Origin of the sequence: Stenotrophomonas sp. Bg11-02 (assembly GCF_002836635.1) — a bacterium.
GTDB lineage: Bacteria > Pseudomonadota > Gammaproteobacteria > Xanthomonadales > Xanthomonadaceae > Stenotrophomonas > Stenotrophomonas lacuserhaii.
Genome location: NZ_PJAY01000044.1, coordinates 1 through 41,514 on the forward strand (window position 1 = coordinate 1; position 41,514 = coordinate 41,514).

47 protein-coding genes and 1 tRNA gene are annotated in these 41,514 nt (G+C 63.5%); 45 read left to right on the forward strand and 3 right to left on the reverse strand.

The window, feature by feature from the left end:
- Positions 1 to 99 precede the first annotated feature (99 nt).
- The 43 genes from CXG43_RS02630 to CXG43_RS02845 all read left to right on the forward strand — a co-directional run bounded on the left by CXG43_RS02630 (position 100) and on the right by CXG43_RS02845 (position 35,275).
- Positions 100 to 175, forward strand: a tRNA-Trp gene (locus CXG43_RS02630).
- Between the two features lie 46 nt (positions 176 to 221).
- On the forward strand, positions 222 to 635 hold the full coding sequence (gene secE / locus CXG43_RS02635; protein WP_101098572.1) for a preprotein translocase subunit SecE: 414 nt from the start codon (positions 222 to 224) through the stop codon (positions 633 to 635).
- 10 nt (positions 636 to 645) lie between these two features.
- A complete protein-coding gene (nusG, locus tag CXG43_RS02640) occupies positions 646 to 1,209 on the forward strand; it encodes a transcription termination/antitermination protein NusG (protein ID WP_042615323.1) in 564 nt (187 codons plus the stop codon).
- Positions 1,210 to 1,410: 201 nt separating this feature from the next.
- The gene (gene rplK / locus CXG43_RS02645) at positions 1,411 to 1,839 is read left to right on the forward strand and encodes a 50S ribosomal protein L11 (protein ID WP_042615322.1); all 429 of its coding nucleotides are present in this window, start codon (positions 1,411 to 1,413) and stop codon (positions 1,837 to 1,839) included.
- Positions 1,840 to 1,843: 4 nt separating this feature from the next.
- Complete coding sequence (rplA, locus tag CXG43_RS02650; RefSeq protein ID WP_042615321.1) at positions 1,844 to 2,542, forward strand: 50S ribosomal protein L1; 699 nt, start codon at positions 1,844 to 1,846, stop codon at positions 2,540 to 2,542.
- Positions 2,543 to 2,927: 385 nt separating this feature from the next.
- Positions 2,928 to 3,461, forward strand: a complete 534-nt coding sequence (gene rplJ / locus CXG43_RS02660) for a 50S ribosomal protein L10 (protein WP_042615320.1) — start codon at positions 2,928 to 2,930, stop codon at positions 3,459 to 3,461.
- Positions 3,462 to 3,524: 63 nt separating this feature from the next.
- Complete coding sequence (rplL, locus tag CXG43_RS02665) at positions 3,525 to 3,893, forward strand: 50S ribosomal protein L7/L12 (RefSeq protein ID WP_042615319.1); 369 nt, start codon at positions 3,525 to 3,527, stop codon at positions 3,891 to 3,893.
- Positions 3,894 to 4,202: 309 nt separating this feature from the next.
- Entirely contained in the window at positions 4,203 to 8,357 is a 4,155-nt protein-coding gene (rpoB, locus tag CXG43_RS02670; protein WP_042615318.1) for a DNA-directed RNA polymerase subunit beta, read from the forward strand.
- An 89-nt stretch (positions 8,358 to 8,446) separates the two neighbouring features.
- Entirely contained in the window at positions 8,447 to 12,691 is a 4,245-nt protein-coding gene (gene rpoC, locus CXG43_RS02675) for a DNA-directed RNA polymerase subunit beta' (protein WP_101098573.1), read from the forward strand.
- Between the two features lie 290 nt (positions 12,692 to 12,981).
- Positions 12,982 to 13,356, forward strand: coding sequence for a 30S ribosomal protein S12 (gene rpsL, locus CXG43_RS02680; RefSeq protein WP_042615316.1), 375 nt, complete (start codon positions 12,982 to 12,984; stop codon positions 13,354 to 13,356).
- Positions 13,357 to 13,367: 11 nt separating this feature from the next.
- Positions 13,368 to 13,835, forward strand: a complete 468-nt coding sequence (gene rpsG / locus CXG43_RS02685) for a 30S ribosomal protein S7 (protein ID WP_042615315.1) — start codon at positions 13,368 to 13,370, stop codon at positions 13,833 to 13,835.
- 137 nt (positions 13,836 to 13,972) lie between these two features.
- Entirely contained in the window at positions 13,973 to 16,114 is a 2,142-nt protein-coding gene (fusA, locus tag CXG43_RS02690; protein ID WP_101098574.1) for an elongation factor G, read from the forward strand.
- Between the two features lie 50 nt (positions 16,115 to 16,164).
- Positions 16,165 to 17,355: an elongation factor Tu gene (gene tuf, locus CXG43_RS02695; RefSeq protein ID WP_101098575.1), complete on the forward strand. Its 1,191-nt coding sequence runs from the start codon at positions 16,165 to 16,167 to the stop codon at positions 17,353 to 17,355.
- Positions 17,356 to 17,686: 331 nt separating this feature from the next.
- Entirely contained in the window at positions 17,687 to 17,998 is a 312-nt protein-coding gene (gene rpsJ, locus CXG43_RS02700) for a 30S ribosomal protein S10 (RefSeq protein WP_010341589.1), read from the forward strand.
- An 11-nt stretch (positions 17,999 to 18,009) separates the two neighbouring features.
- Positions 18,010 to 18,660, forward strand: a complete 651-nt coding sequence (gene rplC, locus CXG43_RS02705) for a 50S ribosomal protein L3 (protein ID WP_042614230.1) — start codon at positions 18,010 to 18,012, stop codon at positions 18,658 to 18,660.
- A 12-nt stretch (positions 18,661 to 18,672) separates the two neighbouring features.
- A complete protein-coding gene (gene rplD, locus CXG43_RS02710; RefSeq protein ID WP_042614229.1) occupies positions 18,673 to 19,278 on the forward strand; it encodes a 50S ribosomal protein L4 in 606 nt (201 codons plus the stop codon).
- The gene (gene rplW, locus CXG43_RS02715) at positions 19,275 to 19,574 is read left to right on the forward strand and encodes a 50S ribosomal protein L23 (RefSeq protein WP_042614228.1); all 300 of its coding nucleotides are present in this window, start codon (positions 19,275 to 19,277) and stop codon (positions 19,572 to 19,574) included. The genes rplD and rplW overlap by 4 nt, the downstream gene beginning before the upstream one ends.
- Before the next feature lie 10 nt (positions 19,575 to 19,584).
- A complete protein-coding gene (rplB, locus tag CXG43_RS02720) occupies positions 19,585 to 20,412 on the forward strand; it encodes a 50S ribosomal protein L2 (protein ID WP_042614227.1) in 828 nt (275 codons plus the stop codon).
- Between the two features lie 6 nt (positions 20,413 to 20,418).
- Entirely contained in the window at positions 20,419 to 20,688 is a 270-nt protein-coding gene (rpsS, locus tag CXG43_RS02725; RefSeq protein WP_042614226.1) for a 30S ribosomal protein S19, read from the forward strand.
- Positions 20,689 to 20,700: 12 nt separating this feature from the next.
- Positions 20,701 to 21,036, forward strand: a complete 336-nt coding sequence (gene rplV / locus CXG43_RS02730) for a 50S ribosomal protein L22 (RefSeq protein WP_017355410.1) — start codon at positions 20,701 to 20,703, stop codon at positions 21,034 to 21,036.
- A 17-nt stretch (positions 21,037 to 21,053) separates the two neighbouring features.
- Entirely contained in the window at positions 21,054 to 21,785 is a 732-nt protein-coding gene (gene rpsC / locus CXG43_RS02735) for a 30S ribosomal protein S3 (RefSeq protein ID WP_042614225.1), read from the forward strand.
- A gap of 5 nt (positions 21,786 to 21,790) precedes the next feature.
- Complete coding sequence (rplP, locus tag CXG43_RS02740; protein ID WP_042614224.1) at positions 21,791 to 22,204, forward strand: 50S ribosomal protein L16; 414 nt, start codon at positions 21,791 to 21,793, stop codon at positions 22,202 to 22,204.
- Positions 22,204 to 22,389: a 50S ribosomal protein L29 gene (gene rpmC / locus CXG43_RS02745; protein ID WP_101098576.1), complete on the forward strand. Its 186-nt coding sequence runs from the start codon at positions 22,204 to 22,206 to the stop codon at positions 22,387 to 22,389. The genes rplP and rpmC overlap by 1 nt, the downstream gene beginning before the upstream one ends.
- Positions 22,390 to 22,400: 11 nt before the next feature.
- Positions 22,401 to 22,670 (forward strand): 30S ribosomal protein S17, encoded by a 270-nt coding sequence (gene rpsQ / locus CXG43_RS02750; protein ID WP_042614222.1) that lies wholly within the window; start codon positions 22,401 to 22,403, stop codon positions 22,668 to 22,670.
- Between the two features lie 13 nt (positions 22,671 to 22,683).
- Complete coding sequence (rplN, locus tag CXG43_RS02755) at positions 22,684 to 23,052, forward strand: 50S ribosomal protein L14 (protein ID WP_042614221.1); 369 nt, start codon at positions 22,684 to 22,686, stop codon at positions 23,050 to 23,052.
- A gap of 16 nt (positions 23,053 to 23,068) precedes the next feature.
- Positions 23,069 to 23,386 carry a 50S ribosomal protein L24 gene (rplX, locus tag CXG43_RS02760; protein ID WP_042614220.1) on the forward strand — a complete coding sequence of 106 codons (318 nt, stop codon included), beginning with the start codon at positions 23,069 to 23,071 and terminating at the stop codon, positions 23,384 to 23,386.
- 10 nt (positions 23,387 to 23,396) lie between these two features.
- Positions 23,397 to 23,939 (forward strand): 50S ribosomal protein L5, encoded by a 543-nt coding sequence (gene rplE / locus CXG43_RS02765; protein WP_042614219.1) that lies wholly within the window; start codon positions 23,397 to 23,399, stop codon positions 23,937 to 23,939.
- Positions 23,940 to 23,959: 20 nt separating this feature from the next.
- Positions 23,960 to 24,265 carry a 30S ribosomal protein S14 gene (rpsN, locus tag CXG43_RS02770; RefSeq protein ID WP_042614218.1) on the forward strand — a complete coding sequence of 102 codons (306 nt, stop codon included), beginning with the start codon at positions 23,960 to 23,962 and terminating at the stop codon, positions 24,263 to 24,265.
- A gap of 225 nt (positions 24,266 to 24,490) precedes the next feature.
- Positions 24,491 to 24,889 (forward strand): 30S ribosomal protein S8, encoded by a 399-nt coding sequence (gene rpsH / locus CXG43_RS02775; RefSeq protein ID WP_004145387.1) that lies wholly within the window; start codon positions 24,491 to 24,493, stop codon positions 24,887 to 24,889.
- Between the two features lie 17 nt (positions 24,890 to 24,906).
- On the forward strand, positions 24,907 to 25,431 hold the full coding sequence (gene rplF, locus CXG43_RS02780; protein WP_101098577.1) for a 50S ribosomal protein L6: 525 nt from the start codon (positions 24,907 to 24,909) through the stop codon (positions 25,429 to 25,431).
- An 80-nt stretch (positions 25,432 to 25,511) separates the two neighbouring features.
- On the forward strand, positions 25,512 to 25,871 hold the full coding sequence (rplR, locus tag CXG43_RS02785; RefSeq protein WP_182657547.1) for a 50S ribosomal protein L18: 360 nt from the start codon (positions 25,512 to 25,514) through the stop codon (positions 25,869 to 25,871).
- 160 nt (positions 25,872 to 26,031) lie between these two features.
- Positions 26,032 to 26,574, forward strand: coding sequence for a 30S ribosomal protein S5 (gene rpsE, locus CXG43_RS02790; protein WP_042614215.1), 543 nt, complete (start codon positions 26,032 to 26,034; stop codon positions 26,572 to 26,574).
- Entirely contained in the window at positions 26,567 to 26,758 is a 192-nt protein-coding gene (rpmD, locus tag CXG43_RS02795) for a 50S ribosomal protein L30 (protein WP_042614214.1), read from the forward strand. The genes rpsE and rpmD overlap by 8 nt, the downstream gene beginning before the upstream one ends.
- A 4-nt stretch (positions 26,759 to 26,762) precedes the next feature.
- Positions 26,763 to 27,206, forward strand: a complete 444-nt coding sequence (gene rplO, locus CXG43_RS02800) for a 50S ribosomal protein L15 (RefSeq protein WP_042614213.1) — start codon at positions 26,763 to 26,765, stop codon at positions 27,204 to 27,206.
- Positions 27,207 to 27,213: 7 nt separating this feature from the next.
- Positions 27,214 to 28,581: a preprotein translocase subunit SecY gene (secY, locus tag CXG43_RS02805; RefSeq protein ID WP_042614212.1), complete on the forward strand. Its 1,368-nt coding sequence runs from the start codon at positions 27,214 to 27,216 to the stop codon at positions 28,579 to 28,581.
- A 361-nt stretch (positions 28,582 to 28,942) separates the two neighbouring features.
- The gene (rpsM, locus tag CXG43_RS02810) at positions 28,943 to 29,299 is read left to right on the forward strand and encodes a 30S ribosomal protein S13 (RefSeq protein WP_042614233.1); all 357 of its coding nucleotides are present in this window, start codon (positions 28,943 to 28,945) and stop codon (positions 29,297 to 29,299) included.
- 11 nt (positions 29,300 to 29,310) lie between these two features.
- A complete protein-coding gene (rpsK, locus tag CXG43_RS02815; protein WP_042614211.1) occupies positions 29,311 to 29,700 on the forward strand; it encodes a 30S ribosomal protein S11 in 390 nt (129 codons plus the stop codon).
- A 14-nt stretch (positions 29,701 to 29,714) separates the two neighbouring features.
- The gene (gene rpsD, locus CXG43_RS02820) at positions 29,715 to 30,344 is read left to right on the forward strand and encodes a 30S ribosomal protein S4 (RefSeq protein ID WP_042614210.1); all 630 of its coding nucleotides are present in this window, start codon (positions 29,715 to 29,717) and stop codon (positions 30,342 to 30,344) included.
- A 55-nt stretch (positions 30,345 to 30,399) separates the two neighbouring features.
- Entirely contained in the window at positions 30,400 to 31,398 is a 999-nt protein-coding gene (rpoA, locus tag CXG43_RS02825; RefSeq protein WP_042614209.1) for a DNA-directed RNA polymerase subunit alpha, read from the forward strand.
- Positions 31,399 to 31,584: 186 nt separating this feature from the next.
- Complete coding sequence (gene rplQ / locus CXG43_RS02830; protein WP_042614208.1) at positions 31,585 to 31,971, forward strand: 50S ribosomal protein L17; 387 nt, start codon at positions 31,585 to 31,587, stop codon at positions 31,969 to 31,971.
- Between the two features lie 152 nt (positions 31,972 to 32,123).
- Positions 32,124 to 32,627 carry a disulfide bond formation protein B gene (locus tag CXG43_RS02835; protein ID WP_042614207.1) on the forward strand — a complete coding sequence of 168 codons (504 nt, stop codon included), beginning with the start codon at positions 32,124 to 32,126 and terminating at the stop codon, positions 32,625 to 32,627.
- 66 nt (positions 32,628 to 32,693) lie between these two features.
- Positions 32,694 to 34,052 carry a 3-deoxy-7-phosphoheptulonate synthase class II gene (locus tag CXG43_RS02840; RefSeq protein WP_101098578.1) on the forward strand — a complete coding sequence of 453 codons (1,359 nt, stop codon included), beginning with the start codon at positions 32,694 to 32,696 and terminating at the stop codon, positions 34,050 to 34,052.
- Positions 34,053 to 34,156: 104 nt separating this feature from the next.
- Entirely contained in the window at positions 34,157 to 35,275 is a 1,119-nt protein-coding gene (locus CXG43_RS02845) for a mechanosensitive ion channel domain-containing protein (RefSeq protein ID WP_101098579.1), read from the forward strand.
- Positions 35,276 to 35,357: 82 nt separating this feature from the next.
- Here the strand turns inward: CXG43_RS02845 and CXG43_RS02850 are convergent, their stop codons facing one another.
- Genes CXG43_RS02850 through typA form a run of 3 tightly spaced genes read right to left on the reverse strand, consistent with a single transcriptional unit; the run spans position 35,358 to position 39,330 of the window.
- Positions 35,358 to 36,959 (reverse strand): amidase, encoded by a 1,602-nt coding sequence (locus CXG43_RS02850; RefSeq protein WP_101098581.1) that lies wholly within the window; start codon positions 36,957 to 36,959, stop codon positions 35,358 to 35,360.
- Between the two features lie 47 nt (positions 36,960 to 37,006).
- The gene (locus CXG43_RS02855; protein WP_042614204.1) at positions 37,007 to 37,474 is read right to left on the reverse strand and encodes a DUF2127 domain-containing protein; all 468 of its coding nucleotides are present in this window, start codon (positions 37,472 to 37,474) and stop codon (positions 37,007 to 37,009) included.
- Between the two features lie 8 nt (positions 37,475 to 37,482).
- On the reverse strand, positions 37,483 to 39,330 hold the full coding sequence (gene typA, locus CXG43_RS02860) for a translational GTPase TypA (RefSeq protein ID WP_042614231.1): 1,848 nt from the start codon (positions 39,328 to 39,330) through the stop codon (positions 37,483 to 37,485).
- A gap of 561 nt (positions 39,331 to 39,891) precedes the next feature.
- Here typA and CXG43_RS02865 point away from each other — a divergent pair.
- Together CXG43_RS02865 and CXG43_RS02870 are read left to right on the forward strand one after the other, a co-directional pair.
- Positions 39,892 to 40,386, forward strand: coding sequence for a peptidylprolyl isomerase (locus CXG43_RS02865; protein ID WP_101098580.1), 495 nt, complete (start codon positions 39,892 to 39,894; stop codon positions 40,384 to 40,386).
- 124 nt (positions 40,387 to 40,510) lie between these two features.
- Positions 40,511 to 41,514: malate dehydrogenase (locus tag CXG43_RS02870; RefSeq protein ID WP_101098582.1), on the forward strand; the 1,004-nt coding region annotated here is incomplete at its 3' end.

A 41,514-nucleotide genomic window follows, 5' to 3' on the forward strand; every position in this document is an offset into this window, starting at 1 on the left:
CACTACCGGCGGTTTTTGTAAAGCTGCCGGTCGCGCGAGTGGCGGGCCGGGAACCTCGGTCCGCCTTCGCCGTCTAAGGCAAGGCAAAGTTTATAACGTACGCCAGTAGCTCAATTGGCAGAGCAGCGGTCTCCAAAACCGCAGGTTGGGGGTTCGAGTCCCTCCTGGCGTGCCATCTGCCTTCCTAACCAGCGGTCCGCCGCTAAAGCAGCCCGAGCCGGATGAACAGCAAGATCGAACACTCCAAGGATACGTCCACTTCTGGTGGAGACCTCGTCAAGTACGTCGCCGCAGCCCTGTTGGTGCTGGCCGGACTGTTCGTGTGGTTCTGGTTCTCTGCAGACTCCGGTCGTGCCGCCCAGCTGGGTGCATGGGCCGGTCAGATCCGCGCGCTGGCCGTCATTGTCGGCCTGGCGGGCGGTATTGCCGTTTTCATGCTGACCGGGAAAGGCCGCGATACCCGCGAATTCCTGTCCGAGTCGCGCTTCGAGCTGCGCAAAGTGGTCTGGCCGACGCGCCAGGAAGCCATCCGGATGACCTGGGTCGTCATCGTCGTTGTGATCATCCTCAGCCTGCTGCTGGGTGGGTTCGACTTCGTCATTCAGAAACTGACTCAGCTGTTCCTGAGCCGGTAAGGAGATACCCATGAAGCGCTGGTACGTTGTTCACGCCTATTCAGGCTTCGAGAAGTCGGTTGCGCAGGCGCTGCGCGATCGCATCGTTCGTGAAGAGAAGCAGGAGCTGTTTGGTGATGTGCTGGTCCCGACCGAAGAAGTGGTCGAGATGCGCGCTGGCCAGAAGCGCCGCTCCGAACGCAAGTTCTTCCCCGGCTACGTGCTGGTCCAGATCGAGACCCACGAAGAAGGCGGCATTCCGCGCATCGACAGCGAAAGCTGGCATCTGGTGAAGGACACCTCGCGCGTGCTGGGCTTCATCGGCGGTACCGCCGATCGTCCACTGCCGATCGCCGATTCGGAGGCCGAGGCCATCCTGAACCGGGTCCAGGACGGGATCGAGAAGCCGCGTCCGAAGGTGCTGTTCGAGCCGGGCCAGATGGTCCGCGTCACCGACGGCCCGTTCAACGACTTCAATGGCGTCGTGGAAGAAGTCAATTACGAGAAGAGCCGCCTGCGCGTCTCGGTGCTGATCTTCGGTCGCGCCACCCCGGTCGAGCTCGAGTTCGGCCAGGTCGAGAAGGCCACCGGCTGATAGCCCGTTGTGTCGAGTGCGCTCGACACTGCCGGGTAGGGCTGGTATAGTGTCCGGCTTCCTGCCAGGGAACTGGCAAAAGTGAAGGCCGCCGAAAGGTGGCCTTCGGCGTGTATTCAAAAACGCGATGCCGGGACGCGTGATTCCCGGTCCGATGGGGAGCCTGTTGTCGTAAGGCGCTAGCACCCGGAGAGCATACTCATGGCAAAGAAAGTTGTCGGTTACATCAAGCTGCAGGTGAAGGCCGGTCAGGCCAACCCCTCGCCGCCGGTCGGTCCTGCGCTGGGTCAGCGCGGCCTGAACATCATGGAATTCTGCAAGGCCTTCAATGCCGCCACGCAGAAGCTCGAGCCGGGCCTGCCGGTTCCGGTGATCATCACGGCCTATTCGGACCGTACGTTCACCTTCATCACCAAGAGCACCCCGGCGACCACCCTGCTGAAGAAGGCTGCTGGCATCTCGTCGGGCTCCAAGCGCCCGAACACCGAGAAGGTCGGCAAGGTCACCCGCAAGCAGCTGGAAGAGATCGCCAAGGCGAAGGAACCCGACCTGACCGCCGCTGACCTGGACGCCGCCGTGCGTACCATCGCCGGCTCGGCCCGTTCTATCGGCATCGTGGTGGAGGGCTAATAAAATGGCACTGAACAAGCGTGAAAAGGCCCTGAAGGCCGCCGTCGTCCCGGGCAAGTCGTATGGCTTCGAAGACGCGATCAAGATCCTGAAGACCACTGCCAGCGCCAAGTTCGTCGAGTCGATCGACGTGGCTGTGCGCCTGGGCGTGGACGCCAAGAAGTCCGACCAGCAGGTGCGCGGTTCCACCGTGCTGCCGGCCGGTACCGGCAAGTCGGTCCGCGTTGCGGTGTTCGCACCGGCCGGTGCCAAGGCTGACGAAGCCCTGGCCGCTGGCGCCGAAGCCGTCGGCATGGACGACCTGGCCGAGAAGATGCAGGCCGGTGATCTGAACTATGACGTCGTGATCGCGACCCCGGACGCGATGCGCGTCGTGGGTAAGCTGGGCACCGTGCTCGGCCCGCGCGGCCTGATGCCGAACCCGAAGGTCGGCACCGTTTCGGCCAACCCGGGTGAAGCCGTCAAGAACGCCAAGTCGGGCCAGGTGCGTTACCGCACCGACAAGGCCGGCATCATCCACTGCACCATCGGCAAGGCCAGCTTCGAAGACGAAGCGCTGAAGTCGAACCTGCAGGCGCTGCTGCTGGACCTGATCAAGGCCAAGCCGGCCACCTCGAAGGGCCTGTACCTGCAGAAGGTGTCGGTCAGCTCGACGATGGGCCCGGGCGTCACTGTCGACCAGTCGACCCTGACCCTGAAGTAATCGTTTGAAGCGGATGTGGGGCCCCCGGGTCCCGCATCCGTCCCATTTGAAGGCAACCGCCGGCAGCGCATCGCCGGTGGCAGCCGTCAAAGACCGCAGGTGCGGTCGTGGCATGCCGGCGACGGGCACGGAAGCTCGATTTGGCAGGGAGTCGCCGCCGGAGCAGTCACGAACGCTTAATCGATCCATCCGGATCACCCTGCGTAGATGGTGCCCTTCTGGAGTTTTTCTGGTTCACGCAATCCTGGGTAACCCCAGGTTGAGTCCAGGTCTGGAACGGCCCACCCCCCGGAACATCAACCCGATGTTCCCGGTGTCCAGGAAGGACGCCGCCCAGGACCGCAAACGGCAGGAGCCGTAAGCGGAGTTCAATCGGAGGAGTGCAATGGCTCTCAATCTGTCCCAGAAGCAAGAAGTAGTCGCGGAGCTGGCAGACATCGCCGCCAAGGCCCACTCCTTGATCGCAGCCGAATACGCTGGCACCACGGTCTCCCAGATGACCGCGATGCGCAAGCAGGCTCGTGAAACCGGCGTTTTCTTGAAAGTTGTCAAGAACACCCTGGCCTCGCGTGCCGTTGAAGGCACCGAATTCGCATGTGCGCAGGACAAGCTGGTCGGTCCGCTGCTGTATGCGTTCTCGCTCGAGGAGCCCGGCGCAGCCGGTCGCCTGATCAAGGAATTCGCCAAGGGCAACGATAAGCTGCAGCCCAAGGTTGTCGCCATTGGTGGCGAAGTGTTCCCGGCAAGCCACGTTGACGTGTTGGCCTCGCTGCCGACCCTCGACCAGGCCCTGGCAATGCTGGCACGCGTCCTGACCGAGCCGGTCACGATGTTCGCGCGCGCCAACAAGGCACTGGCGGATCAGCTGGGTGGTGGCGAAGCCGCTGCTGCTGCTGAGCCGGTCGCCGAGACCGCCTGAGTTTCGACCTACCGTGGTTCCTGACGGAACCTCAACCCAGAAAATCATTCAAAGGTAATCAAAATGTCCCTTTCCAACGAACAGATCGTCGAAGCCATCGCCTCGAAGTCCCTGATGGAAGTGATGGAGCTAGTCAAGGCCATCGAAGAGAAGTTCGGCGTTTCCGCCGCTGCTCCGGTCGCCGTGGCTGCTGCCGCTGGCCCGGCTGCCGCTGTTGAAGAGCAGACCGAATTCACCGTGACCCTGAAGTCGCCGGGCGACAAGAAGGTCGAAGTGATCAAGGCCGTCCGCGCCATCACCGGCCTGGGCCTGAAGGAAGCGAAGGACCTGACCGAAGCCGGCGGCGTCGTGAAGGAAGGCGCGTCGAAGGACGAAGCCGAGAAGATCAAGAAGGACCTGGAAGCTGCTGGCGCGACTGTCGAAGTCAAGTAAGCAGATCCCTTGCGTCGCCATCGATTTCCGGCGATGCAGCCAAGGCTGGGGGCGTAAAGCCCCCGGCCTTTGGTCGTTTCATGCGGTACCCCGAACATCGTTGAAAAAAGCCCAACACGGGCTGCAGGAAAAGGCCCGTCCGGCCAGCGCCAAGCGCGGCGGCGGTCAAGCAGATGCAGTCAAGTTGGCAGTTGGAAGTAGCAATAGAAGGCGTGCTGGTGCCGGCAATACCAGCGACTTCCAACTGACAATTTCAAGTTTTCTTTTGGGTCGTGGACGCACGCCCCGCACAACAAGGTGGAAGATCTCATGACGTCCTATTCGTTCACCGAGAAGAAGCGCATCCGCAAGGATTTCGCCAAGTCGCGCGCGATTCTCGAAGTGCCGTTCCTGCTCGCCATCCAGGTGGATTCCTACCGCGAGTTCCTGCAGGAAAACGTCGATCCGGCCAAGCGCACGGACCACGGCCTGCACGCCGCACTGAAGTCCGTCTTCCCCATCTCCAGCTACAGCGGCAATGCCGCGCTGGAATATGTCGGCTACAAGCTGGGCGAACCGGTGTTCGACGAGCGCGAGTGCCGCCAGCGTGGCATGAGCTACGGCGCGCCGTTGCGGGTGACCGTGCGCCTGGTGATCTACGACCGTGAGTCGTCGACCAAGGCCATCAAGTACGTGAAGGAGCAGGAGGTCTACCTCGGCGAGATCCCGCTGATGACCGAGAACGGCACCTTCATCGTCAACGGCACCGAGCGCGTCATCGTCTCCCAGCTGCACCGCTCGCCGGGTGTGTTCTTCGACCACGACCGTGGCAAGACCCACAGCTCGGGCAAGCTGCTGTACAGCGCCCGCATCATCCCGTACCGCGGTTCCTGGCTGGACTTCGAGTTCGACCCGAAGGATGCGCTGTTCACCCGTATCGATCGCCGTCGCAAGCTGCCGGTGTCGATCCTGCTGCGCGCGCTTGGCTACAGCAACGAAGAGATGCTGGCCGAGTTCTTCGAGATCAACACGTTCCACATCAACCCCGACGAAGGCGTGCAGCTGGAGCTGGTCGCCGAGCGCCTGCGTGGTGAAACCCTGGGCTTCGACCTGGCCGACGGTGACAAGGTCATCGTGGAAGCCGGCAAGCGCATCACCGCGCGCCACGTCAAGCAGCTGGAAGCCTCGGGCATCGCCGCCCTGGCCGTGCCGGACGATTACATCGTCGGCCGCATCCTGTCGCACGACGTGGTCGATTCGGCCACCGGCGAACTGCTGGCGCAGGCCAACGACGAAATCACCGACGACCAGCTGCAGGCCTTCCGCAAGGCCGGCGTGGATGCGGTGGGCACCCTGTGGGTGAACGATCTCGATCGTGGTCCGTACCTGTCCAACACCCTGCGCATCGATCCGACCAAGACCCAGCTGGAAGCGCTGGTCGAGATCTACCGCATGATGCGTCCGGGCGAGCCGCCGACCAAGGACGCCGCGCAGAACCTGTTCCACAACCTGTTCTTCACCTTCGAGCGTTACGACCTGTCCACGGTCGGCCGAATGAAGTTCAACCGTCGCGTGGGCCGCAAGGAAACCACCGGCGAAGCCGTGCTGTACGACCGCAAGTACTACGGCGAGCGCAATGACGAAGAGTCCAAGCGCCTGGTCGCCGCGCATGGTGAGTCGTCCGACATCCTGGACGTGATCAAGGTCCTGACCGAGATCCGCAACGGCCGTGGCGTCGTCGATGACATCGACCACCTGGGCAACCGTCGCGTGCGTTCGGTCGGTGAAATGGCCGAGAACGTGTTCCGCGTGGGCCTGGTCCGCGTCGAGCGCGCGGTCAAGGAACGCCTGTCGATGGCCGAATCCGAAGGCCTGACCCCGCAGGAACTGATCAACGCCAAGCCGGTGGCTGCGGCGATCAAGGAATTCTTCGGCTCCTCGCAGCTGTCGCAGTTCATGGATCAGAACAACCCGCTGTCGGAAGTCACGCACAAGCGTCGCGTCTCGGCCCTGGGCCCGGGCGGCCTGACCCGCGAACGCGCCGGCTTCGAAGTGCGCGACGTGCACCCGACCCATTACGGCCGCGTCTGCACCATCGAAACGCCGGAAGGCCCGAACATCGGCCTGATCAACTCGCTGGCCGTGTACGCCCGCACCAATGAGTACGGTTTCCTTGAAACCCCGTACCGCAAGGTCGTGGACGGCAAGGTGTTCGACGAAGTCGAGTTCCTGTCGGCCATCGAAGAAAACGAGTACGTCATTGCGCAGGCCAACGCCCTGACCAATGCCGACAGCGTGCTGACCGAGCAGTTCGTGCCGTGCCGCTTCCAGGGCGAATCGCTGCTGAAGCCGCCGGCGGAAGTGCACTTCATGGACGTCTCGCCGATGCAGACCGTGTCGGTCGCCGCGGCGCTGGTTCCGTTCCTGGAACACGATGACGCCAACCGTGCACTGATGGGCGCCAACATGCAGCGCCAGGCCGTGCCGACCCTGCGTGCGCAGAAGCCGCTGGTGGGTACCGGCATCGAACGTGCCGTGGCACGCGACTCCGGCGTCACCGTCAACGCCCGTCGTGGTGGTGAAGTGGTGCAGGTCGATGCCGCACGCATCGTGGTCAAGATCGTCGAAGAAGAAATCATCGGCGCGACCGACGCCGGCGTGGACATCTACAACCTGGTCAAGTACACCCGTTCCAACCAGAACACCTGCATCAACCAGCGTCCGCTGGTGAATGTGGGTGACGTGGTGGCGCGTGGCGACGTGCTGGCCGACGGTCCGTCCACCGACATCGGCGAACTGGCCCTGGGCCAGAACATGCTGATCGCCTTCATGCCGTGGAACGGCTACAACTTCGAAGACTCCATCCTGCTCTCCGAGCGCGTGGTGGAAGAGGATCGTTACACCACGATCCACATCGAAGAGCTGACCTGCGTCGCGCGTGACACCAAGCTGGGGCCGGAGGAAATCTCCGCCGACATCCCGAACGTGTCCGAGCAGGCGCTGAACCGCCTGGACGAATCCGGCGTGGTGTACATCGGTGCCGAAGTGCGCGCCGGCGACATCCTGGTCGGCAAGGTCACCCCGAAGGGTGAAAGCCAGCTGACCCCGGAAGAGAAGCTGCTGCGCGCGATCTTCGGCGAGAAGGCTTCGGACGTGAAGGACAGCTCGCTGCGCGTGCCGCCGGGCATGGACGGCACCGTCATCGACGTGCAGGTCTTCACCCGCGACGGCATCGAGAAGGACAAGCGTGCGCGCCAGATCGAGGAATCCGAGATCAAGCGCGTCAAGAAGGACTTCGACGACCAGTACCGCATCCTGGAAGGTGCCATCTACGCCCGCCTGCGTTCGCAGATCGTCGGCAAGGTGGTCAACGGCGGTGCCAACCTGAAGAAGGGCGACGTCATCACCGACGCCTACCTGGACGGCCTGAAGAAGGCTGACTGGTTCGTGCTGCGCATGAAGGACGAGGACGCTTCGGAGGCCATCGAACGCGCCCAGAAGCAGATCCAGGCGCACGAGAAGGAATTCGAGCGTCGCTTCGCCGACAAGCGCGGCAAGATCACCGCCGGCGACGACCTCGCCCCGGGCGTGCTGAAGATGGTCAAGGTGTTCATGGCCGTCAAGCGCCGCATCCAGCCGGGCGACAAGATGGCAGGCCGCCACGGCAACAAGGGTGTGGTCTCCAACGTGGTGCCGGTCGAAGACATGCCGTACATGGCCTCGGGCGAGACCGTGGACATCGTGCTGAACCCGCTGGGCGTGCCGTCGCGCATGAACATCGGGCAGATCCTTGAAGTCCACCTGGGCTGGGCCGCCAAGGGCCTGGGTCGCAAGATCCAGGGCATGCTGGAAGCCCAGGCCGCCGTGGCGCAGCTGCGCGTGTTCCTGGACGAGGTGTACAACCACGACAGCGACAACGTGGCCACCCACGTCGACCTGACCCAGTTCAGCGATGAAGAGCTGCTGCGCCTGGCCGGCAACCTGACCGACGGCGTGCCGATGGCAACGCCGGTCTTCGACGGTGCCACCGAAGCGGAGATCAAGCGCATGCTGGAACTGGCGGACCTGCCGACCAGCGGCCAGACCCAGCTGTATGACGGCCGTACCGGTGAGGCATTCGATCGCCACACCACCGTCGGCTACATGCACTACCTGAAGCTGAACCACCTGGTCGACGACAAGATGCACGCCCGTTCGACCGGTCCGTACTCGCTCGTCACCCAGCAGCCGCTGGGCGGCAAGGCGCAGTTCGGCGGCCAGCGCTTCGGTGAGATGGAAGTCTGGGCGCTGGAAGCCTACGGCGCGGCCTACACCCTGCAGGAAATGCTGACGGTGAAGTCCGATGACGTGCAGGGCCGCAACCAGATGTACAAGAACATCGTCGACGGCGAGCACGAGATGGTGGCCGGCATGCCGGAATCCTTCAACGTGCTGGTGAAGGAAATCCGTTCGCTGGCCATCAACATGGAACTGGAAGACAACTGATCGCGCAGGCGCTGCTGCTCCCGGGCAGCAGCGCCGCCGCTTAGTCCTGACAGCCCATCGACAACGCATTCCTCCTTCTGGAGAACACCATGAAAGACCTGCTCAACCTCTTCAACCAGCAGCGACAGACGCTGGATTTCGACGCGATCAAGATCGCGCTGGCGTCGCCCGACCTGATCCGTTCGTGGTCGTTCGGCGAAGTGAAGAAGCCGGAAACCATCAACTACCGTACGTTCAAGCCCGAGCGTGACGGCCTGTTCTGCGCCGCGATCTTCGGACCGGTCAAGGACTACGAGTGCCTGTGCGGCAAGTACAAGCGCATGAAGCACCGCGGCGTGGTCTGCGAAAAGTGCGGCACCGAAGTGACCCTGGCCAAGGTGCGCCGCGAGCGCATGGGCCACATCGACCTGGCTTCGCCGGTCGCGCACATCTGGTTCCTCAAGTCGCTGCCGTCGCGCATCGGCCTGATGCTGGACATGACCCTGCGTGACATCGAGCGCGTGCTGTACTTCGAAGCCTACGTGGTGACCGAGCCGGGCCTGACCGCCCTGGAGCGCCGCCAGCTGCTGACCGAAGAGCAGTACCTGACCGCACGCCAGGAACACGGCGACGACTTCGACGCCGCCATGGGCGCCGAGGCCGTGTACGAACTGCTGCGCACCATCGACCTGCAGTCGGAAATGACCCGCCTGCGCGAAGAAATCGCCAGCACCGGTTCGGAAACCAAGCTCAAGCGCCTCACCAAGCGCATCAAGCTGATCGAAGCCTTCCTGGAATCGGGCAACCGTCCGGAATGGATGGTGATGACCGTGCTGCCGGTGCTCCCGCCGGACCTGCGTCCGCTGGTTCCGCTGGACGGTGGCCGCTTCGCGACCTCCGACCTGAACGACCTGTACCGCCGCGTCATCAACCGCAACAACCGCCTGCGTCGCCTGCTGGAACTGAGCGCGCCGGACATCATCGTGCGCAATGAAAAGCGCATGCTGCAGGAATCGGTCGATGCACTGCTGGACAACGGCCGTCGTGGCCGTGCCATCACCGGCACCAACAAGCGCCCGCTGAAGTCGCTGGCCGACATGATCAAGGGCAAGCAGGGTCGCTTCCGCCAGAACCTGCTGGGCAAGCGCGTGGACTACTCGGGCCGTTCGGTCATCGTGGTCGGTCCGTACCTGCGCCTGCACCAGTGCGGCCTGCCGAAGAAGATGGCGCTGGAACTGTTCAAGCCGTTCGTGTTCGCCAAGCTGCAGCGTCGTGGCCTGGCCACCACCATCAAGGCCGCCAAGAAGCTGGTCGAGCGCGAAGAAGCCGAAGTCTGGGACATCCTGGAAGAGGTCATCCGCGAACATCCGGTGATGCTGAACCGTGCGCCGACCCTGCACCGCCTGGGCATCCAGGCGTTCGAGCCGGTGCTGATCGAAGGCAAGGCCATCCAGCTGCATCCGCTGGTCTGCACCGCGTTCAACGCCGACTTCGACGGTGACCAGATGGCCGTCCACGTGCCGCTCTCGCTGGAAGCCCAGCTGGAAGCGCGTGCGCTGATGATGTCCACCAACAACATCCTGTCGCCGGCCAACGGCGAGCCGATCATCGTGCCCTCGCAGGACGTCGTGCTGGGTCTGTACTACATGACCCGCTCGCTGGTGAACAAGAAGGGCGAGGGCATGGCCTTCGCCAACATCGCCGAAGTCAAGCGCGCCTATGACAACCGCGTGGTGGAACTGCACGCACGCGTCAAGGTCCGCATCACCGAAGTGGTGACCGACGAAGACGGCAACAAGCAGGACAAGACCTCGATCGTGGAGACCACGATCGGTCGTGCGCTGCTGGCCGAAATCCTGCCGGAAGGCCTGCCGTTCGCGCTGGCCAACACCGAGCTGACCAAGAAGAACATCAGCCGCCTGATCAACTCCAGCTACCGCCAGCTGGGCTTGAAGGACACGGTCGTGTTCGCCGACAAGCTGATGTACACCGGCTTCGCCTACGCAACCCGCGCCGGCGTGTCGATCGGCATCGACGACATGCTGATCCCGGACGAGAAGCGCGGCATCCTCACCGAGGCCGAAGCCGAAGTGCTGGAAATCCAGGAGCAGTACCAGTCGGGCCTGGTCACCGCCGGCGAGCGTTACAACAAGGTGGTCGACATCTGGTCGCGCACCAACGAGCGCATCGCCAAGGCGATGATGGACACCATCGGTACCGAGAAGGTCACCGATTCCAAGGGTGACATCATCGACCAGAAGTCGATGAACTCGCTGTACATCATGGCTGACTCCGGTGCGCGTGGTTCGCAGGCGCAGATCCGCCAGCTGGCCGGTATGCGTGGCCTGATGGCGCGTCCGGATGGCTCCATCATCGAGACGCCCATCAAGGCGAACTTCCGTGAAGGCCTGAACGTGCAGGAGTACTTCAACTCCACCCACGGTGCCCGTAAGGGTCTGGCAGATACCGCGCTGAAGACCGCCAACTCGGGTTACCTGACCCGTCGTCTGGTGGACGTGGCGCAGGACGTGGTGATCACCGAAGTGGATTGCGGTACCACCGAAGGCCTGACCATGACCCCGATCGTGGAAGGCGGCGACGTCGTGGAGCCGTTGAAGGACCGCGTGCTGGGTCGTGTCGTGGCCGAGGACGTGTTCCTGCCGGGCAACGACGAAGATCCGATCGTGACCCGCAACACGCTGCTCGACGAAGCGTGGGTGGCCAAGCTGGAAGATGCCGGCGTGCAGACCATCAAGGTCCGTTCGACGATTTCCTGCGCCTCCGCGTTCGGCGTCTGCGGTCGCTGCTACGGCCGCGACCTGGCCCGTGGCCACATCGTCAACATCGGTGAAGCGGTCGGCGTCATCGCCGCGCAGTCGATCGGTGAGCCGGGTACCCAGCTGACCATGCGTACGTTCCACATCGGTGGTGCGGCATCGCGTGCGGCAGCGGTGGACAACATCACCGTCAAGACCACCGGTTCGGTGAAGTTCAACAACCTGAAGTCGGTCGAGCACGCCAACGGTTCGCTGGTGGCGGTGTCGCGCTCGGGCGAAATCTCGGTGCTCGATGCCCATGGCCGCGAGCGCGAGCGTTACAAGCTGCCGTACGGCTCGATGATCGCGTCCAAGGACGGCGATGCAGTGAAGGCTGGCCAGACCGTGGCCAACTGGGATCCGCATAACCACCCGATCGTGTCGGAAGTCGCAGGTTTCCTGCGCTTCATCGACTTCGTCGACGGCATCACCGTCATCGAGAAGACCGACGAACTGACCGGCCTGGCCTCGCGCGAGATCACCGATCCGAAGCGTCGCGGCTCGATGGGCAAGGACCTGCGTCCGCTGATCCGCATCGTCGATGCCAAGGGCAACGACCTGCTGATCCCGGGCACCGACATGCCGGCCCAGTACCTGCTGCCGCCGCGCTCCATCGTCAACCTGCAGGACGGCGCCGCCGTCGGCGTGGGTGACGTGGTCGCCAAGATCCCGCAGGAAGCCTCCAAGACCCGCGACATCACCGGTGGTCTGCCGCGCGTCGCCGATCTGTTCGAAGCACGCAAGCCGAAGGATCCGGCGGTGCTGGCCGAGCGTTCGGGCATCATCAGCTTCGGCAAGGACACCAAGGGCAAGCAGCGCCTGATCATCAAGGACACCGATGGTTCGGAACACGAAGAGCTGATTCCGAAGTACCGCCAGGTGATCGTGTTCGAAGGTGAGCACGTGACCAAGGGCGAGACCATCGTGGACGGCGAGCCGAGCCCGCAGGACATCCTGCGCCTGCTGGGTGTGGAACCGCTGGCCGCCTACCTGGTCAAGGAAATCCAGGACGTGTACCGCCTGCAGGGCGTGAAGATCAACGACAAGCACATCGAGGTGATCACCCGCCAGATGCTGCGCAAGGTCGAGATCACCGACCAGGGCAACAGCAAGTTCCTGAATGGCGAACAGGTGGAACGTCAGCGCGTTATCGAGGAGAATGCACGCCTCGGTGCCCGTAGCGAACTGCCGGCGCAGTACGATCCGGTCCTGCTAGGCATCACCAAGGCCTCGCTGGCCACCGAGTCGTTCATCTCGGCGGCGTCCTTCCAGGAAACCACCCGCGTGCTGACCGAAGCTGCCGTCCGCGGCACCAAGGACAACCTGCGTGGCCTGAAGGAAAACGTCATCGTCGGTCGCCTGATCCCGGCCGGTACCGGCCTGTCGTATCACGCCAACCGGCGCCGCAACGCGAGCGGGCTGACCGATTCGGAAATGCAGACGCTGGCCGGTACCCCGGTTGCCCCTGCCGCCGTTGTCGCCGAGCCGGTGATCGAAGCCGCTGCCGAAGCCGACCAGGCTCCGGGCAGCGACGAGTAAGCAAGGCGGTCCGGTTGAAAGACCGGACCTGCCGGGTTGCAGCACCGGGCCAATGGCCGGGTGGTAGTGAAAGGGCAGGGGAGACTCCGGTCTCTCCCGCCAGCCTGAACGGGGTACACGGAGGCCCCCCCGTAACCTTCCAGGATAAGGAAGGGCTTGACAGGAGCGCATTTGACTGCGTTTCTGGCAGGTTGCTACAATCGTCTGTCTCAGCAGGCCAGTAATGGTCTGCTTTAACATTTCCGCATCTCTGGCCGGCATCTGCCGGCCCCAATCAGAAGAACCTACTGATGGCGACGATCAACCAGCTGGTCCGCAAGCCGCGGCAAGCTACCACCTACAAGAGTGCCTCGCCGGCGCTCGAGAAGTGCCCGCAGCGCCGTGGCGTCTGCACGCGCGTCTACACCACCACCCCGAAGAAGCCGAACTCGGCCCTCCGCAAGGTTGCTAAGGTCCGCCTGACCAACCAGGAAGAGGTCATCAGCTACATCGGTGGTGAAGGCCACAACCTGCAGGAGCACTCCGTGGTCCTTATCCGCGGCGGTCGCGTCAAGGATCTGCCGGGTGTGCGTTACCACACTGTTCGCGGTTCGCTCGATGCCTCCGGTGTCGCCAAGCGTCGCCAGGCCCGTTCCAAGTACGGCGCCAAGCGTCCGAAGGCATAAGGAGAGAGCACATGTCGCGTAAAGGTAATACTCCCCAGCGTTCCGTCCTGCCCGATCCGAAGCACGGAAGTGAAACGATCGCCCGCTTCATCAACATGGTGATGCTGAGCGGCAAGAAGTCCGTGGCCGAGAAGATCGTCTACGGTGCGATGGACGTGATCAGCGAAAAGAACGCCAACTCGATCGAGCTGGTCCAGAAGGCGCTGGACAACGTTGCGCCGTCGGTCGAGGTCAAGTCCCGCCGTGTCGGTGGTGCCACCTACCAGGTGCCGGTCGAAGTGCGTTCCTCGCGCAAGATGGCCCTGGCCATGCGTTGGCTGATCGACTCCGCGCGCAAGCGTGGCGAGAACACCATGCCGAAGAAGCTCGCTGCTGAACTGATCGATGCCTCGGAAAACCGTGGCGGCGCCATCAAGAAGCGCGAAGAAACCCACCGTATGGCCGAAGCCAACAAGGCATTCGCCCACTACCGCTGGTGAGTTTGACGGCCTTGCAAAACAGGCAGGGCAGCACCATCTGAGTGCTGCCCCGCGACCCCGGAAGGGTCGCGCCAATCCGAAGGCCGCCGAAAGGCGGCGTTCGGCCATCCGAAATCCAAGAAATCGAGAGGCTCCCCGTGGCCCGCACCACTCCCATCGAGCGTTACCGCAATTTCGGCATCATGGCCCACATCGATGCCGGCAAGACCACCACGTCCGAGCGCATCCTGTTCTACACCGGCAAAAGCCACAAGATCGGTGAAGTGCACGACGGCGCTGCCACCATGGACTGGATGGAGCAGGAGCAGGAGCGTGGCATCACGATCCAGTCCGCTGCCACCACCGCGTTCTGGAAGGGCATGGACAAGTCCCTGCCGGAGCACCGTTTCAACATCATCGACACCCCCGGGCACGTCGACTTCACCATTGAAGTGGAGCGCTCGCTGCGCGTGCTCGACGGTGCGGTGTTCGTGCTGTGCGCCGTCGGTGGCGTCCAGCCGCAGTCCGAAACCGTGTGGCGCCAGGCCAACCGGTACAAGGTGCCGCGCATTGCCTTCGTCAACAAGATGGACCGTACCGGTGCCAACTTCACCAAGGTCGTTGGCCAGCTGAAGGCCAAGCTCGGTGCCGTTGCCGTGCCGATGCAGCTGCCGATCGGCGCTGAAGAAAACTTCAAGGGCGTGGTCGACCTCATCAAGATGAAGGCCATCCATTGGGATGAAGCTTCGCAGGGCATGAAGTTCGATTACCTGGACATCCCGGCCGACATGATGGCGGAGGCCGAAGAGGCCCGCACCTACATGATCGAAGCCGCGGCTGAAGCCAGCGAAGAGATGATGGAAAAGTACCTGGGCGGCGAAGAGCTGACCGAGGCCGAGATCGTCGAGGCCCTGCGCGTGCGCACGCTGGCCACCGACATCGTGCCGATGTACTGCGGTTCGGCGTTCAAGAACAAGGGCGTGCAGGCCATGCTGGACGGCGTGGTGCAGCTGCTGCCGTCGCCGATCGACGTGCCGGACGTGACCGGTACCGACGTGGACGACGAAACCGTCGCCCTGAGCCGCAAGTCCGATGACAAGGCACCGTTCTCGGCGCTGGCCTTCAAGATCATCACCGACCCGTTCGTCGGCGCGCTGACCTTCTTCCGTGTCTATTCGGGCACGCTGAACGCCGGCGACCAGCTGCTGAACTCGGTCAAGGGCAAGAAGGAGCGCATCGGTCGCATCCTGCAGATGCACTCCAACGATCGCGAAGAGATCAAGGAAGTGCTGGCCGGTGACATCGCCGCGGCCGTGGGTCTGAAGGACACCACCACCGGTGACACGCTGTGCTCGCAGGAGCACCCGATCATCCTGGAACGCATGGTGTTCCCGGAGCCGGTCATCTCGATGGCCGTCGAACCGAAGACCAAGTCCGACCAGGAAAAGATGGGTCTGGCCCTCGGCCGCCTGGCCCAGGAAGATCCGTCGTTCCGCGTCAAGACCGACCAGGAATCCGGCCAGACGATCATCTCGGGCATGGGTGAGCTGCACCTGGACATCATCGTCGACCGCATGAAGCGCGAGTTCAACGTTGAAGCCAACGTCGGCAAGCCGCAGGTGGCTTACCGCGAAACCATCCAGATGTCGGATGTGAAGTCGGACTACAAGCATGCCAAGCAGTCCGGTGGTAAGGGTCAGTACGGTCACGTCGTGATCGAGCTGTCGCCGATCACCGCTGAAGACCGTGCCGATCCGAAGATCGGTCCGATGATCAAGGACGACTTCCTGTTCATCAACGACATCACCGGTGGCGTGATTCCGAAGGAATTCATTCCGTCGATCGAAAAGGGCCTGCGCGAAACCATCACCAGCGGTCCGCTGGCTGGCTTCCCGGTCGTGGACGTCAAGGTCAAGCTGGTGTTCGGCTCGTACCACGACGTCGACTCCTCGGAAATGGCGTTCAAGCTGGCCTCCTCGATGGCCTTCAAGCAGGGCTTCTCCAAGGCCAAGCCGGTCCTGCTGGAGCCGATCATGAAGGTCGAGATCGTGACCCCGAGCGACTATCAGGGTGACGTGATGGGCGACGTCAGCCGTCGTCGCGGCATGCTGCAGGGTTCGAGCGTGACCGGTGACGGTTCGGCGGAAATCATCAACGCGATGATCCCGCTGGGTGAAATGTTCGGCTACGCGACCTCGCTGCGTTCGCAGACCCAGGGCCGTGCCACGTTCACGATGGAATTCGACCACTACGAGCCGGCGCCGAGCAACATCGCCGACGAAGTCATGAAGAAGGCCTGAGCCTGGCTCAGGTCCTCCACACCACTTTAGAAACTAAAAGGTAGATAGAAATGGCAAAGGGTAAGTTCGAGCGCACCAAGCCGCACGTCAACGTCGGCACCATCGGTCACGTCGATCACGGCAAGACCACGCTGACCGCCGCACTGACCAAGATCGGTGCCGAGCGCTTCGGTGGCGAGTTCAAGGATTACTCCGCGATCGACGCCGCGCCGGAAGAAAAGGCACGTGGCATCACGATCTCGACCGCACACGTCGAATACGAATCCACCGTTCGTCATTACGCCCACGTCGATTGCCCGGGCCATGCCGACTACGTCAAGAACATGATCACCGGTGCTGCGCAGATGGACGGCGCGATCCTGGTCTGCTCCGCTGCTGACGGCCCGATGCCGCAGACCCGCGAGCACATCCTGCTGTCGCGCCAGGTCGGCGTGCCGTACATCGTCGTGTTCCTGAACAAGGCCGACATGGTCGACGACGCCGAGCTGCTCGAGCTGGTCGAAATGGAAGTGCGCGAGCTGCTGAGCAAGTACGACTTCCCGGGCGACGACACCCCGATCATCGCCGGTTCGGCCCGTCTGGCGCTGGAAGGCGACCAGAGCGACATCGGCGTGCCGGCCGTCATCAAGCTGGTCGAAGCCCTGGACAGCTGGATTCCGCTGCCGGAGCGTGACGTCGACAAGCCGTTCCTGATGCCGGTGGAAGACGTGTTCTCGATCTCCGGCCGCGGCACCGTGGTGACCGGTCGTATCGAGCGCGGCGTGATCAAGGTCGGCGAAGAAATCGAAATCGTCGGTATCCGTGACACCGTCAAGACCACCGTCACCGGCGTGGAAATGTTCCGCAAGCTGCTCGACCAGGGTCAGGCAGGCGACAACGCCGGTCTGCTGCTGCGCGGCACCAAGCGTGACGACGTGCAGCGCGGTCAGGTCCTGTGCAAGCCGGGTTCGATCAAGCCGCACACCGAGTTCGAAGGCGAAGTGTACGTGCTGTCGAAGGATGAGGGCGGCCGTCACACCCCGTTCTTCAACGGCTACCGTCCGCAGTTCTACTTCCGCACCACCGACATCACCGGCGCTGCCAAGCTGCCGGAAGGTGTTGAAATGGTGATGCCGGGCGACAACGTGAAGATGGTTGTCACCCTGATCAACCCGGTCGCCATGGACGAAGGCCTGCGCTTCGCCATCCGCGAAGGCGGTCGTACCGTCGGCGCCGGCGTGGTCTCCAAGATCATCAAGTAATCTGTTAGACTCTGCACCCCGATGTTGCCTGGGTAGGGCATCGGGGTGCTTTTAAAAGGGAAAAGAAACACAGGATGTGTTTCGTGTTCCCCGGACCAGGATCGGTCGCGCCATTCAGGCTTTGTCAACACACTGTGTTGACAGGCTTTTTGTATGTGCGCTATGCTTCTACGTCTGGGCAGGCCGGGAAACCGACCTGCCTACGTTTTTGAGGTTAAGGGATTGACCTTGTCGGCCTGCAGGAGTGCGGGCCGTCTGTATTCAGGATATTCATGGGACATGGCAACCCAGAGGCCTTGTCCGTCGCTCTTTTAACGAAGGAACCCCCGTCATGGCGGACCAAAAGATCCGTATCCGGCTGAAGGCGTTCGATCATCGCTTGATCGACCGTTCGGCCAGCGAGATCGTAGAAACGGCAAAGCGGACCGGCGCGCAAGTGCGTGGCCCGATCCCGCTGCCGACCAAGATCGAACGCTACACCATCCTCGTCTCCCCGCACGTCGACAAAGACGCGCGTGACCAGTACGAGACCCGCACGCACAAGCGCGTGCTCGATATCGTTGATCCGAACGACAAGACCGTGGACGCGCTGATGAAGCTCGAACTGGCTGCCGGCGTCGACGTTCAGATCAAGCTGACCTGAGGACTACGACCATGACGAAGAAATATTCGTTGGGCTTCGTGGGCCGCAAGGCTGGCATGAGCCGCGTTTTCACTGAAGATGGCCAGTCCATCCCGGTGACCCTGATCGAAGCTTCCCCGAACCGCATCGCGCAGATCAAGACCGTCGAAACCGACGGCTACAGCGCCGTGCAGGTGACCGTCGGCGCACGTCGTGCTGCCCTGGTCAACAAGCCGGAAGCCGGCCACTTCGCCAAGGCGAAGGTCGAAGCCGGTCGTGGCCTGTGGGAATTCCGCGTTGAAGACGCGCAGCTCGGCGATTTCGCCGTTGGCGGCGAAGTCAAGGCGGACATCTTCGAAGTCGGCCAGATCGTCGACGTCCAGGGTGTCACCAAGGGCAAGGGCTTCCAGGGCACCATCAAGCGCTACAACTTCCGCATGGGTGACGCTACCCACGGCAACTCGCTGTCGCATCGCGCGCCGGGTTCGCTGGGTCAGCGCCAGACGCCCGGCCGCGTGTTCCCGGGCAAGAAGATGTCCGGTCACATGGGTTCGGTGCAGCAGAGCACCCAGAACCTGGAAGTTGTCAAGGTCGACGTCGAGCGCGGTCTGATCGCAGTTCGCGGCGCCGTTCCGGGCGCGGCGGGTGGCGACGTGATCGTCCGTCCGGCGAGCAAGGCATAAGGAGAGATGACGATGGAACTCGTTATCACGGGTAGCAACAACAAGGTCTCGGTCTCCGAAGCCGTGTTCGGTCGCGATTTCAGCGAAGATCTGGTTCACCAGGTCGTCGTCGCCTATCGCAACGCCGGTCGCGCTGGTACCAAGGCTCAGAAGACTCGTTCTGAAGTGGCTGGCACCACCAAGAAGTCGAAGAAGCAGAAGGGCGGCGGTGCGCGTCATGGCGCGCTGACGGCTCCGATCTTCGTCGGCGGTGGCGTCACCTTCGCGGCCAAGCCGCGCAGCTTCGAGCAGAAGGTCAACCGTAAGCAGTACCGTGCCGCCATGTGCGCGATCCTGTCCGAGCTGAACCGTCAGGGCCGTTTGACGATCGTGGAGGCCTTCGATGTCGAAGCGACCAACACCAAGTCGTTGATCGCCAAGCTGGCCGGCCTGGAAGTGGGCAAGCGCCCGCTGATCGTCACTGAAGATGCATCCGAGCACCTGTACCTGTCGGCCCGCAACATTCCCTACGTGGAAGTGCGTGACGTGCAGGGCCTGGACCCGGTGTCGCTGGTCGGTGCCGATACGGTCATCATTACCGCTGACGCGGTCAAGAAGGTCGAGGAGTGGCTGGCATGAGCAGCAACGAGAAAATCTTCAGCGTGCTGCGCGCTCCGCGAGTCTCTGAAAAGACCGCGCGCCTGCAGGAACTTTCCAACCAGTATGTCTTCGAGATTTCGAACGAAGCCACCAAGGCCGATGTAAAGGCCGCGGTAGAGCAGCTGTTCGACGTCAAGGTCGAGGCCGTCAACGTGCTGAACGTCAAGGGCAAGAACAAGTCCTTCCGTAACCGCGCTGGCCGCCGTGGCGATTGGCGCAAGGCGTACGTGCGCCTGGCCGATGGCCAGTCCATCGATGTAACGGCCAAGGCCTGAGGTCCATCCCATGCCATTGATGAAATTCAAGCCCACTTCCCCCGGCCGCCGTTCGGCCGTGCGCGTGGTTACGCCCGATCTGCACAAGGGCGCACCGCACGCAGCGTTGCTGGAGCCGCAGAGCAAGTCCGGTGGTCGTAACCACCACGGTCGCATCACCACGCGTCACGTTGGTGGTGGTCACAAGCAGCACTACCGCGTCATCGATTTCAAGCGCAACAAGGAAGGCATTCCGGCGCGCGTGGAACGGATTGAATACGATCCGAACCGCACCGCCCATATCGCCCTGCTGTGCTACGTCGACGGTGAGCGTCGCTACATCATCGCACCGAAGGGCCTGAAGGCCGGTGACCAGGTGATCGCGGGCTCCGATGCGCCGATCAAGGCAGGCAACACGCTGCCGCTGCGCAACATCCCGGTCGGTACCACCATCCACGGCATCGAACTGAAGCCGGGCAAGGGTGCACAGATCGCTCGTGCCGCCGGCGCCGCCGTGCAGCTGGTTGCTCGTGAAGGCATCTACGCCACCCTGCGCCTGCGCTCGGGTGAAATGCGCAAGGTGCCGGTCGAGTGCCGCGCCACCATCGGTGAAGTCGGTAACGACGAGCACAACCTGGAAAAGCTGGGCAAGGCTGGCGCCAAGCGCTGGCGCGGTGTCCGCCCGACCGTTCGTGGTGCTGCCATGAACCCGGTTGACCATCCGCACGGCGGTGGTGAGGCGAAGGCCGGCCAGGGTAATCCGCATCCGGTCACCCCGTGGGGTGTCCCGACCAAGGGTTACAAGACGCGCCACAACAAGCGCACTCAGCAGTTCATCGTCCGCGATCGTAGGGGCTAATCGACCATGGCACGTTCACTCAAGAAAGGCCCGTTTGTCGATCACCACCTGGTTGCTAAGGTGGCTGCCGCTGCGGGTAGCAAGCGTCCGATCAAGACCTGGTCGCGTCGTTCGATGATCCTGCCTGACATGGTAGGCGTCACCATTGCCGTGCATAACGGCAAGAACCACATCCCGGTTCTCATCAACGAGAACATGGTCGGCCACAAGCTCGGCGAATTTGCCATCACCCGGACCTTCAAGGGTCACGGTGGTGACAAGAAGTCCGGCAAGTAAGGAGAGATGACAATGGAAGCGAAAGCCATTTTGCGCTCCGCACGCATCTCTGCGCAGAAAGCACGCCTGGTCGCTGACCAGGTGCGCGGCCTGCCTGCCGAGCGTGCGGTCAACCTGCTGAAGTTCTCGGACAAGAAGGCTGCCCACCTGATCAAGAAGGTGGTGGAGTCGGCTATTGCAAATGCCGAGAACAACCAGGGCGCTGACGTCGACGAGCTGAAGGTCCAGACCATCATGGTAGATGAAGGTCCGACCCTGAAGCGTTTCATGGCGCGGGCGAAAGGCCGCGGTACCCGCATCCTCAAGCGCACCAGCCACATCACTGTGGTTGTGGGCGCCGGCAAGTAAGCGGAAAGGAAAAGACCATGGGTCATAAAGTTCATCCGATTGGTATCCGCCTCGGTATTTCCAAGGATTGGAACTCCAAGTGGTACGCCAACAAGGCCGAGTTCGCTGGTTACCTGGCGGCCGACCTGAAGGTGCGGGAAATGCTGCGCAAGAAGCTTGCGCAGGCCGGCATCAGCAAGATCCTGATCGAGCGTCCGGCAAAGACCGCTCGCGTGACGATCCACACCGCCCGTCCGGGCGTGGTGATCGGCAAGCGCGGTGAGGACATCGAGAAGCTGCGCAAGGAAGTGAGCGAGATGATGGGCGTCCCGGCGCACATCAACGTCACCGAAGTGCGCAAGCCCGAGCTGGACGCCCAGCTGGTTGCCGAGTCCATCGCGCAGCAGCTTGAGCGTCGCATCATGTTCCGCCGTGCAATGAAGCGCTCGGTCGGCAACGCGATGCGCCTCGGTGCCCTGGGCATCAAGGTCAACGTCGGTGGCCGCTTGAACGGTGCTGAAATCGCCCGTTCGGAGTGGTACCGCGAAGGCCGCGTGCCGCTGCACACGCTGCGTGCCGACATCGACTATGGCTTCGCTGAAGCCAAGACGACCTACGGCATCATCGGCATCAAGGTCTGGATCTACAAGGGCGAGGTCTTCGATTTCTCCCAGGTTGGCCAGGAAAAGCAGGACGATTCCCCGCGCAACGATCGTAACGATCGCGGCGACCGCGGTGACCGTCAGCGCCCGGCTCGTGAAGCGAGGTAACGACAATGTTGCAACCCAAGCGAACCAAATACCGCAAGGTACATAAGGGTCGTAACGACGGCCTGAGCTGGAGCGCCAACGCTGTCAGCTTCGGCGAGTACGGCCTGAAGGCGACCGCCCACGGTCAGCTGACCGCGCGTCAGATCGAAGCGGCCCGCCGCTCGATCAGCCGCTACGTCAAGCGCGGTGGCAAGATGTGGATCCGTGTGTTCCCCGACAAGCCCATCACCAAGAAGCCCATCGAAGTTCGAATGGGTTCGGGTAAGGGCAACGTGGAATACTGGGTGGCCCAGATCCAGCCCGGCCGCATGATCTATGAAATCGAGGGTGTAACCGAAGACGTGGCACGCGAGGCGTTCCGCCTGGCCGCCGCCAAGCTTTCGGTCACCACCACTTTCGTAACCCGGACGGTGCGCTGATGGACCTCAAACAACTCCGTGAAAAGTCGGCTGACGAACTGAAGGCCCACCTGATCGACCTGCGTAAGGAACAGTTCTCTGTCCGTATGCAGCAGGTCACCGGCCAGCTGCCGAAGACTCACGATATCCGCCGGGTCCGGCGCGAGATTGCTCGCACCAAGACCCTGCTCGGCAGCACCAAGTAAGGATGGCCGCTATGAGCGACAATACTGAAAACAAAGCGCTGCGCACGGTCGAAGGCCGTGTCGTCAGCAACAAGATGGACAAGACGGTCACCATCCTGGTGGAACGCCAGGTCAAGCACCCGCTGTACGGCAAGTACATCAAGCGCTCGACCAAGCTGCACGCCCACGATGCCGACAATGCCTGCAACGAAGGCGATGTCGTCCGCGTGACCGAGATTGCTCCGATGTCCAAGACCAAGAACTGGCGCGTGGTGGAAGTCATCACGCGTGCGGCTGAATAAGGAGATCTGACTCATGATCCAGATGCAGAGCTACCTTGACGCCGCGGACAACTCCGGTGCCAAGGAACTGATGTGCATCAAGGTGCTTGGCGGTTCCAAGCGCCGTTATGCCCACATCGGTGACATCATCAAGGTCACCGTGAAGGATGCGATTCCGCGCGGCAAGGTCAAGAAGGGCGAAGTCTACGACGCCGTTGTTGTCCGTACCCGCAAGGGTGTTCGTCGTCCGGACGGTTCGCTGATCCGCTTCGACGGCAACGCGGCTGTCCTGCTGAACAACAAGCAGGAGCCGATCGGCACCCGTATCTTCGGACCGGTGACGCGTGAACTTCGTTCCGAGAAGTTCATGAAGATCGTCTCGCTCGCTCCCGAAGTGCTGTGAGCGACAGGAGATAATCATGGCTAACCGTATCAAGAAGGGCGACCAGGTTGTCGTCACCGCTGGCAAGGACAAGGGCAAGCAGGGCGAAATCGTCCGCGTCGACGGCGACCGTGTGGTCGTCGCCAACGTGAACATCGTCAAGCGCCACACCAAGCCGAATCCGCAGGCAGGCGTTGCCGGCGGCGTGGTCGAGCGTGAAGCGTCGATCCATATCTCCAACGTAAGCGTCGTCAACCCGGCAACGGGCAAGGGCGAGCGCGTTGGCTTCAAGGTGCTGGAGGATGGACGCAAACTGCGTGTGTTCCGCTCCAGCGGTGAGGCGCTCGACGCCTGAGGATGCGCTGATGAATACCCGTCTCGAAAAGTTTTACAAGGAAGAAGTAGTCCCGGCGCTGATGAAGCAGTTCGGCTACAAGAATCCGATGGAAGTGCCGAAGCTGGTCAAAGTCACCCTGAACATGGGTGTCGGTGAAGCAGCGACCAACAAGAAGATCCTGGAAAACGCCGTCGGCGACATGACCAAGATTTCCGGCCAGAAGCCGGTTGTCACCAAGTCGCGTGTGTCGGTTGCGTCGTTCAAGATCCGCGATGGTTGGCCGATCGGCTGCAAGACCACGCTGCGCCGTGAAAAGATGTACGAGTTCATGGACCGCCTGATCAACATCTCGCTGCCGCGCGTGCGCGACTTCCGTGGTGTTTCCGGTCGTTCCTTTGACGGTCGCGGCAACTTCAACATGGGTGTGAAGGAACAGATCATCTTCCCGGAAATCGACTTCGACGCTGTCGACGCGATCCGCGGCATGGATATCGCCATCACCACCACGGCGAAGACCGATGCGGAAGCGAAGGCGCTGCTGGCAGCGTTCAAGTTCCCGTTCCGTAACTGATACGTCGAGGAATATCCGAAATGGCAAAGACCTCCATGGTCAACCGCGACATCAAGCGGAAGAAGCTGGCTGAGAAGTTCGCTGACAAGCGCGCTGCCCTGAAGAAGATCGTGTCCTCCCCGGACGCGTCTTACGAAGAGAAGATCGAAGCCTCCACCAAGTTGTCGAAGCTGCCGCGCGATTCGTCGCCGAGCCGCCACCGCAACCGTTGCGAACTTTCTGGCCGCCCGCGTGGCGTGTACAGCAAGTTCGGCCTGGGCCGCAACAAGCTCCGCGAAGCCACCATGCGTGGTGACGTCCCGGGCCTGCGCAAGGCCAGCTGGTAACAGCTGACCGCCTTGCCTGAACAGGGCAGGGCGGATCCAGGGGAGGCAAGTTCAGCTGCCCTCCAGAAAAAACCAGGGAGCCCGACGCAAGTCGGGCTCTTTTGGCGTATACTCCCGCGTCTCGCTCTGCGCCTGTCGTGGGGGAGTAACAGGGTTCTGGCCCATTCCAGGAACAAAAAACAGAATTCGCGAAAGCGGATATCGGTGCACTCAAAGGTACTCATAATGAGCATGACTGATCCCATCGCCGACCTGCTGGTCCGCATCAAGAATGCGGCAGCGGTTGGCAAGCAGACGGTGAAAGCCCCGTCGTCCAAGATCAAGGTTGCGATCGCCCAGGTCCTGAAGGACGAGGGTTACATCACCGACCTGCGCGTTACCGCGCTCGAGAACAACAAGTCCGAGCTGGAAATCGTGCTGAAGTATTTCGAAGGCAAGCCGGTCATCGCGACCCTGAAGCGCTTCTCGCGTTCGGGCCTGCGCCAGTACCGTGGCAAGAGCGAACTGCCGAAGGTCATGAACGGCCTGGGCATCTCCATCATTTCCACCTCCAAGGGCATCATGACTGATGCGCAGGCGCGCCAGTTGGGCGTCGGCGGCGAAGTCCTGTGCTTCGTGGCCTAAGGCGAAAGGAGTAAGACATGTCCCGTGTAGCCAAGAAGCCGATCGACCTGGGTAAGGTCGAACTGAACGTCCAGAACGACAACGTCACCGCCAAGGGCCCGAAGGGCACCCTGTCGCTGGCCAAGCCGGCTGGTATCGCAATCAATGTCGAGAACGGCGTTGCCACCCTGAGCACCGAAGACGCAGCCCTCGTGCCGCTGACCGGTACCGTCCGCGCGATCCTGGCCAACATGGTCAAGGGCGTCACCGAAGGCTTCGAGCGCAAGCTGGAGCTGGTCGGCGTCGGTTACCGTGCGTCGATGCAGGGCAAGGACCTGAGCCTGGCGCTCGGTTTCTCGCACCCGGTGCTGTACGTGGCGCCGGAAGGCATCACCATCACCACCCCGACCCAGACCGAGATCCTGGTCCAGGGCGCGGACAAGCAGATCGTCGGTGAAGTCGCCGCCAAGATCCGTGCGTTCCGCAAGCCGGAACCGTACAAGGGCAAGGGCGTGAAGTACTCCGACGAAGTCATCATTCGCAAGGAAGCCAAGAAGGCGTAAGCGCGAGTCCCTGGCAAGAGCCCGCACCTCCGTGTGCGGACTCCTCAGGGAGAAGCCTGACCTTCAGCTTTCCAGGACAAATAATCATGAACAAGAACATCGCCCGTCTGCGTCGTGCCAAGTCGACCCGCGCCCACATCCGTGTGCTCGGCGTCGCCCGTCTGTCGGTGCTGCGCACCGGTCAGCACCTGTACGCGCAGGTCTTCACTGCCGACGGCTCGAAGGTGCTGGCTGCCGCCAACACCACCCAGGCCGACGTCAAGGATGGCCTGAAGAGCGGCAAGAACGCCGAAGCCGCCGCCAAGGTGGGTCGCATCGTTGCCGAGCGCGCCAAGGCCGCTGGTATCGAGAAGGTTGCCTTCGACCGTTCGGGTTACCGTTACCACGGCCGCATCAAGGCCCTGGCTGACGCTGCCCGCGAAGCCGGCCTGCAGTTCTAAGGGACAAGGAAAGGAGCCTCCGGGCTCCTTTCCGCCTGCTCGCCGGCCAGAGGGTGGCCGGACGCTGTCGTTCTTCTGCAACGACATGACGGAACAACGCACCACTTCACAACCATAAGCGGCCCTGAGCCGTACATACCCAATCAACCAAGGAATAGAAATGGCAGAAGAACGTCAGCAGCGGGGTCGCGATCGCGACCGTAACCGCGAAGAGAAAGTCGACGACGGCATGATCGAGAAGCTGGTCGCGGTCAACCGCGTCAGCAAGACCGTCAAGGGCGGTCGCCAGTTCACCTTCACCGCACTGACCGTGGTCGGCGATGGCGAAGGCAAGGTCGGTTTCGGTTATGGCAAGGCGCGCGAAGTGCCGGTCGCCATCCAGAAGTCGATGGAACAGGCTCGCAAGAACCAGGTCACCGTCGATCTGAACAACGGCACCCTGTGGCACACGGTCAAGGACGGTCACGGCGCAGCCCGTGTGTTCATGCAGCCGGCCTCGGAAGGTACCGGCGTGATCGCCGGCGGCGCCATGCGTGCCGTCCTGGAAGCAGTCGGCGTGAAGAACGTGCTGGCCAAGGCCACCGGTTCGCGCAACCCGATCAACCTGGTGCGTGCCACCGTGAAGGGCCTGGCTGCCACGCAGTCGCCGGCCCGCATCGCGGCCAAGCGCGGCAAGAAGGTAGAGGATCTGAACCATGGCTAATGAAACCGGCAAGACCGTCAAGGTGCGCCTGGTGCGCGGCCTTCGTGGTTCCCAGTCGCTGCACCGCCTGTCGGTCCGCGCCCTGGGCCTGAGCAAGCTCAACGATGTGCGTGAACTGAAGGACAGCCCGCAGGTTCGCGGCCTGATCAACAAGGTTCACTACCTCGTCAAGGTTGAGGAATAATCCAATGACCATGCATCTGAATGACCTGAGCCCGGCACCGGGCGCCCGTACCGCACGCACCCGCGTCGGTCGTGGCATCGGCTCCGGCCTGGGCAAGACCTGCGGCCGCGGCCACAAGGGTTCGTTCGCCCGTAAGGGGGGCGGCAAGATCAAGGCCGGCTTCGAAGGCGGCCAGACCCCCATGCAGCGTCGTCTGCCGAAGATCGGCTTCAATTCGCCGATCGCCAAGGACACCGCTGAAGTGCTGCTGTACCAGCTGGACAAGCTGCCGGCCGGCGAAATCACCTTCGCCATCCTGCGTGAAGCCAAGCTGGTCCCGAGCATTGCCAAGCGGGCCAAGATCGTCGTCAAGGGCGAACTGACCAAGGCGTACACCCTGAAGGGCATCGTTGCCACGGCTGGTGCCAAGGCTGCGATCGAAGCTGCCGGCGGCAGCGTAACGGAGTAATAGCATCATGGCGCAAGCTGGCATCGGTAACCTCGCGGGTGGAATGGGCAAGTTCACTGAACTTCGCCAACGTCTGCTGTTCGTGGTCGGGGCTTTGATCGTCTATCGGATCGGCTGCTATGTGCCGGTCCCGGGCGTCAATCCCGATGCCATGCTTGCCATGATGGAACAGCAGGGCGGCGGCATCGTGGACATGTTCAACATGTTCTCGGGCGGCGCCCTGCACCGTTTCTCGATCTTCGCGCTGAACGTCATGCCGTACATTTCGGCATCGATCGTGATGCAGCTGGCGGTCCACATCTTCCCGGCGCTGAAGGCGCTGCAGAAGGAAGGTGAATCCGGACGCCGCAAGATCACCCAATATTCCCGCATCGGCGCCGTGTTGCTGGCGGTGGTGCAGGGCGGCAGCATCGCGCTGGCGCTGCAGAACCAGGTCTCGCCCGGTGGCGCGGCCGTGGTGTATGCGCCGGGCATGGGCTTCGTGCTCACGGCCATCATCGCGCTGACCGCCGGTACGATCTTCCTGATGTGGGTCGGCGAGCAGGTCACCGAGCGCGGTATCGGCAACGGTGTGTCGCTGATCATCTTCGCCGGCATCGTCGCCGGTCTGCCGGGCGCGATCATCCACACCTTCGACGCCTACCGTGATGGCAACATCCAGTTCATCCAGTTGCTGCTGATCGCGCTGGTGGTGCTGGCCTTCACCTTCTTCGTGGTGTTCGTCGAGCGCGGCCAGCGCCGCATCACGGTGAATTACGCGCGTCGCCAGGGTGGCCGCAACGCGTACATGAACCAGACCTCGTTCCTGCCGCTGAAGCTCAACATGGCCGGCGTGATCCCCGCGATCTTCGCCTCCAGCCTGCTGGCCTTCCCGGCAACGCTGGCGATGTGGTCCGGCCAAGCCGCCAACCAGAGCACCACCGGCCAGTGGCTGCAGAAGATCGCCAATGCGCTGGGCCCGGGCGAGCCGCTGCACATGATCGTGTTCGCTGGCCTGATCACCGGTTTCGCGTTCTTCTATACCGCGCTGGTGTTCAACTCGCAGGAAACCGCCGACAACCTGAAGAAGTCGGGCGCGCTGATTCCGGGCATCCGTCCGGGCAAGGCGACCGCTGATTACATCGACGGCGTGCTGACCCGCCTGACCGCAGCCGGTTCGGCCTACCTGGTGATCGTCTGCCTGCTGCCGGAACTGATGCGCACGCAGCTGAATGCTTCGTTCTACTTCGGCGGCACCTCGCTGCTGATCGTGGTGGTGGTGGTGATGGACTTCATCGCCCAGGTGCAGGCGCACCTGATGTCGCACCAGTACGAGAGCCTGCTGAAGAAGGCAAACCTGAAGGGCGGCAACCGCGGCGGTTTTGCGCGCGGCTGATCTCCCTGTTACACTATCGTCTTCCTGATGTGATGGTCCTCCGCTTCGCGGACTCGGCTATCCAAAGAAGGGCGGCCCCCGCAGCGGTTCCGGGTGGGGGTGAGATCTGGTGGTCCTGCGCAGGAGTAGCGCGGGCGGCCACGGCAGCAGTCCCCCGGGATTGCCGCCGCGACCAACCTGATCCGGCGCCGGAGCCTGGGCACACTCCCCGGGCCAAGGTTCATGAAGCCTTCGTGGTTTCACGGACTTTCCAGTAAACCGGAACCTGTTCGTTTGTTGGTTAACATTTTTGATCCATCCTGCCGGATTTGCGCGCCTTCATGGTGCGCTGTCGGCCATCACTCAGCTGGAGAACCGCGTCATGGCGCGTATTGCAGGCGTCAACCTGCCAGCCCAGAAGCATGTCTGGGTCGGGTTGCAAAGCATTTACGGCATCGGCCGTACCCGTTCGAAGAAGGTCTGCGAAGTCGCAGGCGTTGCTTCGACCACCAAGATCCGCGATCTGTCGGAGCCGGAAATCGAGCGTCTGCGTTCGGAAGTCGGCAAGTACATCGTTGAAGGTGATCTGCGCCGTGAAATCGGCATCGCGATCAAGCGCCTGATGGACCTGGGCTGCTACCGCGGTCTGCGTCATCGTCGCGGTCTCCCGCTGCGTGGCCAGCGTACCCGTACCAACGCCCGCACCCGCAAGGGTCCGCGCAAGGCGATCAGGAAGTAAGGGACACATAAATGGCTAAGCCCGCTGCTAAGACCAAGAAGAAGATCAAGCGCGTCATCACTGATGGCGTCGCCCACGTCCACGCTTCTTTCAACAACACCATCGTGACCATCACCGACCGCCAGGGTAATGCCCTGTCGTGGGCGACCTCCGGTGGCGCCGGCTTCCGCGGTTCGCGCAAGTCGACTCCGTTCGCTGCCCAGGTTGCCGCCGAAAAGGCCGGCCGTGCTGCGCTCGACTACGGCGTGAAGTCGCTGGAAGTCCGCATCAAGGGCCCGGGTCCGGGTCGTGAGTCCGCCGTTCGTTCGCTGAACAACGTCGGTTACAAGATCACCAACATCATCGACGTGACGCCAATCCCGCACAACGGGTGCCGTCCGCCGAAGAAGCGTCGCGTCTAAGGGAGCGATAAGAAATGGCTCGTTATATCGGTCCTACCTGTAAGCTCGCCCGCCGCGAAGGCGCCGACCTTTCCCTTAAGAGCCCGGCGCGTGCGCTGGACTCCAAGTGCAAGCTGGAGCAGAAGCCCGGCCAGCACGGCGCCACTGCCCGCAAGGGCAAGCTGTCCGACTACGCCACCCAGCTGCGTGAAAAGCAGAAGGTCAAGCGTATCTACGGCCTGCTGGAGCGTCAGTTCCGCAACTACTACAAGAAGGCCTCGACCAAGAAGGGCAACACCGGCGAGAACCTGCTGCAGCTGCTGGAAACCCGTCTGGACAACGTCGTCTATCGCATGGGCTTCGCTGTGACCCGTCCGGCTGCGCGTCAGCTGGTCTCGCACCGCGGTGTCACCGTCAACGGCAAGTCGGTCAACCTGGCTTCGTACCAGATCAAGGCCGGCGACGCGGTTGCACTGTCCGAAAAGGCTGCCAAGCAGCTGCGCGTTCAGGAAGCCCTGACCGTTTCGGCCACGCACGACATGCGTCCGTCGTGGATTGAAGTGGATTCCGGCAAGTTCGCCGGCGTCTTCAAGGCGGTTCCGGATCGTTCGGACCTGCCTGCAGACATCAATGAAGCGCTGATCGTCGAGCTGTATTCGAAGTAATTCACATTGGAGAGCCCCCGGCGACGGCCGGGGGTTCACTAGGAGAACCCGCAACATGACGGTTACCGCCAACCAGGTTCTGCGTCCTCGTGGCCCGCAGATCGAACGCCTTACCGACACACGCGCCAAGGTCGTTATCGAACCCTTGGAGCGTGGTTATGGGCACACGCTGGGCAACGCCCTGCGTCGCGTCCTGCTGTCGTCCATCCCGGGCTTCGCGATCACGGAAGTCGAAATCGACGGCGTGTTGCATGAGTACACCACGGTCGAAGGTCTGCAGGAGGACGTGCTTGAAGTCCTGCTCAACCTGAAGGACGTGGCCATCCGTATGCATACCGGCGACAGCGCCACCCTGTCCCTGTCCAAGCAGGGTCCGGGCGTCGTTACCGCTGCCGACATCAAGGTCGATCACAACGTGGAGGTCCTCAACGGCGACCACGTGATCTGCAACCTGACCAAGGATACGGCAGTCAACATGCGTCTGAAGATCGAACGTGGTTTCGGCTACCAGCCGGCTGCCGCGCGTCGTCGTCCGGACGAAGAAACGCGTGCCATCGGCCGCCTGGTCCTGGATGCCTCGTTCTCGCCGGTCCGCCGTGTCGCCTATGCCGTGGAAGCGGCACGTGTCGAACAGCGTACCGACCTGGACAAGCTGGTCATCGATATCGAGACCAACGGCACCATCGACGCCGAAGAAGCCGTGCGCACCGCCGCCGACATCCTCAGCGACCAGCTGTCGGTGTTCGGTGACTTCACCCACCGCGACCGCGGTGCAGCCAAGCCGGCCAACAACGGCGTGGATCCGGTGCTGCTGCGCCCGATCGACGACCTGGAGCTGACCGTGCGTTCGGCCAACTGCCTGAAGGCGGAAAGCATCTATTACATCGGCGATCTGATCCAGAAGACCGAAGTGGAGCTGCTGAAGACCCCGAACCTGGGCAAGAAGTCGCTCACCGAAATCAAGGAAGTGCTGGCCCAGCGTGGCCTGTCACTCGGCATGAAGCTGGAGAACTGGCCGCCGGCCGGTGTCGCCAGCCACGGCATGCTGGGCTGATACCTGCTTCTGCAGTACCGCGAAAGGCTCCACCGGCGACGGTGGGGCCTTCGCACAAACCGACGGACGAAACGTCCGCGGACAGGCCGACCAGGACGGGCGGCCAGGACCATCCGCAGTCCGAATTCAGCGCCATGACGGCGACAACGATCCCCAAAGCCTCAATCTTGCAAAGGAATCACCACCATGCGTCACCAGAAATCCGGCCGTAAGTTCAGCCGCACCAGCGCCCACCGCGAAGCGATGTTCAAGAACATGGCTGCCTCGCTGTTCAAGCACGAGCTGATCAAGACCACCCTGCCGAAGGCCAAGGAACTGCGCCGCGTCGCCGAGCCGCTGATCACCCTGGCCAAGGTCGACTCCGTCGCCAACCGTCGTCTGGCCTTCGCCCGCCTGCGTGACAACGAAGCCGTCGGCAACCTGTTCACCATCCTCGGCCCGCGTTACGCGTCGCGTCCGGGTGGCTACCTGCGTCTGCTGAAGTGCGGTTTCCGCGCCGGCGACAATGCGCCGATGGCCTACGTCGAGCTGGTCGACCGTCCGGCTGCCGTTGCCGAGGAAGTGGCCGAGTAATCGGATCGTTTCCTGATTTACCGTCAGAAGCCCGGCCTCGCGCCGGGCTTTTGCGTTGGCAGGCGGCGATATTCCGACCGGCGCGGCGCGCGGCGGTTCGAACGGCGGCGCCGGTCGGTTACCCTTGGCACCTGTCTGGCTAGAGTCGCCCTATGAATCCGTTCCGTTGGCCGTTCCGCGCCCAGTTCCTGCTGGGTTTCCTGATCTGTGCGGGTCTGCTCGGCTACGCCATCTTCCTGCAGTTGCAGATGGGGCTGGAGCCGTGCCCGCTGTGTATTTTCCAGCGCATCGCCTTCGCCGCGCTGGGCCTGCTGTTCCTGATCGGTGCGCTGCACGGGCCGTCCAACCGCCCCGGCCGGGTCACCTATGGGGTACTGGCCTTCATCGCGGCCGGCGTGGGGATCGGCATCGCGGCACGGCACGTGTACGTGCAGATGATCCCGCCGGAGTTCGGCGCCACCTGCGGCCCGCCGCTGGCCTTCCTCAGCGAAACCATGGGGCCCTTCGAAGTGTTCCGCACGGTGCTTACCGGCACCGGCAACTGCGGCAACATCGACTGGACCTTCCTGGGCCTGACGATGCCGATGTGGTCGCTGGCGTGGTTCGCTCTGCTGGCGGCCTGGGCGTTGCTGGTATCGTTTCGCCGCACGCGCTGATCGTGCCTGCTGTAGTTGTTCCGCCGAGCATGGCTCGGCGCTACCCTGAACGTTCTGGAGTTCGCCATGTCGTCCGTTGATTCCCTGCCCACCGTCGACTGGTCACCGGACAGCTGGCGCGGCAAGACCGCACTGCAGATGCCCACCTACCCGGATCCAGTGGCGCTGGATGCCGCACTGCATGAGCTGAAGCGGCTGCCGCCGCTGGTGACCTCGTGGGAGATCGTCGCACTGAAACAGCAGCTGGCCGACGCCCAGGAGGGGCGCCGTTTCCTGCTGCAGGGCGGTGACTGCGCGGAGAACTTCAGCGACTGCGAGTCGGGCATGATCTCCAACCGGCTGAAGGTGCTGCTGCAGATGAGCCTGGTGCTGGTGCACGGCCTGCGCAAGCCGGTGATCCGCGTGGGGCGCTTCGCCGGCCAGTACGCCAAGCCGCGTTCTGCCGATACCGAAACGCGCGACGGGGTGACCTTGCCGAGCTACCGCGGCGATGTGGTCAACGCGCCGGCCTTCACCGAAGCGGCACGCCTGCCTGATCCGAAGCGGATGCTGCAGGCGCATGCCCATTCGGCGATGACGATGAACTTCGTGCGCGCGCTCATCGACGGCGGCTTCGCCGACCTGCATCACCCGGAATACTGGAACCTGGAGTGGGTGCGGCATTCGCCGCTGGCCGTGGAGTACCAGAAGATGGTGACCTCGATCGAAGACTCGATCGGCTTCATGGAAACCATTTCCGGGTCGCGCGTGCACAACCTCAAGCGCGTCGACTTCTACACCTCGCATGAGGCGCTGCTGCTGCCCTACGAGCAGGGCCTGACCCGCCAGGTGCCGCGCCAGCAGGGCTGGCTGAACCTGAGCACGCACTACCCGTGGATCGGCATGCGCACCGCGGCGCTGGACGGCGCTCACGTGGAATACCTGCGTGGCGTGCGCAACCCGATCGCGATCAAGGTCGGGCCGTCGGTGCAGCCGGACCAGTTGCTGCGCCTGATCGACGTGCTGAACCCGGACGACGAGCCGGGCCGCCTGAGCTTCATCCACCGCATGGGCGCGGCGCAGATCGCCGACAAGCTGCCACCGCTGCTGGATGCGGTGAAGCGCGACGGGCGTCGCGTGCTGTGGGTCTGCGATGCGATGCATGGCAACACCGAAAGCACCGGCAACGGCTACAAGACGCGTCGCTTCGACAATATCCGCGGTGAGGTGGAGCTGTCCTTCGACCTGCATGCCGCAGCGGGCACGCGACTGGGTGGCGTGCACCTGGAGATGACCGGCGAGGATGTGACCGAGTGCACCGGCGGCGCACGCGAGCTCACCGAGCGCGACCTGGAACGAGCGTATCGATCCAGCGTGGATCCGCGACTGAACTACGAGCAGTCGCTGGAAATCGCCATGGCGATCGTGCGCAAGCAGGCAGGCTGACCCTGACCGCTGACGCTGACCCGCTGTTTACGAACGGCTGACACCGCGATCATGGCCTTTGCGACACGCTGATCCTTTCGCGTGGTCGTGGAGGTGCAAGGGTGATGCAGTGGCAACAGGTGCAGGCTTACGTGGTACCGCTTGGCATTGCACTGGCAGTCGGTGCGCTGGGGGCGTGGGTCATCCTGGCGCTGTATCGTCGCCTGGCCGGCAGGGACCGGCGGCGCGCACGTATCGGCCGGATGCTGGGTCCGCCGCTGGCGCTGGCCTTCCCGCTGTTCCTGATGGTTCCGGCGCTGGAGGCCACGCCCCTGCGCGGTGGCTGGCTGGAACAGGCACAGCGCGTCGCACACATCGGCTTGACCGCCTGCTTCATCTGGCTGCTGGTACGCGCGGTCGCTGCAGGTGAAAAAGCCATCCTGCGCAACCATCCCATCGAAGTTGCCGACAACCTCGAAGCCCGTCGCATCCAGACCCAGACCCGCGTCCTCAGCCGCGTGCTGATGGGCGGCATCATCATCCTCGGTGCCTCGCTGGTGCTGCTGCAGTTCGAGATGGTGGCCAAGATCGGCTCGGCGCTGCTGGCTTCGGCAGGCCTGATCGGCCTGGTCGCCGGTATTGCCGCCAAGCCGGTGTTCGGCAACCTGATCGCCGGCATGCAGATCGCGGTGACCCAGCCGATCCGGCTGGACGACGTGGTGATCGTGGAAGGGGAGTGGGGGCGCATCGAGGAGATCGGCAGCAGTTACGTCGTGGTCCGCATCTGGGACGAACGACGGATGGTGGTGCCGCTGACCTGGTTCATCGAAAACCCGTTCCAGAACTGGACCCGGCGCAGCGCCGATCTGCTGGGAACCGCCTTCCTGTGGTTGGACTACCGCGCGCCGATTCCCGCGATACGGGCAGAGCTTGAGCGCATCTGCAAGGACGCCCCGCTATGGGATGGACGGGTCTGCGTCACCCAGGTCACCGAGACCACCGAACACACCCTGCAGGTACGCCTGCTGGTCAGTGCGCGCAACTCCGGCGACGCCTTCGACCTGCGCTGCCTGGTACGTGAACGCATGCTGGATTTCCTGGCGCGTGAGCATCCGCAGGCGCTGCCGCGGCTGCGCGCGCAGATGGAAGAGGGGGCCGACATGCCGCGTCACCGCGTGGCGGCGGCGCCCGAAGCGGATGTCCGTTCTCCCGGTGCGGAAGATGGCGAGCCCGCAGTGGGTTAGCCGCGCCATGCGCGGCGGCGTCAGCCCGGTAGCGCCGAGCCATGCTCGGCGGCATGTCGACGATCCAGCCGACCTGCAGCGGCTATAACGGCGGCGGGCGGCGCGCCATGGTCCGCTGTTCGTAGGCGTACCCCAGCTCGATCAGGCGCGGTTCGGTCCAGGCGGTGCCCATGAACAGCAGCCCCACCGGCAGGCCATCCACATGGCCCATCGGCACGCTCAGGCTGGGGTAGCCGGCAACGGCGGCGGCACTGTAACTGCCGCCGGGAAAGGCATCGCCGCCGCTGCGGGTGATGGGCCATGCGATACCGGTGGTCGGCGCTACCAGCGCGTCCAGCTGGTGCGCGCGCAGCAAGGCATCGATGCCCTGCTCACCGGCCATCCGGCGCGCTTGGCTGCGCGCCTGGATATAGCCTGCATCGCCCAGCGTGCCGGCCTGTGCTGATGCTTCCAGCAGTTCCTGGCCGAACAGCGGCAGTTCCTGGGCGGCGTGTTCGGTATTGAAGGCGATGATCTGCGGCAGTGTGCGCAGCGGCGCCTTCCAGCGCCGCAGGTAGCGTTCCAGGCCGGCCTTGAACTCAAAACGCAGCACGGTCTGCTCGGCGTCGGCCCACTGGCTTTCCTCCAGCGCCGGCACCCTCACCACGGTTGCACCGGCCCGGCGCAGTTCGTCCAGGGCGTGCTGCATCAGCGTGTCGATGCCGGGGCGCTGGGTCAGTGGGCTGTCCAGCACGCCGATCCGCGCGCCGCGCAGGCCATCGGGGTTCAGCCGCGCGGTGTAGTCGTATACCGCTCGTCCCGGCATCGTCGCCGTGGCCGGATCGGCGTCATCGCGTCCGGCGATGGCAGTCAGCACTGCGGCGGCGTCGGCCACCGTGCGGGTGATCGGGCCGGGCGTATCCTGGCTGAAGGAGATCGGGATGATGCCATCCCGGCTGACCAGGCCCACGGTGGGCTTCAGGCCGACCACCCCGTTGACGGCGGCCGGGCAGACGATGCTGCCATCGGTTTCGGTCCCGATCGAGACCGCGGCCAGGTTAGCGGACACCGCCACCGCGCTGCCACTGCTGGAGCCGCAGGGGCTGTAGCCGGGTCGATACGGGTTGCGGGTCTGGCCGCCGCGTGCGCTCCACCCGGAAGTGGAGTCCTCGCCGCGATAGTTGGCCCATTCACTCAGGTTGGCTTTGCCGAGGATCACCGCGCCGGCTTCGCGCAGGCGCCGCACCAGGAAGGCATCGTCCGGCCGGAAACCGGCCAATGCCAGCGAACCGGCCGTGGTGCTCATGGGCGCGGCGTTGATGTTGTCCTTGAGCAGCACCGGGATGCCATGCAGGGGGCCGCGCAGGCGGCCGCTGCGGCGCTCCTGGTCGCGTTGGGCGGCATCCTTCAGCGCATCCGGGTTGAGCTCGATGACCGCGCGCAGGCGCGGCCCCGCACGGTCCAGCGCGGCGATCCGCTCCAGATAGGCACGGGTGAGGGTGCGGCTGGTCAGTTCCCCGGCCAGCATGCGTGCCTGCAGGTCGGCGACTTCGGCTTCGGCATAGGCGAAAGGTGCCGCGGCTGCCGCAGCGGGATGCGCCGTGGGCGCTCGTGGTGGCGCCGCAGACAGGCCGCCCGGGCACGCCAACAGCACCGCGGCGAGCACGGTGGACAGGCGGAAACAGGGGGGCAGCTTCGGGACGATGCGCATGAGGGGCGGCCTGGTCACCGGCCCAGTGTATCGCGGGGTCGTCAGGGTTTGCGCTTGAGGATGTCGCGTGCGAGCACGTAGACCACCAGCAGGTTGATCACCAGCACGGTCCAGGAGGCCCAGCCGGGATGGCGGGCAATGGCGTACACATCGAAGGGCAGGTAGATGCCGGCTGACACGCAGCCCAGCCACGACGCCCAGGCCTTGGCGCGCCACAGGCCCCAGGCTTCCACCAGGTGCAGCACCGCGTAGGCGAGCATCGCCGCCGCCGCCAGGTGCACGGCATCGGGACTGATCATGTTGAGCAGCGAGGGCAGGGCGCCGTGATCCGGGTCCAGGCTGAAACGCCGGATCAGGGCACTGATTCCATCGCGTAGTGGCTGCGGACCGAGCAGTTCCAGCCCGGTCGCCGCCAGCAGTGCAAGCACCGCCTTGCCCGTTTCGAGCAAGGCGATGACATGCAGCCCCGGATGCCGTTTCGGATCCGGGTTGTAAGCGGTCTGGCTCACGGGTCGGCTCAGCCGCCGCGCGAGGCCTTCTTGCGATCGCTTTCGGTCAGCCCCTTCTTGCGCAGGCGGATTTCCTTCGGCGTGATCTCGACCAGTTCGTCGTCTTCGATGAAGTCCAGGGCCTGCTCCAGCGAGTACTTGATCGCCGGGGTCAGCTGGATCGCATCGTCCTTGCCGGAAGCGCGCATGTTGGTCAGCGGCTTGGTCTTGATCGCGTTGACGGTCAGGTCGTTGTCCTTGGAATGGATACCGATCAGCTGGCCTTCGTACACGTTGTCGCCTTCGGCAGCGAACAGCTTGCCGCGTTCCTGCAGCGGTCCCAGCGAGTAGGCGGGGGTGGCGCCCGGCGCATTGGCGATCATCACGCCGTTCTGGCGCTTGGCGATGCTGCCCTGTTCCTTCGGACCGTAATGGTCGAAGACGTGGAACAGCAGGCCCGAGCCCTGGGTCAGGGTCTTGAACTCGTTCTGGAAGCCGATCAGGCCACGCGCCGGAATCTGGTATTCCAGGCGCACGCGGCCCTTGCCGTCCGGCTCCATGTTCTTCAGCTGGCCCTTGCGGGTGCCCAGCTTTTCCATGACGCCGCCCTGGTGCTGTTCTTCGATGTCCACCACCAGCTGTTCGATCGGCTCCATGGCCTGGCCGTCGATCTGCTTGATGATCACTTCCGGGCGCGACACGGCCAGCTCGTAGCCTTCGCGACGCATGTTCTCGATCAGCACCGACAGGTGCAGCTCGCCACGGCCGGAGACCAGGAACTTGTCGGCGTCTTCCAGCTGTTCCACCTTCAGGGCCACGTTGTGGACCTGCTCGCGGTCCAGGCGGTCCTTGATCTGGCGGCTGGTCAGGAACTTGCCACCGGACAGGTCCTTGTTGCCGGCGAACGGCGAATTGTTGACCTGGAAGGTCATCGAGATCGTCGGTTCATCGACGGTCAGCGCCGGCAGCGCTTCCGGGGTATCCGGATGGCACAGGGTGTCGGAGATGGTCAGCTCGGCGATGCCGGAGATGGCGACGATGTCGCCGGCTTCGGCGGTGTCCTGCTCGATGCGCTCCAGGCCCAGGAAGCCCAGCACCTGGGCGACCTTGCCGTTGCGCTTCTTGCCTTCACGGTCGATCACCGCGACCTGCATGTTCTTCTTCAGGGTGCCGCGCTGGATGCGGCCGATGCCGATCACGCCCACGAAGTTGTTGTAGTCCAGCTGGCTGATGCGCATCTGGAACGGGCCGTCCGGATCCACTTCCGGCTTCGGCGCGTGCTGCATGATGGCTTCGTACAGCGGGGTCATGTCGCCGTCGCGCACGCTGTCTTCCAGGCCGGCATAGCCGTTCAGGGCCGAAGCGTAGACGATCGGGAAATCAAGCTGCTCATTGGTGGCGCCGAGCTTGTCGAACAGGTCGAAGACCTGGTCGATCACCCAGTCCGGACGCGAGCCCGGACGGTCGACCTTGTTGACCACCACGATCGGCTTGAAGCCCATCGCGAAGGCTTTCTGGGTCACGAAGCGGGTCTGCGGCATCGGGCCGTCCATCGCGTCGACGAGGATCAGCACGGTGTCGACCATCGACAGCACGCGCTCCACTTCGCCGCCGAAGTCGGCGTGTCCGGGGGTATCGACGATGTTGATCCGGTTCTTGATACCGGTCTTCTTGTCTTCCCAGGTGATGGCCGTGTTCTTGGCCAGGATGGTGATGCCGCGTTCCTTTTCCTGATCGTTGCTGTCCATCACGCGCTCGGCGAGGACGGTGCGCTCGGACAGGGTGCCGGACTGCTTCAGCAGCTGATCGACCAGGGTGGTCTTACCATGGTCGACGTGCGCGACGATGGCGATGTTGCGAAGATTTTCGATGGACATGCGAAAGGGGGCCAGTCGGCGCCGGATTTGGAAAAAGAAGTCCATCATCATACCGCGATCTGGCCGTTTCGCGAAAACCTTGTTTCAGGCGCGGGCAGATGCCCATTCAGGTGGAAGCGCAGCGCCTTCGTTTCCACGGTGGGCCGGGGTCGGGGCAGGCCACACAGGACACGCCGTGAACCCCTCCATGGGGGCTTCAGTTCGGCTCCTGCCTCACAGAGTCCTGTGTGGCCTGCCCCGACCCCGCCTGGGAGTCCCCGTGCCCGGCGGCAGCAGCCCGCCGCGGTCGACCGCCCTTGCCCTTGCTCTTCCTTCCCCCACAGCAGCGGCCATCTGTCTGGCGGGGTGGGAGGGGGCGGTGCGGGGCCGTTAGAGCCGCATGGATGCGGCGACGAGCCTACAAGGATGTATTCACGGCGTGCCCCGCACCGCCCCCTCCCACCCCGCCACACAAGGCAGAACCGCTGCAGAACCTTCAACGATCGTCGTACCCGCGCCCTGAACATCACGGGTGTAAACTAGGGAGCTAGACCTTTCCAACCCGAATTCCTGAGGATCCGCATGTCCCTGATCGCCACTTTCGACACCACCCAGGGCCCGATCAAGGTCGAGCTGTTCGCCGACAAGGCACCGCTGACCGTGGCCAACTTCGTGAACCTCGTCCAGCACAAGTTCTACGACGGCCTGGTGTTCCACCGCGTGATCCCGGACTTCATGATCCAGGGCGGCTGCCCCAAGGGCCAGGGCACCGGCGGCCCGGGCTACAAGTTCGAAGACGAAAAGAATGGTGTGAAGCACCAGGTGGGTTCGCTGTCGATGGCCAACGCCGGCCCGAACACCAATGGCAGCCAGTTCTTCATCACCCACATCAAGACCGACTGGCTGGACGGCAAGCACACCGTGTTCGGCCAGGTCCTGGAAGGCCAGGCCATCGTCGATTCGGTCAAGCAGGGCGACGTGATCCATTCGATCACCCTGGAAGGCGACACCGACGCCGTGCTGGCCGCCCAGGCCGAGCGCGTGGCGGAATGGAACAAGCTCATTCCCAGCGCCTGATTCCTTCCCGACGGCCCCCTGTGAAGGGGGCCGTTTTCATGTTCCGGCCGCCCTGCCAGGCCTGTCTCCGCCCGCGCGGCCGTCTCCCACATCGCTACTTAGCTTCTTAGCAGAGGAAATCCCCATGAAAGCACCCGTTCGTGTTGCCGTGACCGGCGCTGCCGGCCAGATCGGCTATGCCCTGCTGTTCCGCATCGCCTCCGGCGAGATGCTCGGCAAGGACCAGCCGGTCATCCTGCAGCTGCTTGAGCTGCCGATGGAAAAGGCCCAGGCCGCGCTGAAGGGCGTGATCATGGAACTGGAAGACTGCGCCTTCCCGCTGCTGGCCGGCATCGTCGGGACCGACAACGCCGAAGTGGCCTTCAAGGACGTCGACGTGGCCCTGCTGGTCGGCGCCCGTCCGCGCGGCCCGGGCATGGAGCGCGCCGATCTGCTGCAGGCCAACGCAGAGATCTTCACCGCCCAGGGCGCGGCGCTGAACAAGGTCGCCAAGCGTGACGTCAAGGTGCTGGTGGTCGGCAATCCGGCCAACACCAATGCCTACATCGCGATGAAGTCGGCGCCGGACCTGAACCCGCGCAACTTCACCGCCATGCTGCGCCTGGACCACAACCGCGCGCTGAGCCAGCTGTCGACCAAGCTGGGCAAGCCGGTCGCCGGCATGGAAAAGCTGGTCGTGTGGGGCAACCACAGCCCGACCATGTACCCGGATTACCGCTTCGCCACCGCGGATGGCGCGTCCATCGCCGAGGCCATCAACGACCAGGACTGGAACGCCGGCACCTTCATCCCGACCGTGGGCAAGCGCGGGGCGGCGATCATCGAAGCCCGCGGTTCGTCCTCGGCCGCGTCGGCTGCCAACGCCGCCATCGACCACGTCCGTGACTGGGTGCTGGGCAGCAACGGCAAGTGGCTGACCATGGGCGTGCCGTCCGACGGTTCCTACGGCATTCCGGAAGGCGTGATCTTCGGCTTCCCGGTCACCACCGAAAATGGCGAGTACACCCTGGTCAAGGACCTGCCGATCGACGAGTTCAGCCAGAAGTACATCGACAAGACCCTGGCCGAGCTGGAAGACGAGCGTGCGGCCGTAGCGCACCTGCTGGGCCGGTCGCTGATACACATCTC

What these genes read in the sequence shown, in the direction of transcription:
- secE (WP_101098572.1), top strand. Translation starts at nt 222, where the DNA reads ATGAACAGCAAGATCGAACACTCCAAGGATACGTCCACTTCTGGTGGA.
- nusG (WP_042615323.1), top strand. Translation starts at nt 646, where the DNA reads ATGAAGCGCTGGTACGTTGTTCACGCCTATTCAGGCTTCGAGAAGTCG.
- rplK (WP_042615322.1), top strand. Translation starts at nt 1,411, where the DNA reads ATGGCAAAGAAAGTTGTCGGTTACATCAAGCTGCAGGTGAAGGCCGGT.
- rplA (WP_042615321.1), top strand. Translation starts at nt 1,844, where the DNA reads ATGGCACTGAACAAGCGTGAAAAGGCCCTGAAGGCCGCCGTCGTCCCG.
- rplJ (WP_042615320.1), top strand. Translation starts at nt 2,928, where the DNA reads ATGGCTCTCAATCTGTCCCAGAAGCAAGAAGTAGTCGCGGAGCTGGCA.
- rplL (WP_042615319.1), top strand. Translation starts at nt 3,525, where the DNA reads ATGTCCCTTTCCAACGAACAGATCGTCGAAGCCATCGCCTCGAAGTCC.
- rpoB (WP_042615318.1), top strand. Translation starts at nt 4,203, where the DNA reads ATGACGTCCTATTCGTTCACCGAGAAGAAGCGCATCCGCAAGGATTTC.
- rpoC (WP_101098573.1), top strand. Translation starts at nt 8,447, where the DNA reads ATGAAAGACCTGCTCAACCTCTTCAACCAGCAGCGACAGACGCTGGAT.
- rpsL (WP_042615316.1), top strand. Translation starts at nt 12,982, where the DNA reads ATGGCGACGATCAACCAGCTGGTCCGCAAGCCGCGGCAAGCTACCACC.
- rpsG (WP_042615315.1), top strand. Translation starts at nt 13,368, where the DNA reads ATGTCGCGTAAAGGTAATACTCCCCAGCGTTCCGTCCTGCCCGATCCG.
- tuf (WP_101098575.1), top strand. Translation starts at nt 16,165, where the DNA reads ATGGCAAAGGGTAAGTTCGAGCGCACCAAGCCGCACGTCAACGTCGGC.
- rpsJ (WP_010341589.1), top strand. Translation starts at nt 17,687, where the DNA reads ATGGCGGACCAAAAGATCCGTATCCGGCTGAAGGCGTTCGATCATCGC.
- rplC (WP_042614230.1), top strand. Translation starts at nt 18,010, where the DNA reads ATGACGAAGAAATATTCGTTGGGCTTCGTGGGCCGCAAGGCTGGCATG.
- rplD (WP_042614229.1), top strand. Translation starts at nt 18,673, where the DNA reads ATGGAACTCGTTATCACGGGTAGCAACAACAAGGTCTCGGTCTCCGAA.
- rplW (WP_042614228.1), top strand. Translation starts at nt 19,275, where the DNA reads ATGAGCAGCAACGAGAAAATCTTCAGCGTGCTGCGCGCTCCGCGAGTC.
- rplB (WP_042614227.1), top strand. Translation starts at nt 19,585, where the DNA reads ATGCCATTGATGAAATTCAAGCCCACTTCCCCCGGCCGCCGTTCGGCC.
- rpsS (WP_042614226.1), top strand. Translation starts at nt 20,419, where the DNA reads ATGGCACGTTCACTCAAGAAAGGCCCGTTTGTCGATCACCACCTGGTT.
- rplV (WP_017355410.1), top strand. Translation starts at nt 20,701, where the DNA reads ATGGAAGCGAAAGCCATTTTGCGCTCCGCACGCATCTCTGCGCAGAAA.
- rpsC (WP_042614225.1), top strand. Translation starts at nt 21,054, where the DNA reads ATGGGTCATAAAGTTCATCCGATTGGTATCCGCCTCGGTATTTCCAAG.
- rplP (WP_042614224.1), top strand. Translation starts at nt 21,791, where the DNA reads ATGTTGCAACCCAAGCGAACCAAATACCGCAAGGTACATAAGGGTCGT.
- rpmC (WP_101098576.1), top strand. Translation starts at nt 22,204, where the DNA reads ATGGACCTCAAACAACTCCGTGAAAAGTCGGCTGACGAACTGAAGGCC.
- rpsQ (WP_042614222.1), top strand. Translation starts at nt 22,401, where the DNA reads ATGAGCGACAATACTGAAAACAAAGCGCTGCGCACGGTCGAAGGCCGT.
- rplN (WP_042614221.1), top strand. Translation starts at nt 22,684, where the DNA reads ATGATCCAGATGCAGAGCTACCTTGACGCCGCGGACAACTCCGGTGCC.
- rplX (WP_042614220.1), top strand. Translation starts at nt 23,069, where the DNA reads ATGGCTAACCGTATCAAGAAGGGCGACCAGGTTGTCGTCACCGCTGGC.
- rplE (WP_042614219.1), top strand. Translation starts at nt 23,397, where the DNA reads ATGAATACCCGTCTCGAAAAGTTTTACAAGGAAGAAGTAGTCCCGGCG.
- rpsN (WP_042614218.1), top strand. Translation starts at nt 23,960, where the DNA reads ATGGCAAAGACCTCCATGGTCAACCGCGACATCAAGCGGAAGAAGCTG.
- rpsH (WP_004145387.1), top strand. Translation starts at nt 24,491, where the DNA reads ATGAGCATGACTGATCCCATCGCCGACCTGCTGGTCCGCATCAAGAAT.
- rplF (WP_101098577.1), top strand. Translation starts at nt 24,907, where the DNA reads ATGTCCCGTGTAGCCAAGAAGCCGATCGACCTGGGTAAGGTCGAACTG.
- rpsE (WP_042614215.1), top strand. Translation starts at nt 26,032, where the DNA reads ATGGCAGAAGAACGTCAGCAGCGGGGTCGCGATCGCGACCGTAACCGC.
- rpmD (WP_042614214.1), top strand. Translation starts at nt 26,567, where the DNA reads ATGGCTAATGAAACCGGCAAGACCGTCAAGGTGCGCCTGGTGCGCGGC.
- rplO (WP_042614213.1), top strand. Translation starts at nt 26,763, where the DNA reads ATGACCATGCATCTGAATGACCTGAGCCCGGCACCGGGCGCCCGTACC.
- secY (WP_042614212.1), top strand. Translation starts at nt 27,214, where the DNA reads ATGGCGCAAGCTGGCATCGGTAACCTCGCGGGTGGAATGGGCAAGTTC.
- rpsM (WP_042614233.1), top strand. Translation starts at nt 28,943, where the DNA reads ATGGCGCGTATTGCAGGCGTCAACCTGCCAGCCCAGAAGCATGTCTGG.
- rpsK (WP_042614211.1), top strand. Translation starts at nt 29,311, where the DNA reads ATGGCTAAGCCCGCTGCTAAGACCAAGAAGAAGATCAAGCGCGTCATC.
- rpsD (WP_042614210.1), top strand. Translation starts at nt 29,715, where the DNA reads ATGGCTCGTTATATCGGTCCTACCTGTAAGCTCGCCCGCCGCGAAGGC.
- rpoA (WP_042614209.1), top strand. Translation starts at nt 30,400, where the DNA reads ATGACGGTTACCGCCAACCAGGTTCTGCGTCCTCGTGGCCCGCAGATC.
- rplQ (WP_042614208.1), top strand. Translation starts at nt 31,585, where the DNA reads ATGCGTCACCAGAAATCCGGCCGTAAGTTCAGCCGCACCAGCGCCCAC.
- CXG43_RS02835 (WP_042614207.1), top strand. Translation starts at nt 32,124, where the DNA reads ATGAATCCGTTCCGTTGGCCGTTCCGCGCCCAGTTCCTGCTGGGTTTC.
- CXG43_RS02840 (WP_101098578.1), top strand. Translation starts at nt 32,694, where the DNA reads ATGTCGTCCGTTGATTCCCTGCCCACCGTCGACTGGTCACCGGACAGC.
- CXG43_RS02845 (WP_101098579.1), top strand. Translation starts at nt 34,157, where the DNA reads ATGCAGTGGCAACAGGTGCAGGCTTACGTGGTACCGCTTGGCATTGCA.
- typA (WP_042614231.1), bottom strand. Translation starts at nt 39,330, where the DNA reads ATGTCCATCGAAAATCTTCGCAACATCGCCATCGTCGCGCACGTCGAC.
- CXG43_RS02865 (WP_101098580.1), top strand. Translation starts at nt 39,892, where the DNA reads ATGTCCCTGATCGCCACTTTCGACACCACCCAGGGCCCGATCAAGGTC.